The 51,776-nt window shown below is 40.7% G+C and carries 59 protein-coding genes and 1 riboswitch; of the genes, 9 read left to right on the plus strand and 50 right to left on the minus strand.

Annotated elements, in window-relative coordinates; all coding sequences use genetic code 11:
- Positions 1–228: 228 nt before the first annotated feature.
- The 11 genes from J2S07_RS17300 to J2S07_RS17350 form a co-directional block, all read right to left on the minus strand.
- Positions 229–1,218, minus strand: coding sequence for a YpdA family putative bacillithiol disulfide reductase (locus J2S07_RS17300; RefSeq protein ID WP_307151661.1), 990 nt, complete (start codon positions 1,216–1,218; stop codon positions 229–231).
- 72 nt (positions 1,219–1,290) lie between these two features.
- A complete protein-coding gene (locus J2S07_RS17305) occupies positions 1,291–2,568 on the minus strand; it encodes a Glu/Leu/Phe/Val family dehydrogenase (protein ID WP_307151662.1) in 1,278 nt (425 codons plus the stop codon).
- A 294-nt stretch (positions 2,569–2,862) separates the two neighbouring features.
- Entirely contained in the window at positions 2,863–3,435 is a 573-nt protein-coding gene (locus J2S07_RS17310; protein ID WP_307151663.1) for a genetic competence negative regulator, read from the minus strand.
- Between the two features lie 81 nt (positions 3,436–3,516).
- Positions 3,517–4,287: a metallophosphoesterase gene (locus J2S07_RS17315; RefSeq protein WP_307151664.1), complete on the minus strand. Its 771-nt coding sequence runs from the start codon at positions 4,285–4,287 to the stop codon at positions 3,517–3,519.
- Positions 4,288–4,315: 28 nt separating this feature from the next.
- Positions 4,316–4,696, minus strand: a complete 381-nt coding sequence (locus J2S07_RS17320; protein ID WP_307151665.1) for a hypothetical protein — start codon at positions 4,694–4,696, stop codon at positions 4,316–4,318.
- 65 nt (positions 4,697–4,761) lie between these two features.
- On the minus strand, positions 4,762–5,394 hold the full coding sequence (locus J2S07_RS17325; RefSeq protein ID WP_307151718.1) for a CBS domain-containing protein: 633 nt from the start codon (positions 5,392–5,394) through the stop codon (positions 4,762–4,764).
- 118 nt (positions 5,395–5,512) lie between these two features.
- Positions 5,513–5,971: a YpbF family protein gene (locus J2S07_RS17330; RefSeq protein WP_307151666.1), complete on the minus strand. Its 459-nt coding sequence runs from the start codon at positions 5,969–5,971 to the stop codon at positions 5,513–5,515.
- Between the two features lie 108 nt (positions 5,972–6,079).
- Positions 6,080–6,457 (minus strand): hypothetical protein, encoded by a 378-nt coding sequence (locus J2S07_RS17335; RefSeq protein WP_307151667.1) that lies wholly within the window; start codon positions 6,455–6,457, stop codon positions 6,080–6,082.
- Positions 6,450–7,064: a CPBP family intramembrane glutamic endopeptidase gene (locus J2S07_RS17340; protein WP_307151668.1), complete on the minus strand. Its 615-nt coding sequence runs from the start codon at positions 7,062–7,064 to the stop codon at positions 6,450–6,452. The genes J2S07_RS17335 and J2S07_RS17340 overlap by 8 nt, the downstream gene beginning before the upstream one ends.
- A gap of 10 nt (positions 7,065–7,074) precedes the next feature.
- Positions 7,075–8,571, minus strand: a complete 1,497-nt coding sequence (locus J2S07_RS17345; RefSeq protein WP_307151669.1) for a RecQ family ATP-dependent DNA helicase — start codon at positions 8,569–8,571, stop codon at positions 7,075–7,077.
- Entirely contained in the window at positions 8,568–9,623 is a 1,056-nt protein-coding gene (locus J2S07_RS17350; RefSeq protein ID WP_307151670.1) for a YpbB family protein, read from the minus strand. The genes J2S07_RS17345 and J2S07_RS17350 overlap by 4 nt, the downstream gene beginning before the upstream one ends.
- A gap of 278 nt (positions 9,624–9,901) precedes the next feature.
- Between J2S07_RS17350 and J2S07_RS17355 the strand changes: the two genes are divergently transcribed.
- Positions 9,902–10,150 carry a ferredoxin gene (locus tag J2S07_RS17355; protein ID WP_095306582.1) on the plus strand — a complete coding sequence of 83 codons (249 nt, stop codon included), beginning with the start codon at positions 9,902–9,904 and terminating at the stop codon, positions 10,148–10,150.
- Between the two features lie 69 nt (positions 10,151–10,219).
- Here J2S07_RS17355 and J2S07_RS17360 read toward each other — a convergent pair whose 3' ends face one another.
- Positions 10,220–10,801 (minus strand): ECF transporter S component, encoded by a 582-nt coding sequence (locus J2S07_RS17360; RefSeq protein ID WP_307151671.1) that lies wholly within the window; start codon positions 10,799–10,801, stop codon positions 10,220–10,222.
- Between the two features lie 157 nt (positions 10,802–10,958).
- Positions 10,959–11,128: riboswitch (FMN riboswitch) on the minus strand.
- A gap of 143 nt (positions 11,129–11,271) precedes the next feature.
- Here J2S07_RS17360 and J2S07_RS17365 point away from each other — a divergent pair.
- Positions 11,272–12,204, plus strand: a complete 933-nt coding sequence (locus J2S07_RS17365) for a manganese-dependent inorganic pyrophosphatase (protein ID WP_307151672.1) — start codon at positions 11,272–11,274, stop codon at positions 12,202–12,204.
- 163 nt (positions 12,205–12,367) lie between these two features.
- The gene (gene serA, locus J2S07_RS17370; RefSeq protein WP_307151673.1) at positions 12,368–13,942 is read left to right on the plus strand and encodes a phosphoglycerate dehydrogenase; all 1,575 of its coding nucleotides are present in this window, start codon (positions 12,368–12,370) and stop codon (positions 13,940–13,942) included.
- A 37-nt stretch (positions 13,943–13,979) separates the two neighbouring features.
- Here the strand turns inward: serA and J2S07_RS17375 are convergent, their stop codons facing one another.
- From J2S07_RS17375 to J2S07_RS17450, 16 genes are all read right to left on the minus strand, one after another.
- On the minus strand, positions 13,980–14,834 hold the full coding sequence (locus J2S07_RS17375; RefSeq protein WP_307151674.1) for a peptidoglycan DD-metalloendopeptidase family protein: 855 nt from the start codon (positions 14,832–14,834) through the stop codon (positions 13,980–13,982).
- Positions 14,835–15,101: 267 nt separating this feature from the next.
- Complete coding sequence (locus J2S07_RS17380; RefSeq protein WP_307151675.1) at positions 15,102–16,316, minus strand: GerMN domain-containing protein; 1,215 nt, start codon at positions 16,314–16,316, stop codon at positions 15,102–15,104.
- Complete coding sequence (gene sigX, locus J2S07_RS17385) at positions 16,294–16,842, minus strand: RNA polymerase sigma factor SigX (RefSeq protein ID WP_307151676.1); 549 nt, start codon at positions 16,840–16,842, stop codon at positions 16,294–16,296. Before sigX ends, J2S07_RS17380 begins: the two co-directional genes overlap by 23 nt.
- 187 nt (positions 16,843–17,029) lie before the next feature.
- On the minus strand, positions 17,030–18,802 hold the full coding sequence (locus tag J2S07_RS17390; protein WP_307151677.1) for an ATP-binding protein: 1,773 nt from the start codon (positions 18,800–18,802) through the stop codon (positions 17,030–17,032).
- On the minus strand, positions 18,799–19,515 hold the full coding sequence (locus tag J2S07_RS17395; protein WP_307151678.1) for a response regulator transcription factor: 717 nt from the start codon (positions 19,513–19,515) through the stop codon (positions 18,799–18,801). Before J2S07_RS17395 ends, J2S07_RS17390 begins: the two co-directional genes overlap by 4 nt.
- 66 nt (positions 19,516–19,581) lie before the next feature.
- Positions 19,582–20,766, minus strand: coding sequence for a c-type cytochrome biogenesis protein CcsB (gene ccsB / locus J2S07_RS17400; RefSeq protein WP_307151679.1), 1,185 nt, complete (start codon positions 20,764–20,766; stop codon positions 19,582–19,584).
- 77 nt (positions 20,767–20,843) lie between these two features.
- A complete protein-coding gene (gene resB, locus J2S07_RS17405; protein WP_307151680.1) occupies positions 20,844–22,463 on the minus strand; it encodes a cytochrome c biogenesis protein ResB in 1,620 nt (539 codons plus the stop codon).
- Between the two features lie 20 nt (positions 22,464–22,483).
- A complete protein-coding gene (gene resA / locus J2S07_RS17410) occupies positions 22,484–23,011 on the minus strand; it encodes a thiol-disulfide oxidoreductase ResA (RefSeq protein ID WP_307151681.1) in 528 nt (175 codons plus the stop codon).
- Positions 23,012–23,184: 173 nt separating this feature from the next.
- Positions 23,185–23,913: a pseudouridine synthase gene (locus tag J2S07_RS17415; protein WP_307151682.1), complete on the minus strand. Its 729-nt coding sequence runs from the start codon at positions 23,911–23,913 to the stop codon at positions 23,185–23,187.
- 202 nt (positions 23,914–24,115) lie between these two features.
- Entirely contained in the window at positions 24,116–24,649 is a 534-nt protein-coding gene (locus tag J2S07_RS17420; RefSeq protein ID WP_307151683.1) for a spore maturation protein, read from the minus strand.
- Between the two features lie 7 nt (positions 24,650–24,656).
- Positions 24,657–25,244 (minus strand): nucleoside recognition domain-containing protein, encoded by a 588-nt coding sequence (locus J2S07_RS17425; RefSeq protein ID WP_307151684.1) that lies wholly within the window; start codon positions 25,242–25,244, stop codon positions 24,657–24,659.
- On the minus strand, positions 25,237–26,379 hold the full coding sequence (locus J2S07_RS17430; RefSeq protein WP_510182030.1) for a D-alanyl-D-alanine carboxypeptidase family protein: 1,143 nt from the start codon (positions 26,377–26,379) through the stop codon (positions 25,237–25,239). Before J2S07_RS17430 ends, J2S07_RS17425 begins: the two co-directional genes overlap by 8 nt.
- A gap of 227 nt (positions 26,380–26,606) precedes the next feature.
- A complete protein-coding gene (locus tag J2S07_RS17435; RefSeq protein ID WP_307151686.1) occupies positions 26,607–27,503 on the minus strand; it encodes a superoxide dismutase in 897 nt (298 codons plus the stop codon).
- Between the two features lie 118 nt (positions 27,504–27,621).
- A complete protein-coding gene (locus J2S07_RS17440; protein WP_307151687.1) occupies positions 27,622–28,008 on the minus strand; it encodes a hypothetical protein in 387 nt (128 codons plus the stop codon).
- Between the two features lie 94 nt (positions 28,009–28,102).
- The gene (scpB, locus tag J2S07_RS17445; protein WP_307151688.1) at positions 28,103–28,690 is read right to left on the minus strand and encodes an SMC-Scp complex subunit ScpB; all 588 of its coding nucleotides are present in this window, start codon (positions 28,688–28,690) and stop codon (positions 28,103–28,105) included.
- 6 nt (positions 28,691–28,696) lie between these two features.
- Complete coding sequence (locus J2S07_RS17450) at positions 28,697–29,446, minus strand: segregation/condensation protein A (RefSeq protein ID WP_307151689.1); 750 nt, start codon at positions 29,444–29,446, stop codon at positions 28,697–28,699.
- A 233-nt stretch (positions 29,447–29,679) separates the two neighbouring features.
- Here J2S07_RS17450 and J2S07_RS17455 point away from each other — a divergent pair, with 233 nt between their 5' ends.
- Together J2S07_RS17455 and J2S07_RS17460 are read left to right on the plus strand one after the other, a co-directional pair.
- A complete protein-coding gene (locus J2S07_RS17455) occupies positions 29,680–29,775 on the plus strand; it encodes a YjcZ family sporulation protein (protein ID WP_307151690.1) in 96 nt (31 codons plus the stop codon).
- 115 nt (positions 29,776–29,890) lie between these two features.
- Positions 29,891–30,424 carry a DUF309 domain-containing protein gene (locus J2S07_RS17460; protein ID WP_307151691.1) on the plus strand — a complete coding sequence of 178 codons (534 nt, stop codon included), beginning with the start codon at positions 29,891–29,893 and terminating at the stop codon, positions 30,422–30,424.
- Between the two features lie 2 nt (positions 30,425–30,426).
- On the opposite strand, the gene J2S07_RS17465 is transcribed toward J2S07_RS17460, so the two are convergent.
- A complete protein-coding gene (locus J2S07_RS17465; protein ID WP_307151692.1) occupies positions 30,427–30,795 on the minus strand; it encodes a GNAT family N-acetyltransferase in 369 nt (122 codons plus the stop codon).
- A gap of 342 nt (positions 30,796–31,137) precedes the next feature.
- Between J2S07_RS17465 and J2S07_RS17470 the strand changes: the two genes are divergently transcribed.
- A complete protein-coding gene (locus tag J2S07_RS17470) occupies positions 31,138–32,007 on the plus strand; it encodes a DUF1002 domain-containing protein (RefSeq protein WP_307151693.1) in 870 nt (289 codons plus the stop codon).
- Positions 32,008–32,044: 37 nt separating this feature from the next.
- Here the strand turns inward: J2S07_RS17470 and lysA are convergent, their stop codons facing one another.
- The 18 genes from lysA to J2S07_RS17560 all read right to left on the minus strand — a co-directional run bounded on the left by lysA (position 32,045) and on the right by J2S07_RS17560 (position 47,954).
- The gene (lysA, locus tag J2S07_RS17475; RefSeq protein ID WP_307151694.1) at positions 32,045–33,364 is read right to left on the minus strand and encodes a diaminopimelate decarboxylase; all 1,320 of its coding nucleotides are present in this window, start codon (positions 33,362–33,364) and stop codon (positions 32,045–32,047) included.
- Between the two features lie 148 nt (positions 33,365–33,512).
- Positions 33,513–34,997 (minus strand): spore germination protein, encoded by a 1,485-nt coding sequence (locus J2S07_RS17480; protein ID WP_307151695.1) that lies wholly within the window; start codon positions 34,995–34,997, stop codon positions 33,513–33,515.
- The gene (gene spoVAEA / locus J2S07_RS17485) at positions 34,987–35,559 is read right to left on the minus strand and encodes a stage V sporulation protein SpoVABEA (protein ID WP_307151696.1); all 573 of its coding nucleotides are present in this window, start codon (positions 35,557–35,559) and stop codon (positions 34,987–34,989) included. Before spoVAEA ends, J2S07_RS17480 begins: the two co-directional genes overlap by 11 nt.
- Before the next feature lie 33 nt (positions 35,560–35,592).
- Positions 35,593–36,015, minus strand: a complete 423-nt coding sequence (locus J2S07_RS17490; RefSeq protein WP_307151697.1) for a stage V sporulation protein AB — start codon at positions 36,013–36,015, stop codon at positions 35,593–35,595.
- On the minus strand, positions 36,005–36,625 hold the full coding sequence (locus J2S07_RS17495) for a stage V sporulation protein AA (RefSeq protein ID WP_307151698.1): 621 nt from the start codon (positions 36,623–36,625) through the stop codon (positions 36,005–36,007). The genes J2S07_RS17490 and J2S07_RS17495 overlap by 11 nt, the downstream gene beginning before the upstream one ends.
- 197 nt (positions 36,626–36,822) lie before the next feature.
- Entirely contained in the window at positions 36,823–37,581 is a 759-nt protein-coding gene (gene sigF / locus J2S07_RS17500; protein ID WP_307151699.1) for an RNA polymerase sporulation sigma factor SigF, read from the minus strand.
- A gap of 12 nt (positions 37,582–37,593) precedes the next feature.
- Positions 37,594–38,034 carry an anti-sigma F factor gene (spoIIAB, locus tag J2S07_RS17505; RefSeq protein WP_307151700.1) on the minus strand — a complete coding sequence of 147 codons (441 nt, stop codon included), beginning with the start codon at positions 38,032–38,034 and terminating at the stop codon, positions 37,594–37,596.
- Positions 38,035–38,036: 2 nt separating this feature from the next.
- On the minus strand, positions 38,037–38,387 hold the full coding sequence (gene spoIIAA, locus J2S07_RS17510) for an anti-sigma F factor antagonist (RefSeq protein WP_307151701.1): 351 nt from the start codon (positions 38,385–38,387) through the stop codon (positions 38,037–38,039).
- 139 nt (positions 38,388–38,526) lie between these two features.
- The gene (locus J2S07_RS17515) at positions 38,527–39,693 is read right to left on the minus strand and encodes a D-alanyl-D-alanine carboxypeptidase family protein (protein ID WP_307151702.1); all 1,167 of its coding nucleotides are present in this window, start codon (positions 39,691–39,693) and stop codon (positions 38,527–38,529) included.
- Between the two features lie 119 nt (positions 39,694–39,812).
- Positions 39,813–41,117, minus strand: a complete 1,305-nt coding sequence (locus J2S07_RS17520; RefSeq protein ID WP_307151703.1) for a pyrimidine-nucleoside phosphorylase — start codon at positions 41,115–41,117, stop codon at positions 39,813–39,815.
- A gap of 1 nt (position 41,118) precedes the next feature.
- Positions 41,119–41,946, minus strand: coding sequence for a purine-nucleoside phosphorylase (locus J2S07_RS17525; RefSeq protein ID WP_307151704.1), 828 nt, complete (start codon positions 41,944–41,946; stop codon positions 41,119–41,121).
- 128 nt (positions 41,947–42,074) lie between these two features.
- A complete protein-coding gene (deoB, locus tag J2S07_RS17530) occupies positions 42,075–43,253 on the minus strand; it encodes a phosphopentomutase (protein ID WP_307151705.1) in 1,179 nt (392 codons plus the stop codon).
- Between the two features lie 222 nt (positions 43,254–43,475).
- Positions 43,476–44,369: a site-specific tyrosine recombinase XerD gene (gene xerD / locus J2S07_RS17535; RefSeq protein WP_307151706.1), complete on the minus strand. Its 894-nt coding sequence runs from the start codon at positions 44,367–44,369 to the stop codon at positions 43,476–43,478.
- Positions 44,370–44,375: 6 nt separating this feature from the next.
- Positions 44,376–44,603 carry a YqzK family protein gene (locus J2S07_RS17540; RefSeq protein ID WP_307151707.1) on the minus strand — a complete coding sequence of 76 codons (228 nt, stop codon included), beginning with the start codon at positions 44,601–44,603 and terminating at the stop codon, positions 44,376–44,378.
- 101 nt (positions 44,604–44,704) lie between these two features.
- Positions 44,705–45,151 carry a ferric iron uptake transcriptional regulator gene (fur, locus tag J2S07_RS17545; RefSeq protein WP_307151708.1) on the minus strand — a complete coding sequence of 149 codons (447 nt, stop codon included), beginning with the start codon at positions 45,149–45,151 and terminating at the stop codon, positions 44,705–44,707.
- 200 nt (positions 45,152–45,351) lie between these two features.
- Positions 45,352–45,993 carry a stage II sporulation protein M gene (gene spoIIM, locus J2S07_RS17550; protein WP_307151709.1) on the minus strand — a complete coding sequence of 214 codons (642 nt, stop codon included), beginning with the start codon at positions 45,991–45,993 and terminating at the stop codon, positions 45,352–45,354.
- 243 nt (positions 45,994–46,236) lie between these two features.
- Positions 46,237–47,406 carry an endonuclease Q family protein gene (locus tag J2S07_RS17555; RefSeq protein WP_307151710.1) on the minus strand — a complete coding sequence of 390 codons (1,170 nt, stop codon included), beginning with the start codon at positions 47,404–47,406 and terminating at the stop codon, positions 46,237–46,239.
- The gene (locus J2S07_RS17560; RefSeq protein WP_307151711.1) at positions 47,403–47,954 is read right to left on the minus strand and encodes an NUDIX hydrolase; all 552 of its coding nucleotides are present in this window, start codon (positions 47,952–47,954) and stop codon (positions 47,403–47,405) included. The genes J2S07_RS17555 and J2S07_RS17560 overlap by 4 nt, the downstream gene beginning before the upstream one ends.
- Before the next feature lie 72 nt (positions 47,955–48,026).
- Between J2S07_RS17560 and mciZ the strand changes: the two genes are divergently transcribed.
- Positions 48,027–48,167, plus strand: coding sequence for a Z-ring formation inhibitor MciZ (gene mciZ, locus J2S07_RS17565; protein WP_307151712.1), 141 nt, complete (start codon positions 48,027–48,029; stop codon positions 48,165–48,167).
- 50 nt (positions 48,168–48,217) lie between these two features.
- The gene (locus tag J2S07_RS17570; protein WP_307151713.1) at positions 48,218–49,129 is read left to right on the plus strand and encodes an aldo/keto reductase; all 912 of its coding nucleotides are present in this window, start codon (positions 48,218–48,220) and stop codon (positions 49,127–49,129) included.
- A gap of 409 nt (positions 49,130–49,538) precedes the next feature.
- Here the strand turns inward: J2S07_RS17570 and J2S07_RS17575 are convergent, their stop codons facing one another.
- A complete protein-coding gene (locus J2S07_RS17575) occupies positions 49,539–49,778 on the minus strand; it encodes a YqkE family protein (RefSeq protein ID WP_307151714.1) in 240 nt (79 codons plus the stop codon).
- Between the two features lie 41 nt (positions 49,779–49,819).
- Entirely contained in the window at positions 49,820–51,007 is a 1,188-nt protein-coding gene (locus J2S07_RS17580) for an acetyl-CoA C-acetyltransferase (protein WP_307151715.1), read from the minus strand.
- A gap of 141 nt (positions 51,008–51,148) precedes the next feature.
- Here J2S07_RS17580 and J2S07_RS17585 point away from each other — a divergent pair, with 141 nt between their 5' ends.
- Positions 51,149–51,280: a hypothetical protein gene (locus J2S07_RS17585; RefSeq protein WP_307151716.1), complete on the plus strand. Its 132-nt coding sequence runs from the start codon at positions 51,149–51,151 to the stop codon at positions 51,278–51,280.
- A 4-nt stretch (positions 51,281–51,284) separates the two neighbouring features.
- On the opposite strand, the gene J2S07_RS17590 is transcribed toward J2S07_RS17585, so the two are convergent.
- Positions 51,285–51,617, minus strand: coding sequence for a DUF2085 domain-containing protein (locus J2S07_RS17590; RefSeq protein ID WP_307151717.1), 333 nt, complete (start codon positions 51,615–51,617; stop codon positions 51,285–51,287).
- Positions 51,618–51,776 lie beyond the last annotated feature (159 nt).

The following is a 51,776-nucleotide window of genomic DNA, read 5'->3' on the forward strand; positions in this document are numbered from 1 at the left end:
GTTTGAATGTAGGAGCTAATTGTCTTTTAGGAGGAGAAATTTCCTCAACCTCTGGAAGAAGAGCCATTTGAGTGTTATAATTTTCAGTAGTAGTCGCTTGATTACACATAAAAAAATCGTCCTTTCTGTAAATGTTGGTTTGGTTACTTACATTTTACTAAATTGGACGATTTTTTTGTGCACTTTTCTAAAAATAGTAGAAATAAGAAAGGGGCACCAAAAAGTCAGTTACTCTGACTTTTTGGACAGCCCCATTTCCTTTTCCTGGATAGATTTAGCAATGAGACCACCATGGAAGCGGCCATTCTCGATAAAGATTTCATTTGCATTATTACCAGCTGCAATCACACCAGCAATATAAATTCCCTCCACATTGGTTTCCATTGTATCCGGATCAAAGATAGGTCTGCCAGAATCACTATCAATTTTCACACCCATTTCCTTCAAAAACGCATGATCTGGATGATAACCTGTCATTGCGAACACAAAATCATTCTTTAATTCAAACAGCTCTCCTTGCTTCTCATAAACAACCTGATTCTCGGTTATCTCCTTCACATGGGAATCAAACTCCATCTTCACGATTCCGTTTCGAATAAGCGATTCAAATTCCGGAAGGATCCACGGCTTAATGTTAGGAGAAAAGCTAGAGCCGCGATAGATTACCGTTACCCTTGCCCCTGCCTTGACAAGCTCGATCGTTGCATCAACACTTGAGTTCTTTCCACCAACCACGACAACATCTTTATCAAAGAATGGATGGGCCTCTTTAAAATAGTGAAAGACCTTTGGCAGATCTTCTCCCGGTACATTCATATAGTTTGGATTATCATAATAGCCTGTTGCGATCACAACATTTTGACATGTATATTCTGCCTTATCCGACGTAACAACAAAGCTTCCTTCCTTGGTCTTTTCCACTGATACGACCTTTTCAAATGCATTTACTCTTAGTTTTTCCCTTTTTACTACTTCCCGATAATAGACGAGAGCTTGATTTCGTTTCGGTTTGTATTCCTCTGTTACAAAAGGGACATCCCCAATTTCAAGCTTTTCACTCGTGCTAAAAAAGGTTTGATGGGTCGGATAGTTATAGACTGCATTCACAATATTTCCTTTTTCAATCACTAATGGGTTTTTTTCAATTTTTTTCAAAGCAATTGCGGCAGCTAACCCACAGGGACCTCCCCCAATGATAATGACATCTTCCTGCTTCACAACCGTCCACTCCTTTAGAAGTATAAAAACTCGCCCTTAGGACGAGTTTCATAAATATTATAACACTAATTTTTAGATCCAGCCTCTAAATCTTGATGCTTCTGCCATTTTTCTTACTCCAACCATATAAGCAGCGAGACGCATATCCACTCGACGTGTCTGAGCAGTATTATAAATATTTTCGAAGGACTTAACCATGACCGCTTTCAGCTTTTCTTCCACTTCTTCTTCGGACCAGTAATAACCCTGATTATTCTGTACCCATTCAAAATAGGAAACGGTTACCCCACCCGCAGATGCCAATACATCTGGTACAAGCAGGATGCCTCTATCCGTTAGGATTTGAGTAGCCTCTAAAGTCGTTGGTCCATTGGCAGCTTCTACGACTATTTTTGCGCGGATATTATGGGCATTTTCTTCTGTGATTTGATTTTCAATTGCAGCAGGTACTAAAATATCGCAATCAAGCTCTAATAATTCTTTATTCGTTATCGTATTATTAAACAGCTTTGTAACCGTGCCAAAGCTGTCACGGCGATCAAGCAAATAATCTATGTCTAATCCGTCCGGATCATATAATGCACCATATGCGTCAGAGATTCCAATTACCTTCGCTCCCGCATCATGCATGAATTTCGATAGGAAACTACCGGCATTTCCAAACCCTTGTACAACAACACGAGCACCTTTAATATCGATGCCCTTCTTCTTAGCCGCTTCTTCAATACAGATCGTAACCCCTTTAGCGGTTGCAGATTCTCTGCCATGGGAACCACCTAATACGAGCGGTTTACCAGTAATAAAGCCTGGCGAATTAAACTCATCAATGCGGCTGTATTCATCCATCATCCATGCCATAATTTGAGAATTTGTGAAAACATCTGGTGCTGGAATATCCTTTGTTGGGCCAACGATTTGACTAATAGCCCTTACATATCCACGACTTAATCTTTCTAGTTCTCTAAATGACATGTCGCGCGGATCACAAACGATTCCACCTTTTCCACCACCATATGGGAGATCAACAATACCACATTTCAAACTCATCCAAATGGACAGTGCCTTAACCTCTTTTTCCGTTACATTAGGGTGAAAACGAATGCCTCCTTTAGTTGGGCCCACAGCATCATTATGCTGTGCACGGTAGCCAGTAAAGACTTTGACAGATCCATCGTCCATTCTTACTGGGATTTTGACTGTCATTAATCTCATCGGTTCCTTTAACAGTTCGTAGACTTCTTCTGGGTATCCAAGTCTTTCAAGTGCATTATGAATAACCGTTTGAGTTGACTTTAAGACATCTAGCTTGTCTTCCTGATTTATATTTTCAGTACCTTTCTCGGCTACCATTGAAAATTAACCTCCTAGAATCCATTCGATATTGTCATCTTTCAGTCACAAGTATACACGTTTGGATAATTAATGCAAGATAAAAAAGTGTATATTCAGCATATTTACGTAAATAAATGTAAACGTTACCATGGTTATTTTAAAAGGTTTTTAAATTCCAATAATAACAAATCTATCCCCCTTAAGCCATTGGAAAGGGGGCTTGTATACTTGATAAAATACGATCCTTAATATTATATTGATATAACCCATTTCTTAACCAGTGCCTAAAATATACTTCCTTAATTTTTCTTTCTACCCGAAGTAATTCGCAAGCGTTTCAATCGCTTGATCCTTCACTATTTCCTTACCGTATTCTCGCAAATAATGAATACTCACTAATGAGAGATGACCATATTCAGATAAAATGGCCAGAATATCCTTTGAGTGAGCGAGATTCTCTTCTTGAAAATAGAGGTAATACTGATCCTTATGTGCATATAAATCACCGCCAGAATATTCAACTGTCAAAAGCTGCTTCGACAATTGAATGACATGCTCGATATTGTCAAACTCAAATAATACATCCTCAAAATCCTGAGTGGTGACAGCAATATCAAAAAAACCATCGGTTAGGGCGCCTTCATCCTCTCCCATCGTTACAATCATGATCATCCCTTGGGCTTGCATGGAAAAGATCTCAACGGCAACAGATCCTTCAATGCAAACACCATGTTCGGTACTAGCTTCCTCAAGCATATCTGAAAAAAGCTGGTGCCACTTTAATGAATCCTTCCAAATATCTTCTTTCGTTAGCCCTCGTTCTGTTAAATCATCGGACGTAAGAAAAATTTTAATTTTATTATAAGTTAATCGCTCAATGCGCATGATTTTTGCCCCCTGCTGTGACAACTCTTGGTTTAGTCTATGAAAAATTGATTAGATGGTGAGTCGTCTATATGGGGTTTTTCACGATTCCCTTCTTAAGGTAATCAAATGTGCCTCTGGTTTCGCCCCTAGCCTTAAAGGCAATGAAGTGGTTCCATAGCCATTACTCACTAAAAGCATCGTTTGCTCGAGGGTCTTAAGCTCTCCCTTTTCATATGGACCCATCCCAAAAATGCGAATTTGCCCTCCATGGGTATGCCCACTTAAAACGAGGGAGATTTTGTCCTTCTTCTTTATTTTAGCGACAATATTCGGATTATGGCTCACGAGAAGCCTGAAGCCTTCCTCCGCATCCTGCAAAGCCAAATCAAGTCTATCCCTATGTTTTGTAAGATCATCCACTCCTAAAAGGACGAAACGATCTCCTTCTTCCGATTCAAAGGAAACCGCCGTATTGTCTAATATTTTTACCCCATATTTTAAGAGGAGGCCATCTAAGAGACGAGGGTTCATTTCATAATCGTTATTGCCCCAAACAAAGTAGGTAAGAGCGACATCTTTAAGCTTTTTGATATTTTTTTCAACCCGCTCAATTGGCACCCCCTTTTCCAAAAGATCCCCACCAATAATAACTAAATCCACCTTTCCTCTTACGCCCTCTAGTAGAGAATCAGATATCACACGCTTATGTATATCAGAAATAAAAAATATTTTAATTTCCCCGAAAGACTCTGGGAAATTAGGAAAAGGTATTTCATGGTAAACGATATGATCAGAATGAGCGAGCTGATACATATACATGAGTAACCCTGCTCCAAGAGCAAGGATCATAATAAGAAAAATAAATAACATAAATCCTCCCCAACTTTTGTAATACTCATCAGACTATCAGTCGTTTGAAATCTATTGAAATCATACCATAAAGTAGTGAGAAACAGAAAAAAACCATCGTTTGCCAAAATCCAGATATGAATAAAATACAGTAGCCGAGTAACAGGAACAGGAAAATTAATAAATCTTCCATTACGACCTGTTTTCGATAAACAAACATGGTTATCTGCCTTACCCCATTCTCCAAAATAACAGCATTCATGAGAAATCCAGCTATGAAGAAAATGGAGGCAATCAGGAAATCAAAGGGTTGCAGGACAAGGGCAAGGAGAAACTTGGAAAAATCAACCGGAAGTCCAATTGGGAACCATTCAATAAATAACTTGCCACACAAAAATCCAAGTAATAGAAGAACCATTTTTTTTCGCATAAAAAATCCCCCCATATTAATCTATGAGAGGGATTTGATTTCTTGCTTATTCAAATGAATGATATCTAATCCTCATGAATATCGAGAATCCGGAATCCAGAGTCTTCTAATTTCTTCACAAATCTTTCGATATTATCCTTCTTTTCAATTTTCATAACAATTCTTCGAACCAATTTATCGGTTTCATCGAAAGTAACAAGTGAAATAATATGCTCATGGAAATGATGGGCAATTTCCGCAAGGCGAGCAAGCCTTCCCTCCGTCTCGATCGATGTGAATGCAATCCTAACCCCTGGTCGCTGGACGCCAAATGCAGATTGAAATTGCTCCAACACATCAAATCTAGTGACGATTCCCAAGAATTCAAGCTTGTCATTCACGACAGCAAGCAAAGGAAAATGTTTTAGCTCAAGGAGTGTTTTTTCAAAAATCTCCTGGCCCTTCAAGTATTTATCCTGGTGGGTGGCAATGTCTTTGCAAGCTGTATTTTGCAGATATTCTTCTCTAGTTACATTTGATTCAAAAAATTCCTTGTATAGATTATACCGAGTCAGTACTCCAATGTATTTATTTCCATTTAATACAGGCAGGGCATCAATTTTCTGCTGCTCCAACTTCTCCAGTGCAATCCTTAATGGTTCATCATGTTGAACCGTGTGGGTATGATGTTTCGGAATCATAATGTTTTTCACAAACATAGTTATCACCTCAGGGTTAGTATAAGCACACTTACAATAATTCCACAAATCATCATTCAAATCCTTTTTCATTTGTGGCAAAATACGAACAAAGATAAGCTTTTCTTTCAATATCTTCTCATTTGTTTTCATGATATAAGTTAATATCGAAATTTTTTTTCATCATTTCGAAAACAAGATGGCGGTTTTTCCATGCGTCCTCATTCTTCCATAGATCCTTGCTTTTATCGATGATTTCACATCTAAGCGCATGATATTCCTTTTCGGCCTTATCCTTTTTTTCTTTTAAAAGATTCATCAAACCATACAAGCCTCCAATCAAGATCATCGCATAAAGATTGTACGTTTGATTGAAAAAGGCTGAAAACATTGCCGCGAAGGAATAGGAATAAGGTACGGCAATGGTATCATAGAGATAATAGAAATATAAGAAGGCAGAGATAACCGTTGTCCACATTACAAGCAAATGCCTAAAGGTAAAGACATCGAATTTCTTTTTTCTCTCCACTACTTTCTGAAGCATCTGTTTTGTCGCTTGATCCGTCCTGTCATCAAGCAAAATGATCGATGACTCCATAATATGCCCCCCTCTTGCCAGAAATCCTTATAAATTTATATGATCTTGTCCAATTCTTTATGATCGAAAAAGCATCGCTGCGTGTTGCAACGATGCTTTCCTTCCAATTTATTCATTCACATTTTCTTTGTTATCATCAGGGTTTTCTTTTTCATCCTGCTGGTGGTCTTCGTCTCCATTGTCAAAGTTAACCGTTTCATAGTTTTCCTGTTCGGTACTAACTGGCTCTGTCTCGCCTTTTTTATTATTTTCATTAATGGTATAAAGACTAAAGCATACGATTGGCAGAAGGATAAAGAAAAGGGCTAACAGGCGGATAATTGGGTATTTTAATCTCCATCTCGTTCTTTTCTTTTTATGCTGATGAACTCTGCTTCTCGGAGGCAAAGCACCTCCAGCATCGACTTCTGGTAGAGAACTATCTTTCTTTGCGATTCTTTTTCTCAGCCGTTCCGCTTGATCCCGTAGCGGTTCTTCCTTATTCATGGTTCATCCCCTCCTGGATACGAGGACTTTTCTTTTTTGAAAATCGAATCACTAATCCCAATAGGAAATCAATAACAAAATGCATAAATATCGTAACGAGGAGATTACCCGTTACGAGATAGATATAACCAACTAAAAAGCTCAATGCCATGATATTGGCAAATAAAAACAAATTGAATAAATAGCGATAATGGATAACAGCAAAAATCAAGCTTGAGATAATGAGACCAAAATGAGTCTGAATGACTCCACGAAATAAAATTTCTTCACTTATCGCCACCATCGCAGCAATGGCTGCAATTTGCCAAATCGGTTTGCTTTGAAACAGCCTTTCGTTAAGACTTCCATCATCGTAGTAAGACGGTGGAAGCAGCTTCATTAGAACAAGGTCTAGAATCACGACACCTAAGCCTATACAACCGCCCACCTTCCAAATATTCACATCATGCCACCCGAAGATGTGGAGGAAGGCGGAAAGGTCATCAAATAAGAAGAAGCCCAAAATCGTGGATATCACGATCAGAATGAGCTGTGTTAGAAGGAGATGAAACATGATTTCTCGATCCGTTAGTTGATTGATTAAGTCGGTATACTGCTGTTTATTCATATGGATATGCTCACTTTTTTAATAGAATTGCGGATAAATAATGTTTCCAGTTAAATGGTTCATCCTTCTGTTCTAGATTGCCCTTTTTTATTTGGTAATCATAAAGATTTAGACCACAAATGTCACAGCAATTTTCAACCTGAAAATTCTTTTGTTCGTCAAAATATTTTAAGATGAGCTCTCGGCGACATTGGCGGGAATGGATCCATGTTTTCAGCTGAAGCACTTGCCTTCTTTTGTAATCATTCCGGTCCTTTATAAATTGCTTGAAATTTAATAATGCTTCTTCTATTTTAACATTTGCCCGCTCCAAATTCCTCAAAAAATCACTCATGATCCGCCATTGATTCTCACTCAAGCCAGCTAGTGCTACGAGCGATTCTTCTTCCTTCCAGAGGGCAGTATAGGTCTTTTCCTTTAAACATTGTACCATTCTATCGATTTGGAGGTCGCTCGGCAGCTCGCTTTCAATAAGAAAATGGAGCAATGCCTCATCACCAGCTGCATATAACAGGATGGCGACACTTTTTTCTCCATCCCTTCCCGCTCTGCCAATTTCCTGCAGATAGGATTCAAGCTGCAGGGGCATATGATAATGAATGACATAACGAACATTTTCCTTGTTGATCCCCATCCCAAAGGCACTTGTTGCACAAATGATATCGATCTGGCCATGGATGAATTGCTGCTGAATAAGGATCCGATTCTCCTGGTCCATTCCGCCATGATAGGCCATCACTCCCTTGACTCCCTGTGATCTTAAAAGGAGTGCCGATTCCTCAGCCTTTTTTTTGCTGGAAAAATAAATAATCCCAGGCCCCTGTAGAAGCGAAACGAGTTCAACTAGCCGTCTGTCTTTTTCCTCTGAATCTTGGAGTTCTTCAGCCATTAAGGCGATGTTTGGACGATCCACGGAGGAGATATACTCACTCCATTCCTTCAGCTTCAAAGCTTGAGCGATGTCTTCCACGACAGCTCTCGTCGCCGTTGCTGTTAACGCAAGGGTCAAAGGATTTCCAAGCCTCTCCCTAATGATTCCTAGCTTCATATAATCCGGTCGAAAATCATAGCCCCATTGCGATATACAATGAGCCTCGTCAACAACAAATAGAGCGATTTTCATCCGATTTAAGCGCTTTTGGACAGATTCCATCTGTAACATTTCTGGTGAAATAAAGATGAATCGAAAATGGTCAAGCTGATTTAAGATCCTTAATTTTTCATCACGTTCTAGGAAGGAGTTGAGGGCAACCACTCTTTTTTCACCTCTCATCCGAATTTGTTCCACCTGGTCCTGCATAAGAGAAAGGAGCGGGGAAATAATCACAACGGTGCCAGTCATGATATAGGCGGGGAGCTGATAGCAGAGTGATTTGCCTGTGCCGGTCGGAAGAACTGCGACTGTATGCCTGCCATTCAAAACAGATGAAATAACCTCTTCTTGTCCTTCTTTAAAAGAATGAAATTGGAAATGGGTTTGTAAAATTCCCTTCAAGTCTTGCTTCATTTTTCTTCTCCATACCTTGACATAACTAAGCGAATTTCGAAATAGCTTGCTTCAGGAACGATCTCCTTCATATGTCTTAACTGTTTTGAGCCCGTCTTATCCTTCGCCTCGATAATGCGCACGATTTTCTCCTCTTTAACATATGGGGTAATATCAAAATCCGTCAACTGTAAGGCAAGCTCAACAACATGATCTTGAATGGTATTAACCTTTAATTTTCGAATCTTGCCGATCTCTTCAATCGAATACCCCTTGCTTAAAAGCTGATAGGTCTTTTTGGTCGAATCTGTTAACAATGCTTCATTGTGTAAATCCGAGATCATACTATACAAAAGAGGATAGCTACTTTTTCCCTCAAGTAGCCTATTCATCATTTCATGCAGCAAGGCCAAGAACTGATAGTGGTAGAGGGTGGATTCCAGCTTCAAAACAGAAGCAGCCTGCATTTCGGTTAATCCAATTCTCTCATGCCCAGTAAGACGAATCACGAAAATGGCCGGATCCAGGTCTGTCATCCCCTCTAGGCATGTGGACAGTTCTTGATACAGTGAATGGCCTAATTTTTCTCGTTGAAACTGACCTCTTTGAATAAATATCTTGAGCCAGCTTTGCACATGTCGGTTGCTTTGAATTGGAATGAATCTTGATTCGTTTCGGATCAGATGGGATGCAACCTGAACTAAGAGAGAAAGTCTTGCCCAAAATAGTTCAGCTGTTTGAAATCGATACCCATCCAAATACTTTAAGAATGGATGCTTTGCCTTTTCATCCTCAACATAAAAAATTCCGCTTTGCGTGAGCTGATACACATCCTCTTGTTTGTGTTCAATGAGTTCGCTTGCTTTTAATTCCTCAATGATGGTTACAAATTCCTGCCTAGTAATGGCGTTATAAGTATTAAAAAATGGCGCAAGCTGGAAAAGATGGGCATCTTGTATAGTTTGTGAAGATTTTTTCCCACAAAGGAGATGATATATAGAGAATACCGTTCTTTCGCCATTGATTTTATGTAAGCAACGAAGAACGACATCATATACAAAAGGAGTTGACATTCTATCACCCTATTAATTTAACAATGGTAAGCCAGAGTTTATTTGTCTCATCTGCTTACCAATCATTTTAGCATGAAAAAACGATAATAGCTCATGCAGATGTGAAAACAAAATTATTGCATTTCAGCATCTTTGAATAGAGCCTTCTGATAAGCATTCTCATTATTTTTTCTATTGAAATGTTGGTGATTCAGCTTTACAATAAGGAATGAGGGATACGTTTCAAAAATACTGAAATGTATAAATACAAATGAATACTCATTGGGAGGTATTTTTACATGGCAAAATATACGATTGTGGACAAAGAGACATGCATTGCATGTGGGGCTTGTGGAGCAGCTGCACCAGATATTTACGATTACGATGATGAAGGCATCGCATTTGTAACACTAGATGATAACGAGGGAATTGTGGAAATTCCTGATGTATTAATAGATGATATGATGGACGCTTTTGAAGGCTGCCCAACTGATTCTATTAAAGTAGCTGACGAACCATTTGATGGAGACCCATTAAAGTTCGAATAGTTTCTAGATATGAAAAGCCCCTCTCGGATGTCCGAGAGAGGCTTTTTTTTATTTAAGAGCCTTATTTAATCACGCTTGACGGACTGCTCTTTGTTTTCCAATCCAAGTGCCCATACGTGCGAACAAGAGCATAAATACGATCGAAATAATCAAGCCCTTCACCATATTAAATGGGAGAATACCCGCGACCACCATTTGTCTGATTTCTTCCCCTGACATAGCTGGAAATCCCATAAAGAGGATATAGGCTGGTAAAACAACAAAATAATTCAATACACTCATCACGATAGCCATCGTAACGGTTCCCGTTATTAAAGCGACCGTCATCCCTTTTTTTGTCTTCAATTTCTCATAGATAAAATAGGTCGGGATGACAAACATGACCCCCGCCACGAAATTTGATAGGTGGCCGATCGGAATTCCTGTATCACTGCTTGTTAAAATATAGTCCAATAGATTTTTGAGAAACTCCACTAATATAGCTGCTCCTGGACCAAAAATAAGGGCGGCAATCAATGCCGGGATGTCACTAAAATCCACCATTAGAAATTTGGGAAACGGTGGAAGCGGAAAGTTTAACAGCATCAGCACAAACCCAATACTGCTTAACATTCCAATTGATACTAAAGCTCTAACATTTAACTTCTTCATGTTCCTCTCTCCTCTTAGGATCCATCTCTCCTCAAGAAGAAAGGTTCAGCAAACTAAGCCACCATAAAAACAAACTCCCTCAAGAAAACTTGAGGGAGAATTTCTTAGGCATGCTTAATAAACGTTCATCAAATTATTTTTTGAACGTCTGCAGAACCTCCATCTTCTCCCATCCAGACTGTACTGTCGGCTTTGGAATCGCACCAAATCCTGCCTAAGCAAATACCTTATAGATAATAAAGGATTGCTTGTAAGTGGCTCGCGGGCTTAGAGAATGAACTTCTCATCACCGCCGGTCGGGAATTGCACCCTGCCCCGAAGATAGATCAATATTTTATTTTTCAACATTATTATACCGTACAAATTCTTTTTTGTGAAGTCAATGATTTTATGGTAAATTAATATAGTGAAAATTATCATAATTACTTTCCTACAAAGTTATTTGGAAACTGTATTTAAAGGAGAATACCATGGAAAAAGTACTTGTTTTAGGACACAAAAATCCAGATACTGATTCAATTTGTTCCGCAATCGCTTACGCAAATCTAAAAAGAAAGCTTGGCATGGATGCAGAACCAGTTCGATTAGGAAATTTGAATGGTGAAACAGAATTTGCCTTAAAAACCTTCAATGTTGAAATTCCGAGATTAGTTACCTCTGTTGCTGCCGAGACCAATCAGGTGATTCTGGTTGACCATAATGAGCGTCAGCAAAGTGCCGATGACATCGATCAGGTTCGTATTCTCGAGGTCATTGACCATCATCGTATTGCAAACTTTGAAACAGGGGATCCACTTTACTATCGTGCAGAGCCGGTTGGATGTACAGCAACGATTCTAAAAAAATTATATAGAGAAAATAATATAGAAATCGAAAAAGACATTGCTGGACTCATGCTTTCCGCAATCATCTCTGACTCTCTATTATTTAAGTCGCCTACTTGTACATCTGAGGATGTTGCAGCCGCAAAAGAATTAGCAGAGCTTGCCGGAGTTAATTCAGATGAGTACGGCCTAGAGATGCTAAAAGCAGGAGCTGATTTAAGAGATAAATCCGTTGAAGAGCTCCTAACCCTTGATGCCAAGGAATTCGAAATGGCAGGAAAAAAGGTAGAGGTTGCTCAGGTCAACACGGTAGATATCCAGGATGTGTTATCTCGACAGGAAGAATTAGAATCTGCTCTTCAAAGCATCATTGACAAAAAGAATCTAGACTTATTTGTTTTTGTCGTAACAGACATTCTAAATAGCGACTCCACTGCCCTCGTTCTTGGTCGGGAAACGAACGTGGTAGAAGAGGCTTATGGGGTAAAGCTTGAAAACCATACCGCACTATTAAAGGGTGTCGTATCTCGCAAGAAGCAAATCATCCCAATTTTAACCGAGGTATTTAATAAAAGATAAACACCGTTCCTAGCACAGGTCTTTTTGACCTGTGTTTTTTACATTTTCATTACTTTTTTGATTAAAGCGTTTACATATAAAGTCGAACGTTTTTTTGCAATTGACAGAAGAATATTCGTTTTGTACAATTATCAGAAAATTGATATAGGTAGGAGATGTTCTTATGCACCAAATTTTAGTAGCCGATGCGATAAGTGCAGATGGATTACAGCCATTGTTAGAGTACGAAAATGCGATTCTGATTGAAAAAAAGGTAACGGACCCAGGAGTCGATCTAAAAAATATTGAAGCTCTCTTAGTTCGAAGTGCCACAAAGGTGACAGAGGAGCTCCTAGAAGAAATGCCGAATTTGAAAATTATTGCCCGCGCTGGCGTAGGTGTAGATAATATTGATGTCAATGCAGCTACAAGGCGGGGGATCATCGTTGTTAATGCCCCGGATGGAAACACGATATCGACAGCTGAACACACCTTTGCCATGATGGCCTCCCTCATGCGCAAGATTCCACAGGCCCATCAATCTGTAAAGAATCTGGAATGGAAAAGAAATGCATTTGTCGGCCAAGAATTATTCGGAAAGTCTTTAGGAATTGTTGGTTTAGGAAGAATTGGGACAGAGCTAGCGAAACGTGCGAAAGCTTTTGGAATGAATATTTATGTTTATGATCCTTTTTTAACGAAGGAAAGAGCTCAGCAGTTAAAGGTTGAAAGATGTACCCTTGATGAGGTGCTGAGGCAAGCTGATATTATTACAGTCCACACCCCTTTGACACCGGAAACGAGAGGACTTATAGATGCGGAAGCGATAAAGAAAACGAAACAAGGTGTCTTATTCCTGAATTGTGCACGTGGTGGCATCATTGATGAACAAGCCTTAGCAGAATACATTGGCAATGGTCATGTCGGTGGTGCGGCTCTAGATGTTTTTGCGGTGGAGCCTCCCGGCGAGCATCCATTGCTTAAATACGATAATGTGATCGTCACCCCACATCTTGGCGCCTCAACGAAAGAGGCACAGCTAAATGTCGCCACACAGGTTGCGAAGGAAGTTAGAACATACTTTGAAGATAAGCCTGTTTCTAATTCTATTAATTTGCCGGCAATGTCAAAGGATATTTATGAAAAAATCCGTCCATTTCATCATTTATCTAAACAAATAGGCGCTATTTTATCGCAATGTGTTCGTGTAGGGGTCCATGAATTGACCATCACTTATGCAGGCACGGTTACGGAGCTGGAAACCTCCTACTTAACAAAGGCCCTATTAGCTGGCTTTTTCAAGGATCGGATTGATGTCCACGTCAATGAAGTGAATGCATTGCTCGCTGCAAAGGAAAGAGGCATCACTGTCGGTGAAAAAATTGCCGGCGATTCCTTTGGATATGCAAACAGCATCACCGTTGTCACAAAAATGAATGGGCATCAATTTACCATCCGAGGAACATATATTGAGAATTACGGACCTCGAATCGTATGCTTAAATGATTTTAATATTGATTTTCTTCCAGAAGGTAACCTTCTGTATATTCAGCATATGGACCGTCCGGGTGTTATTGGCCGTGTCGGAAAAATATTAGGTGATCATTCTATTAACATAGCGACGATGCAGGTTGGTAGAAAAGAAATCGGCGGCGAAGCAATTATGATTTTGTCATTTGATAAGCCGTTAGAAGATCCTGCACTTGAGCTATTAAAGACGCTTGATGATATCGTTTTTATCACCCGTATCAATCTCTAAGCTATTCTGGAAATCGGGGGAGTCATCCTCCGATTTTCTACTGATATGTTTTTGCTTGATGAAATCCAACCGTTAAATTTTGTTCAGGAAAGATCAGATCGGATTTCAATTGGTTGAGACTCTTGATTTCTTGAACAGTTGTTTTGTATTTCTGTGCAATCGCCCAGAGAGTATCCCCTTTTTTCACACGATAGACAGTTTTCCCTAACTCCATTTTCTCTTCTGTTTGCTCCACACTCGGTTTATTTTCCTCTTCATCTAATTGAGGGGCAATTAATTCGTAGTCACTGTCCAGCAAGTATCTTGATATTTCATTATTTATACTGCTAGCTGTTTCCATTATACCCGCAACTTGTTCGTAGCCTTTGTTTCCTTGCATCGCTTGAACATTTTCACCCACTTCAATATAACCGAGAATTTCGCCAGGGTTAAGGGCATTTTCCTTTGAAACGGTCCATTCCTTTTTATGTACTTCAAAATGAAGATGTACTCCCGAAGATCTACCCGTCGTCCCCATTTCACCAATTATGGAGCCTTGTTCAACAACTTGACCCTCTTTCACCTGTCTTTTGCTTAGATGGGCATAGACGGTCTCGAGGTTATTAGGATGCTTGACAAAAACAACATTCCCATATGAACTGGAAAAATAGGATTTTGTGACAACGCCAGCATCTACTGAATAAACGGGTGTTCCATATCCCCCTGCAATATCAATTCCATAATGTCTCCCATGTCTTGTCCCAAATGTATCGGTAACCACCCCATCTGTAGGCCACATCCAGTGAGCGGTAGTATTCGTTTCAGCTTGCGGATATTTAACCCCTATAAAAAGTAGACTAATGAATATAGCCATTATCCCAACAATCAATAATCGTTTTAAGAAATCCTTCATCATAAGCCTCCTTAATTTGACTTTTCTTTTTACAAGTTATGCTGCTTGTACGATGCTAGAACTTTTTAACACGAACGTAATCTACTTGTAATAAAAAATACTGTCAAAACATATCCCTCACCAACTGGTTTAGAAAAGACACATTTGTTATTATTTGGATCAAATTCGCTTTTTTATACAAAAAAAGTGAAATGGTCGACATAGGGCATTCCTATGTCAATGAGAGAAGGCACAAAAAAAGACCAGCGATCATCACTGGTCTTAGTCTTAATGCAGAAGCTCCACCTTGTTAGCAGCTATTGGGACATCTAATTCTTGGTTGAAAGCAAATTTTCCGATTTTTTCATCCTTACTATATTCAATTTTCACCTTATCAAAATCAAAGTCCTTGGCTGTCAGTAGAATCGCTTCAATCGTTTGAATAATGGAAGGCTGATTGGTGATGCCCGAATTCTCCTTAAGCTGGAGCGTTAACACCTGATCCCCTGAAGAATCAATCTCTTCAAAATTCATATCATTCGGAATGGATGCCATTAATCCATGCGTATCAATATTTTCTTTCATGGCAGATAACGCTGCCTCAATAGTTTCGAAAGCTTTTGAAAAAGGAACTAGGAATGGTTTTTCAGAGTTTCCATTCGGATAATAAAAATAATAGCCATGATTTCCCTCGCCCGTAGTATCCATTTCTTTCATGGTTCCATAATTTCCTAAATCTATTCCTGGTTGGTCATCTGTGTAAAAGGCAATCTTCTTAAGCCCAAGGCTTCTGGCTGCAGCTTTTATTGTAGCTGTAAATGCCGTTTCTGATGCGCTCCCATTACCATAATAATGGCCATTCGGAACATTGACCTTTAAAGAACTTGCTGAGTCATCAACCGAAAGCTGTGCATTTAATGGGTAATATTCACCTAATCCCCATTCCTCTTCCTGCAAGGTTGACATTGTTTCCATCATTTGGTCAAACATCGTTTTTCCATCCTCTTTGGCAACAACGACACTAACCGGGACGATATTTTGAACTTGCGTATCAGGGATATAAAAGGTAAATACGTTTTCTTTGGTGACATCCGTAGAATAAAGAGCTGTATAATATTCCTTCTCCTCAGATTTCGCCATGTACATTTCCTGTTCATTTTCTTTTGCCGAGGACTCCTTCCCCTTGCTGTTATCGGCAATTGAAGTTGCCTTTTCCTCGTTGGCAGAGATATCCATTTGTTCTTCCGTTTTTGGTGATGATTTTTTGTCTGAGGACGAGCCCGCAGTATCGTTAAAGTTGATAAGATTCGGTGTGAGAATGACGCATAGAAGAATGGCCGCTGCCGTCGCTACTGAAGGGATGATCCAGGAGCGTTGTTTCTTCTTTTTTAGCTTTAATGTGATATTTTGATAAATATCACGAGGATCGCGATGATCTTTAATCTTTGGCATATTTTGCAGTAACTCCTCAAGCTGCTTATCACTCCACTCTGATTTTCTCACCGTCGGTCCCCTCCTTTGCCATTCTATCTTCCATTTCCTTCTTTAAAACCTTTAATGCTCGATGCTGGGTAGTCTTAACCTTACTTTCTGTCCAGCCTAATGCTTCAGCTGTTTCGATGATGGATAATTCCTGTATGTACCTCATGATAATAACCATTCTTTGATCCATCGTACATTTATCTAGACACTGATAAATCATGCCCACTTCCTCTTTATGGAGAGCAATCTCTTCAGGTATCGGACTATCATCCTTTACCTGTCCGGTCGACCAATCAAACTTTTCCGCCAGCTTTTGCTTCCATCCCTTTTGTTTGCGAAAATGATCAATCGCTACATTTCTTGCAATCGAAAATAGCCATGTTTTCTCACTACTTTTACCCTCAAAGCGTTCATAGGATTTTAACACTCGTATATATACTTCTTGAACAAGATCCTCTGCTTGCTCGCGATTCTTGACCATATAAAAAATAAATTGAAAAACGTCCTGATGATATTTCGAATAAAGCTCATCAAAAACGGAGTCCATTGGTTTCCCTCCCCGTTCAACAAATTAGTCGATAAAGGTTAAAAAAAGGTTACAAAAAAATAAATATCTACCACTATAAATATAGTATTTCTAAACCAAAAAAGGAAGAAGTTTCTTATAACCCTCTTCCTTTTTATAATTATCGATGTTTCTTGTGAATCAAGATTTATCTTCATGATTCTTGCTGTTATTTCATTTTTCGGGGAATAAAAAAGGAAAATGTCGTTCCGAGTCCCTCTTTGCTATGGACGGAGATATTCCCCTTATGGCCCTCAATAATGTTCTTAGCAATCGCCAAGCCTAGGCCGGTTCCTGATCTTCCTCTTGTCCTAGCTTTGTCTCCCTTATAGAAGCGTTCAAATACAAAGGGCAGATCCTCTTCTGCTATGCCAATCCCTGTATTAAATACCTCCACATGAATCCCTTTATCATCTGAGTATCCTGTGACCTTAATGACGCCATTGTCCTCTGTATGCCTGATCGCATTATCGATTAAATTGGTTAGAACCTGTTCAATTCTGTCGCCATCAAAGCTAAAATGAGACTCTAGCTTCTCAAATTCACTCTGGAGAAGAATCCCTTTTTCCTTGGCCAAACCATGAAATTTCCGTATGATTCTCTCAAAATATGGCTTTACCTCGATCTCACTTATCACTAATTGAATATGACCTGCTTCCATACGAGCAAGATCAAGAAGCTCGTTGACAAGCCGCCCCATTCTCAAGGATTCATCATAAATGACGCGAGACATTTCCATTACTTCTTCCGGAGATGCAGCAATTCCATCGACAATGGCCTCACTATAACCCTGCATCATGGAAATAGGAGTTCTTAATTCATGCGAAACATTAGCAATAAAATCCTGGCGTAGCTTATCAAGCTGTCTTTCTTCTGTCATATCGCGAACGACCGCAACAGCACCACGTATAAATTTATTATTGTAGAGCGGGCTAACAAGAATGACCCAGAATCGTCCTTGCACAGATATTTCACCAATCTGCTCCTTTTCGGTATCGACGGCAAGCTGAAAAAGCTCCATCACCTTCGAGGGCACTTCCTCAGAACCCCTTGATTTTCCATCCTGCTCAAAATACCAATCCTGCAAAAATCTCTCCGCAGGTGGATTCGTAATCAGAATCGTTCCATCACGATTAAAGGTAATGACTCCGTCGACCATGCTGCTTAAAATACTAGCCAACTGTTCCTTTTCCTGACTAAGAGCATTCAAATTAAACTTCAACTGTCTCCCCATTTGATTAAAAGCAGTGGCCAGCTCCCCAATTTCATCATTTGTTAAAATAGGAACCTTCGTGTCAAACTTTCCTCGTGCTATTTCAAATGCGGCTTGCTTCATTTTCCGCAGTGGAGCATTGATTCTCGTTGCTAGAAAGAAGGCAAATATCGTCGTAAGGATAATAGCCACTCCCGCAGCTAGTAAAATAAATTTCTTTGTTGACCTCGTTGTTTCTTCCATAACGGATAGTGACTGCATGATAAAGACTGCCCCGTTGTCTTTGCCAGCTTGATGTATGGGAACACCAATGATCAAGAGCTGTGAATCCTCTTTATTACTAGCCGTAAAAGAAGCCATTTTCTTGACCATTTTATCATTCTTAAAAACCCCATATAATTCAGGATCATCCAAGAAAAATTCCACAGGCAAATCAAGCGTTTCTTTCATGTTTGGGGAAGCATAATATTCATCCTTATTATAGACAATCATTGCCTCGGTCACATCGTCGAGAAGTTCCCATGAAATTTGAAGGCCGATACTCTCTTCCTGATCCTCTAAGAAGTGGGAGATTCGATAAGCTGTTTTTTCCAGTTCATCCTCGGCCTCATCAATATGATAGTTCTCGAAAAACTCAAGCAGCATGACCGTCAAAATAAACAGGACGAATGATACAAGTAAAATAAATGTGAACCATAGCTTACCTACAACACTTCGCCAAAACATCATTCATTGATGACCTCAAACTTATACCCGACGCCCCACACGGTGACAATCATTCGTGCCGCTTCATCAGATACCTTGTTGAGTTTTTCCCTTAAGCGCTTTACATGAGTATCCACCGTTCTCAAGTCTCCGAAAAATTCATAATGCCAAACCTCTTTCAAGAGCTGCTCCCGATCAAATACCTTATCTGGTGACTTTGCTAGAAAATAGAGGAGCTCGTATTCCTTTGGAGTCAAGCTGACTTCCTTCCCATCGGCTAACACTCTGTGAGCATCGTTATCAATCGTCAGATGTGGAAACACAATCACATCTTTCGTTGTCGTTTCTGTTTGCAAATAGGAGGTGCTAGACGATCTTCTAAGAAGTGCCTTTACTCGTAGGACAACCTCCCTCGGGCTGAATGGCTTAACAATATAATCATCCGTACCTACTTCAAAGCCCTGTACGCGATTTACTTCTTCACCTTTTGCGGTTAACATGATGACAGGAGTTGATTTCTTCTCCCGTAACTCACGGCAAACCTCAATCCCATCCTTTCCTGGCATCATCAAATCGAGCAGGATGACATCATAATCATTTGCAAACGCCTTTGCTAATGCTTCGTTTCCATCCTCCGCTTCATCGATTACATAATCTTCTCTTTCTAAATACATTTTTAACAAGCGTCTAATTCTTTCCTCATCATCTACCACTAAAACTCTCACTTCTTTTTCCATTGAACGATCCCCCTTGGACTTGTTTTTCGAAAAATGCCTTCACGATTGTGAAGGCATATAGGATAATTATCCTGCATAGGAATGCAATCCAGCAATAACTAAATTGACTGCGATTAGGTTAAACATAATGATAGCAAAACCGATTACCGCAAGCCATGCTGATTTTTCCCCATGCCAGCCCTTTGCAAGACGTAAATGCAAGAAAGCCGCATAGAACAACCAGGTAATAAGTGCCCACACCTCTTTCGGATCCCAGCCCCAAAAGCGTGTCCATGCTATTTGTGCCCAAATCATCGCAAAGACAAGTCCTCCGAGGGTAAAGACTGGAAAACCGATGAGAACAGAACGGTAGCTTATTTCATCTACTAGATCCAATTTGATATTTTTTGTAAGCGGCTGTAACGCTGCGCCAATTCGCTTGCGTAAAGCAAGGCGGATGACAATGTATAGGCCGAGCCCTACCATTAAGGACCAAACGACAGTATTCAGCTTCTTTGCATTGATGATGGCAGGCATTTCGACAAGCGGTTCGAAGGTTCCTTTGTCAACGACCTCCCACTCATGCGGCCCAATCAATGCAGGCATACGATATTCAACTGTATCTTCCTTATCGCTTTTATTTATATAGTTGTAGGTTGCCTTGTAATCAGTTATCGCAAAGGTTGATGTAACGGCAACAAAGCCCATCACAGAAACGATGGAATACATAATGACCTCTAACCAGAACGTACTTTTACTCCGTTTTGTATGGTCAATAGCCTTCACTAAATAAATCAATGCGGCTCCAAAGCTGATCGCAAGAATCGCTTCACCCAATGCTACTGTTGAAACATGGATCTGCAGCCAGTAACTTTGCAATGCTGGGATTAGAGGTGAAATCTCTCTAGGGAACATGCTTGCATAAGCAATGATAAGTAAGACGATCGGGAGTACAAACAACCCTAGAATAGATGTTCTATAGATGAAATAAATGATAATAAAGGCAAGTACAAAACACATGCCAAAAAAGGTCGTATATTCAAATAGATTACTTAGCGGGGCATGCCCAGCAACGGCCCATCTTGTAATAAAAAATCCAAGCTGGGAAATAAAACCGATGATCGTAATGGTAATCCCTATTTTTGCCCATTTATCATAGGATTTGATTTCTTCGAGGCCCTTTTTTTGTCTAATGGCCCCTCCAAAAAAAGGAATTGCGACTAAATATAAAATAAATGCAACCAATAAAAGGTTTGAACTTAGACTAGCCAACCTATTTCCTCCTTAATCGAGTAAAGTAACCGGCACAAGCTCCCTTAGATCCGTAAAAATCAAACAATTATGATTCTTTACTTTTCTTCCTGTAGTTGATCCTTAGGCTCCCCAATTCCAGATCCTTCTAAAACAAAACTAATTTCTTTTTTCAGACCATACCAGTTTTTGTTCGTATGTGCTGCCACCCATATTTCATTTTCATTTCTTCGAATCCAAATTCTTCGATGATTCCAGTAAGAACCTTGGGCTACACCTACCATAAAGATAAATCCACCCAAAGCAAAGATCCATAGGGTTAAATCCTTACGAACCGTGAGACCTGAAACATCTTTTGTCTCAATTCCGGCAAACTTCATTTGATATTCATTGTCCCCAAAAGGTTCTACCGTTTGTTGAATGGCTACAAAACTAATTTCTCCATCAGGCTTATCTGGAGTGAGCATTTTGAAAATAAATGCAGGATTATTAGGAATTCTTGATTTTGTTGTCGGTTCTCCGTCTTCATTGAACTCAAAATCAGGGAAGTAGCTCATCACTTCAACCGTGTATCCGTTTCCGAGATCGTACGTTGATTCCGGATCATTTAAATCGACGGTAATCGTTCCTAGTTGCTTCTCGGTGCTTTTGTTAACCATAGTAAATGACATCTTCGTCAATTCATCTAGCTTATACTCCATTTGATAAAGCGCAAAGCCCTCAAACTTCAATGGTTCGTTCACTCGGATGTTTTCTTCCTTTACCTTCTCAAGCTTTGCTTCTTCCCCAGGTACTGAGTTGTCGGCCTTCTTATAGAGGACAACATCAGATTGATAGTTTTTTGCAACCATTCCTGCATTATCGAGCGCTTCACTAAACGCTTTATTATCCTTGTCCTTATCATATACCTCTAATGTAAATTCCTTATTTTTGAGGTAATATTCCCCATTTGTTTCTGGGATGACTTTTGTTTCCCCTTCGCGAATCCACAGCATATCGTCAACATACATACCTGGGACAAACCGAAGCATTCCCGCAAATAGAAAAATAATCAAGCCGCAGTGGTTCACATAGGGTCCCCAACGGGAAAAACGGCCTTTTTCAGCAAGGATATTTCCATCCTCTTCACGAATCGTATAATGCTTTGCTTTTAGGCGCTCCTTCACTTTTTCGAAGGATTCATCACTACTTCCTGTATCTGTCTTTCCAAATAACCGTTGACGTTTCAGAAAACTCTCATGTCTTGTGACTCTTTGCTTTTTTAAGGCACGATACAACGGCACTACCCGGTCTATACTACAGATGACAAGGGACACCCCGATGGAGGCCATAAGCAATAAGTACCACCATGAGCTATATAAATCATGGAAACCTAATTGATAATAGAGTTTTCCGAGACTGCCATATTGATCCGCATAATACTCCACAGGTGGAATATTCTGGGGAATATACATTTGCTGAGGAAAAACAGTCCCTAAGGCTGATGCAATGAGGGTGATAACAATGAGCCAAACGCCGACCTTAACCGATGAAAAAAAGTTCCAGATCTTATCGATAAATGTCTTATTATAGGTTTGAGAACGACGAGCACTGCCCTCATATCTCATATCATGAAGCTTTCCTTCAGCCTTTTCTTCAATCAACGTTATCCCACAGGATTCACAAAGAACAGTTCCGTGCGGATTGACATGCCCGCATTCGCATTTTACTTCTTTCATTATGATAACTCCTCATACCCTTATGGTTTTATCTCTTCCATCATCTCAATCACGACATCTTCATTTATAATTTCTCCCTTATGGATCTTCACAATTTTTCCTTCTTTATCAATAAGGAAGGTGATTGGGAGAGGGTCAACTCCATAAGCTGTTAATACTTCCTGTTTCTTATCATTTAATATTGGAAAAGTAAGGCCATGTCGCTTAATAAATTCATTTATGACAACATCTGATTCTCCAATATTGACTGCTAACACTTGAATTCCATTATCTTTATTTTTCTGATATTGACTTTCCATGTAGGGCATTTCTCGCTTACAAGGTTTGCACCAAGTTGCCCAGAAATTTAGGAGAACTCCTTTTCCTTCGTAATCAGAAAGACGATGCTTTTCACCATTCATATCCGTTAGAACAAAATCAGGTGCCTTTTTACCTTCCTCTACTTTCTCCATATCATCCTTCGTGAAATTTGAATATAAGGTGTAAACAACGGCAGCCCCAAGCAGGATCAGGATGACCGTGCGTATGATTAGACGCTGCTTCTTCATATGTATTCTCCCCCTAGATAGAACAAAATTTGCGCAGTCGAAATTATTATATCACTTTTCAACATCCACATATTGTTTTCACTATCGCTATGTGTGACACTTCTATGAATTTTTTATTAAGTGAAAAATTTCACATCTTGCGTATTACCTCATTTTTTAGATACATTGGAAAATCATGATTTAGAGGCGGTTGCTAACGTGCGAAGCTGCTTGACCTCGTGCGGCGTCAATTCTCTCATATCACCTACATTTAAGCCCTGCAAGGATAGAAAACCATATCTTTCTCTTTTTAGCTTCATGACAGGGTGTCCGATCGCCTCGAGCATTCTCCGAACCTGCCTGTTTCTCCCCTCATGAATAGCGATCTCCATAATCGCTGTCTGTTTCCTTTTATCAAAGCTGATCATCTTCACCTTTGCCGGAGCTGTCCTTCCATCCTCTAGTAAAATACCTTTTTCCAGACTTCTAACTTTCTCCTTCGCTGGAATTCCTTTTACCTTTGCGACATAAACTTTTTCAATTTCATTCCTTGGGTGCATAAGCAGATTCGCAAATTCGCCATCATTCGTTAGCAGCAATAATCCCGAAGTGTCATAATCCAGCCGACCCACCGGGTAGACGCGCTGCTTAATCGCCGGAAGAAAATCTGTCACGACCTTCCTTCCTTTCTCATCCTTCACACTCGAAATTACACCACGTGGTTTATAAAATAAAAAGTAAACCGGCTCCTCCCGTTCCACTGGAATTCCGTTCACTTCAACCTTGTCTGTTGAAGATACTTTATAACCAAGTTCCTTAATTATTTTTCCGTTCACAGTCACTTTTCCCTCTACAATGAGCTGTTCCGCTTTTCGTCTTGAAGCAAAGCCTGCGTGGGCAATCACCTTTTGTAATCTATCCATTATGTCACCTCTGACCAGTTCCTAAAAAAATATTTTCGTTCTAGTGAATTATGACATAAGTCTTTCCATTTTCAAAGTCATCAAATTTTGATCTTCCCGAGCAATGCTCCGAACAGGTATAAAAATTGTCTGACGGCACATCTTCTCTTCGTTACCTGATCAAAAAAAAGACGCCTCCCTGAAGCATCTTCCAGAAATTCTATTAGCCTCCAAATACTATCGTCACCACGATAATCGCAGCGGTTATTCCTACTAAATCCGCGAGCAAGCCCACCTTCAATGCGTCACCCATTTTCTTAATGCCGACAGCCCCAAAATAAACGGTCAAAATATAAAAGGTTGTATCCGTACTTCCTTGAATGGTTGCAGCCAAGCGTCCAATGAATGAATCAGGTCCATAGGTCGCCATGAGATCACTGGTCATCCCTAAGGCAGCGGTGCCCGAAATGGGACGTATGATCGCAAGAGGAGCGACCTCTGCCGGAACTCCTATAGCATTTAGCCCTGGGCGAATGAGATCTATAAGGAAATCTAGTGCTCCAGAAGCTCGAAATACCGAGATCGCCACGAGCATTCCAACGAGAAAGGGAATGATCGAAACAGCAATCTTAATCCCTTCCTTGCCACCTTCGACAAAGCTCTCATATGTAGGAACCTGCTTATAGGTCCCATATAAAAGAATTAAAGCAATTAGTACAGGAATAAACCATAAGGAAATAATAGAAACAATACCCATTTATCGATCATCCTTTTCGACTTCTTCGATAGTGGAAATAACGGTCGATGATAATTGCTCCCAATGTTGAGCAGGTGGTCGCAATTAATGTTGTCCCCACAATATCTGTCGGTGTCGCAGAGTTATAATTCATTCGTATCGCAATAACAGTGGTTGGAATGAGTGTTATACTAGACGTATTGATCGCGAGAAAGGTAATCATCGAGCGACTGGCCTCGTTTAGCCCGCCATTCAGCTTTTTCATTTCTTCCATCGCCTTGATACCTAGGGGAGTCGCTGCATTCCCCAAACCAAACAAATTGGCCATCATATTCGAGAGGATGTAGCCCATCGCAGGATGATCATTCGGAACTTCTGGAAAAAGTCGATTAACGATCGGACGAAAGAGCTTTGCTAGTATTTTCAAAAGCCCTGCTTCCTCGGCGATTTTCATCATTCCTAGCCAGAAGACGAGAATACTAATAAGTCCGATACAAAGGGTCACCGCCTCCTTTGCACCAGAAAATACCGCCTCATTCACTTCCCCCATCGTTCCATTAAACATCGCAAAAACAATGCCGATTACCGTCATACAAACCCATATCAAATTAACCATTTGTCCTCACACCAGTCATCGCAGTAAATAGATTTTTTATTCTTTCAAACATCGAAGGCTTTTGTTCTCCTTCTTGTTCAAAATAGATGGGGAGCTCCTTAATGGGCTTATCGGAGAAATAAATGATCGCTTTCCCTACAACAGCTGGGGCCGTTCCGGTTTCTTTCCATTCATCCTTTGGCTTTTCTAGCACTAATTCAATATGAAACTGCTCCTTTTCTCGCTCAGTGACAGGGAAACTATATTCATGCGCGAGGAAGACCCTTTTCTTATAAAATTTGTCCTTAACCTTTGAAAGCATCCCATCATCCACAACCTGGACCATATCATATTTTCTGAATCCCATTTCAAACATATTGATATGGTCGTTCCAGTCATCGGGTGCATTCAATGTGACAGCAATTAAATTCATATCTCCCTTTTGCGCCGTGCTCACCAGCGTTCTTTTCGCTAGTTTTGTATATCCTGTTTTTCCACCTGTACAATAATCATAAAGGTCAGTTAATAGCCTGTTTTTATTCCTCCAAACCCGATCCCATTTTTCGGAGGGGTTCGGTGCTCGATATTCATCTGTCCCAGAGATTTCTCTGAATGTTTCATTCTCCATAGCGTATTTCGTTAGAAGAGCCATATCATAAGCGGTTGAATAATGGTTATCAGAGTCATCCAGCCCATGTGGATTATTGAAATGAGTATTTACCATGCCAATTTCCTCCGCCTTCTGATTCATCAAAAAGACAAATCCCTCTAAGCTCCCCCCTACATGCTCTGCAATTGCCACAGCTGCATCATTACCAGATCTTAGCATCAAGCCATATACTAAATCCTCGAGCTTAATCTTTTCATTTGGCTTTAAATACAGGGATGAACCTTCTGTTACAACCGCCTCATTACTAACCTTCACCATCTCATCTAATCTGCCTGATTCAATAGCTAAGATGGCTGTCATAATCTTAGTTATACTTGCAATTCTTCTTTTTTCATGGGCCGCCTTTTCAAATAGAACCCTCCCCGTTTCCTGTTCCATTAAGATCGCATTGCGAGCGCTAACTGAAACAGAAGCCTCTACCTTCTGTGGAAGATTGGTTAGGAGCAGTGAAGAAATTAGGAAAAAAATCATCAGCTTCCACTTCATATTCATTAAGAAAACCCTTCCTTTTGTAAATTGTTGACCTTTTTTTACAAGGCTGTTATCGCAATATTTGTACAAGTTTATGCTAGACAAGGGGTGTTATGACAAAAAAGTAAGGTCTGTTTCAAACGGCTAAGCTTTTTTTGACCGGGTTCGAAAAGAAGCAAAAATAAAAATGAGCCACTAAAGAGTACCAATCCTCTTTGTTGACTCATTGTTTTGAAGCACTGTTAGAAGGGCTTCCACATTAACTGCCTTGCCTTTAGAAATCTTTGCTCGACATCCTTCCAATTAACGATCTCCCACCATTTTTTCACGTATTCACTGCGATTATTCTTATATTGCAGATAATAGGCATGCTCCCATACATCTAAGACCAATAATGGAATCGTATCCCACTGGGTTAACAGCATATGTCTTTCCGATTGCAGGATTTCCAAATGCCTTGCTCTCGGTGACCAAACAAGGATCGCCCAGCCTACACCTTCGACTGCTTTAGCCGCTTCAGAAAATTGTTGTTTAAAAGCTTCAAAGCTACCAAAATACTGTTCTATGTCCTGCAGAAGCTTGCCTGAGGGAGCACCCCCTCCATTTGGGCTCATATTATTCCAAAAAATCGTATGCAAATAATGACCTGACCCGTGGAAGGCCAGCTCCCTAGACCAATGTTTGATAAGCGAAAAATCCCCTGTTGTCCTCGCCTCTTTTAACTTCATTTCCGCTTTGTTCAACCCATCTACATAGGATTGATGATGCTTCGTATGATGCAGCCTCATTATCTCCTCGGAAATAACCGGCTCAAGAGCATGATATGGATAGGGGAGTGGTGGCAATGAATGCTCTCCCGCTTCGACCATCGGCTCCTTCATGAAAATCGTTCCAATAGGGGTGCGATTAACAAAATACGCCTCCATATGATGATGGAGATCATCTACTTGCGCCTGCAGCTTTAGTAGCTCGTTGTCATTCATTTGATCTGGCTGTTTGATGTTTTCCATGATCTCAGCCAGCCGGTCTAATTCCGACCAAATTTCTTCACTCTTATCAATTTGTTCAGATTGCAAATAGCTTTTCCATCCCTCATTCCATTCTATAAAATCATGAATATACTCTTCAAACTTTCCCATCCTTCACCCTCATTTCCATTCATAACATCCCTCCATTATCGTATGAATGGGCGATGACTATGTGTCAAAAAAAAGCCCTATCCACTTAGGGATAGAGCTCAGACACTGTCTATGCAGATTACAATTCGTAGCCTTTGTTGTTTTCTAGTGATTCAGCAATGCTCTTAAGCTTTTCATAATCAAGATCCTGAAAAATGCTTGCAAATTCCTTTTCAGTACTCACGTAAATTCTTTTTCGATTTCGCAATTCAGGATTCTTAACTAACGCTGCTAGCGCTACGATATCTCTGAAGAACACCTCTTTAGAACCAAACTGAAAAACAGGATCCTCATGAAAAGGAGAAAAGTTTCCCTTTAATTGTTCAAAATAGCGGACGTATAACACGTGTAGAGTCTTCTCAGAACCGCCCTCTGTGAAGGTAACCTCACTCCGATTAAAAAAATCCTCTGACGTATTTGGTAAAGCCTTTTCTAATTCATACCCCTTGCATGCTTTTAAAATCATAAGACCATCCCTTATTTTTGTCATTCTATTAGGTTACTAACCTGAAACTGCTACCATCATTCTAACATAATCCCTTCCAAATGTGTCAGAAATATCAAGTTTCGAGGGTCTCCTGAAATTTTTCAAAAAACAGATCTGCCTCTTCCTGCACATATTCTTCCTCTACCTTCTCTGGTAAAGGCGGGAGCTCTTCTAAATTTCTTAATCCAAAATAATCTAGGAATTCCTTTGTTGTCCCGTAAAGGATGGCTCGCCCCGTCCCTTCAGCTCGTCCAACCTCTTTGATGAGGACCTTTCCGATTAAGGTTTGCAGCGGTCTCTCTGTTTTGACGCCACGAATTTCTTCAATTTCGGCTCTTGTAATTGGTTGCTTATAGGCAATAATTGCCAATGTTTCAAGAGCTGCCTGGGACAATGTTGACGTGGTTGGAGATTCAACTAGTCTCTTTAGATAGATGGAGTGTTCCTTTTTGGTAGCAAGCTGATAGTTTTCTCCAAACTGAACAATGGTAATTCCACGATTTGGATCGCTGTTATAATCCTCCGTAAGTTGAAGAAGAATTTCCTGAGTAAATGCCATATCAATCTCCAAAACCTGCGAGAGTTGTTTGATCGATAATCCTTCATCACCTGCTGCAAAAAGAAGACTCTCTAATATGCCATTCCAATTGATGACTTCCAAGTCCAGTCACTCCTTCCCCATCACAAATATATCTGAAAAATTACTGTCTTGCTCAACAATAATTTCCCTTCGTTTCATCAGCTCCAATATAGCTAAAAAAGTGACGACGAGATATTCCTTCTCATTACTCGGAAACAAGTCAAAAAAGCTTCTTCGCCCCTTATTCACCCTTAAGTCTTGCAGAATTTCATCCATTCTTTGCTCAATGGGAATCTCCTGCCGGGTAATCTTGGTCGATAGCGGTCTTTGGAGCTTTTTCCTTCGTAAAAGCTTCTGAAGAGCACCGAGCATATCGTAGAGCGATACGTCTAAATCGAGCTTGTCTGTCTTAACCTCACTAGAGTAATCAGATAAATCGCTCGGAGGCTTGGTAAACATTAGCCCTCTTTCAAGCTCTAAATTCTTCAAGTCAGAAGCCGCTTCCTTGTACTTCCGATATTCAATAAGCCTTTCGACTAGCTCATCCCTTGGGTCTTCCTCCTCAGCAAACTCCAATTCATCATCCAATGACTCCTCATGCTTTGGGAGAAGCATTTTGCTTTTGATCGCAAGGAGAGTGGCAGCCATTACCAAATATTCACTTGCTAGGTCAAGCTCTAATTCCTTCATCGTATGTATATAAAGAAGATACTGTTCCGTAATTTCCGCAACTGGAATATCGTAAATATCAATTTCGAGACGATTGATCAGGTGCAGAAGCAAATCGAGCGGCCCTTCAAAAGCATCAATCTTCACATTATAGTGTAACTTTTCCACTCATACTTCCCCTAACTCACAGTGTAATCATCCACAAGCATGACGATTACACCATTAAAATCTATTTTAAGTATAGAGGATTCGTTTAGGTTATCCAATAGAAATTTCCTCCTTTCACTTCCCCGAAGGTGAATATTTCCACTTTGAACTTCAGGATATGAGCCCAGACCATTTTTGTCATATGCTCATACGATGTAATTGTATCAAAAAAGCAAAAATAGGAGGTAAAATATATGTCTGCAGGTGGAAGCTATGGATTTGGTGCAGGGTTTGCTTTAATTGTGGTCCTGTTCATCCTGCTAATCATTGTTGGTGCTGCTTGGTTATAAAAAATTTGCATAAATGCCCAGAGCCTGCTCTGGGCATTTTGTTAGTTTTTTAAGCTCAAGGGTCGACCTAAAAATCATTCTAAGGTAAACTTATTCCAAATAGGGATAGGAGGTAGTGCCTTTGTATCCGAAGGAATATATAGAATACTTAGTCCATTTTCACGGGGAGCGGGATTATTTTGAATGTCATGAAATATTAGAGGAATATTGGAAAAAAGTCGATAAAAATAACAAAAAATCAATACTTGTTGGCTTTATTCTTCTTGCGGTATCCAATTACCATCATCGCCTTAGAAATTGGAGCGGGGCCATTCGTACCTTACAGAAATCGATCAATATTTTTCACGAGCAAAAAGAGCAGCTAGAACATTATGGGTTGACTTTGAACGTACTTTCCCCCCTTTTGAAGGAACGTCTTACTTCCATTCAAAATCATCAAGACTACAAAAGTATGAACCTACCTATTCAGGATCCTGAGCTGTTGGAGGTTTGCAAAAAAGCTTGTCTCGAAAAGAATTTCATTTGGGGGCAGGAAAGTGATTTAACAAATGAAGAACTCGTGCAGCGCCATTCAAAAAGAGATCGGAGTGGCGTTATTGAGGAAAGGAATCAAGCACTCCTAGTAAGACAGAGGAAAGGCAAGGAATAGACTTATTCCTTGCCTTGTATACTTTCATCGACATCACATTTTTCAATAAATTCAGCTGTTTCATTGTTTGCCTGAAGCTTCTTGTCAGGCAAAAGCTCTTTCAATGCTTTGACCATCGTTTTTCCAATTCCTTGATGGCGGTGAGACGGATTGACGGATATATGCTGAATTTCAATCAGATCGTCCTCTAAAAAAACTACGCCAATAAGCCCGATAATATCCTCTTCTTTCCATAGAAAGAGCTGATATTGGTCCGACATTTCATATTGCTTCATGGTGCTCTGCAGCTTTTTTAAATCCTTTTCATTTGGCATAAAGGACAATAAACCCATCGCAATTTTTTCAAACGCCTTTTTATAACGAATTAGCATTTCGATCCCTCAATTAATGGAGTAACATATCAATTCTATTTTTTCCATTTTCTTCACTTTTTAAACTAGCTAACAAACCTTACCTCTAAGTAGTATATGTCATCGTTCATTTGTGGTTCTTACAAGAGAAACGCTCTGCGAAAACAGTCAATAAGAAAGACTCCATTGATATTATCATACAAGATTTATAGAATTTCTTCAATTGGTTTTCATCTAATCATGTGTAGTCTATAATATGGATAAGCCATATTCATTGGTGAAACCTTCCACATCAAGAATCCGTCTATCAATAAAAGAAACTCATTTAGAAATGATATTATGTTTTTCCTAGGAGGCACTTACATGAAAAAGATAAAAATCACGCTTTTCTTACTTTGCTTGCTCTTCCTTTTGCCAATCCAAGCATTTGCGGATATGGTCGAAGGGGATATGATTGTAACGCTCGGAGAAAATCTAACCGAAGAGCAGAAAAATATGCTTCTTGCTGAAATGAATGCACCTAAGGATGTAGAAGTCATCACCGTATCAAATAAAGAAGAGCATCAATACTTGGGGAATTATATTTCTAAATCCTTAATTGGTACAAAGGCGATTTCATCCTCTGCGATTACTGTGGCAAAGAAAGGCTCTGGACTTGAAGTCAAAACGAAAAACATCAACTGGGTTACAGATGAAATGTATATCAATGCCCTTATTACTGCTGGGGTAAAGGATGCAAAAATCTATATTACTGCTCCCGTGTCCGTTTCTGGAACAGCCGCACTTACTGGAATCATAAAAGCTTACGAAATTTCTGCGGACACCACCATTCCTGAGGATGTCAAGCAAGCGGCAAACGAAGAGATGGTACAAACTGCACAATTAGGTGAATCGGTTGGGAATGAAAATGCAGCTGCTTTAATTGCGAAAATAAAAGAAGAAATTGCCAAGAATCCACCGAAAACCGATGAAGATCTCCGCGCAATTATTGAAAGAGCAGCAAAAGATCTAGGAATTAGCCTAACAGATCAGCAAATGCAAAGCTTAATTGATTTATTCAATAAAATTAAAGATTTGGATATTGACTGGAACCAGGTGAGCGATCAGCTTAACAAAGCGAAAGACAAAATTTCTAAGTTCCTTGAAAGCGAAGAAGGACAAGGCTTTTTGGAAAAACTGAAGGATTTCTTTGTAAGCCTGATTGACGCCATCAAGAGCTTCTTCTCAAAATAAATAGTCGTAAATAAATAAGCTGCCCATTCCCGGCAGCTTATTTATTTACTTTTTCCAACAAAGGCAAATCGAATTGAACGAGGTCATCGAAGGTTTCCCTTCTGACGACAAGCCTTGCTTGACCATTTTCTACAAAGACTACGGGAGGACGAGGAATACGATTATAGTTATTTGCCATCGAATACCCGTAAGCACCCGTGCAAAATACAGCCAAAATGTCGTCCTGTCCAGCCTTAGGAAGGGGCAAATCCCAAATAAGCATGTCCCCGGATTCACAGCATTTTCCCGCTATCGAAACCGTTTCCTCCACCGGCTCAAGGACTCTATTAGCTAAGACCGCCTCATATTTCGCCTCGTATAAGGCAGGACGAATATTATCACTCATTCCACCATCAACAGCTAAATAGTTTCGAACATTTGGCACTTCTTTTCTAGACCCGGTCTTGTATAGAGTTGTCCCTGCATCTCCCACAAGCGAGCGCCCTGGCTCAATCCAAATTTCAGGTACCTCCATATTGAAATGACGAGCCTGCCTCTTGACCTCCGAAATAATCTCCTCCACATATTTTGCAGCAGGAATCGGCTGATCCTCTTTCGTATAGCGAATGCCAAAACCACCACCCAGATTCAGCACCTTAGCCTCAAATTGAAAAGCCTCTCTCCATTCATGCAGCTTTGAAAAAATCTTTCTCGCTGCCAATAGAAATCCCGTTGTTTCAAAAATTTGAGAACCAATATGACAATGTACACCAAGTAAATGGATATATTCAGATTTTAGGGACTGCTCAAGAGCCATAGTTGCCTGTCCATTCTGTAAATCAAAGCCGAACTTTGAATCTTCCTGACCAGTCAAAATATAATCATGTGTATGGGCTTCAATTCCAGGTGTGACTCTCAGCAGGATATCTGCTTTGATCTTTTTTTCCCGACATAGCTCCTCAAGCATATTCAGTTCATGAAAATTATCGACCACGATACACCCAATCTCATGATTCAATGCCATCAATAATTCGTCGCGGCTTTTATTATTTCCATGAAAGTGAATTCTTTTCACAGGAAACTCTGCAGCTATTGCAGTGTATAATTCACCACCGGAAACGACATCGAGCGACAACCCCTCTTGCTCTGCCAGCTGAACCATGGCAATGGTTGAAAAAGCTTTGCTTGCGTATGCAACCTGTGCTTTCACACCCATTCTCTCAAATGTTTCCTTATAGCCTCTCGCCCGCTCGCGTATGAGGGCTATATCATATACATATACTGGAGTTCCGAATTCCTTAACGATGTCAAGTGTATCAACTCCACCTATTTCCAAATGACCCTTTTCGTTCACCCTGGATGTGCCGTGTAAGAACATAAGATATCCCCTCGTTCCTCGTGTTAATTGCAAATTAATTGAACGACCTCTAGAAAAACCCTTTAATGCGATAAAGAAACTTTATCATAAATGAGGGGAAACTTCAATTCCACAATTTTCACAAAAAATATCCATAATCCTACATGTCTTAAGAATTGGACGCTTGTTTTTGCCTGTTTCTTGGCTGAACAATACTTGGACGTATTTTTGAACCCGGACTTGAATTTCGAATAATAATTTGCAAAAATGCCTTCGGACTAAATGGAATAAGCGGCCACAAATACGGAGTTTTTAGTGAGCGGATGCTCGCCATTAATAGAATAAAAACAGTGGTCCCTATCACTAGACCCGGAACTTTGAAAATGGCCACTGCACTTAATAATAGCAGCTTGACAATATTATTAGCCATGCCTACCTCATAGCTTGGTGTCGCAAAGGTACCCATTGCCGATACAGCAACATAGAGAATCACCTCGGGCACAAATAATCCCACATCAATGGCAATTTGCCCGATTAATACAGCCGCTATTAAGCCCATAGCGGTAGCGAGCGGTGTTGGCGTATGTATCGCCGCCAGCCTTAGAAACATCAAGCCAAGCTCAGAGAAGAAGATTTGCAGGACAATCGGAATATGAGATTTCTCATTCGGTCCGATAAATTCCAGTTTCTTGGGTAAAAGCTCAGGTTCTAGAACGAATAATAGCCATAGGGGTAGCAAAAACAATGAGCCAAAAACGCCTAGAAATCTACACCAACGGATAAAGGTACCAACAGCTGGAGATTGGCGATATTCTTCCGCATGCTGCAAATGATGAAAAAATGTTATCGGCGTAATGATCACACTCGGCGAAGTACTAACATATATTAGGACATGTCCCTCGAGTAAATGGGTGGCAGCTACATCTGCTCTTTCCGTATATCGCACCATCGGATAGGGATTATAGCCTTGCTTAACCAAATATTCCTCAACTGCTTTATCAGCCATCGTTAACCCATCGACCTCTATCGCTTTTAACTCCTTGCGAATGATGTCAATTAAATCAGGATTCGCAACATCCTTCACATAGCCTATCGCAATATCTGTTTTCGACCGTTCCCCGACTCGAAGAATTTCAAATCTTAATCTTTCATCCCTGATTCTCAGTCTTGTTAAGGCTGTATTTAGAACGATATTTTCGACAAATCCATCTCTCGAACCTCTGACAACCTTTTCTGTTACGGGCTCCTCCGGCTGTCTTCCTGGGTAATTTCTTACATCAACGGCGAAGGCTTCTTTTTCACCCTCCATCACAATGACGATTAACCCAGATAGAAGTTGATCGACTAGCTCGTCCAAGCTCTTCATTGGGGTCACAGATTGATGCAATAACCGGTTTTGAATTAAATCGTATAGGTCCTTTAAATATTTTTCATGATCATTAAGCTCCACGAGTTCCTTAATAATTTGAACAATTGGAATCGTGTCGCATAAACCATTAACTGAATAGATGTGAACATCCTTCTTGAGAATTTTTATTTTTCTAATACTCAGATCAAAGCTTTCCCCGAGACCAATACGTTCCTTCATAAAACGTTCCACATCATCAGGGACTGCTGGTATTGGGATTTTTTCTGAAGATGCTTTACTGGTCATAAAATCCGCTCCTTTCTAGGATGACTTCGATCGCTTTTTTCGTAATGGGCGCGCCAACTTCATAGGAGTCCATACCTGCCATTTTCCCTATATCACCAACGCCAATCACAACAGGAGCCTTGAGCCCATCTAGACAATAGACCGTATCACCATACAGTCTTCCTAGTTCAAGCTCTGGTTCGCCATATTTATCTACCCCATAGGGTGTTAGTTCTCCATAACGATCAACACTTATATCTATTTTTGTCCATTCACCTTGGTTCTTTTTTGCTGCCACCGCCAGGACTCCTAATACTTCAATATCTGGGTGATTGGCCACGTATTTAAGCGCCGTCTCCCCATATCCTTCGCCTACAATTCCACTATCATCAAACATGACTAGAATAGGCTCCTGCTTAGCTTTTTTAATTAACTTGACTATTTCTTGACCAGATAATGAAGTAGGATTTCCATGTGACATGGAAATGCAGCGTCCTCCTATCTCTTGAGCAACATGTTCAATTGCTTTTCTGGCATACTCGTCTCCATCTGTAATGATAATGATTCGCCTTCGTTCACCCATAGATCATTTCCTTTCCCGCAGCTGGTGTGCTTTCTATCTTCCAACTAAATAGAGCCATTGATATAAAGAACCAAAGATTTTGCCAAAGACAAAAGCCATCATCAAGACGACAATTTTGTCCTCAATGCCAATTCTCTTCGCTAGTATAGGAAATACATTCAATACTTCTGTAAGTGCAGCAGCCATCGCTCCTACAAAAATTCCTCCTGCAAGTCCGAGTGGAATAAGTGTGAGTGAAGGGAAGAAAATTGCAGGATCCCTCAAGCTTCCCATTCCACCAATTAGTGCACCTGCAACAACAGCCCATTGGTACCAGATAATCATCTTCATTGTCTTTGTCAGCTGAGTAAGCCTAGGAATAATCCCCAAAACGGCTAAAAAAGCAACAAATCCAGATCCAACCGCAATTCCCCCAGCAAGACCAACAAAAATGACAAACAGGATTTTAATGACCATCGATGCGCTTCATGCTTTCTTTGTTTTCCGTTAGACTGACATATCGATCGAGATCCTGCTGGTAATTAAACATTTCTACTTCAAGAGGACTTGGTTCATCATTTAGCCGTTTGCGAAACACATGGTTAAAAAAAAGAATCATTCCTAAACCTAGTCCAATGGAGTATGGAATCTGGAATATCAACGGTCTTGCTTCTACTCTTCCCGTTATAATGGTATAAATTTTTTGCTGGGTAGCCTGCATGCTTACATCCTCGTGAAAATAGATAATGGCGAGGGCTGAACCAAAGAAAAGCAGGAGCCAGGTTAAAACAAAAAACGGGACAGACATCCTTTTCTTTTGATAGATCACTTCAATTATGGATTGTGATGGACCAATGGCTTGTACCTCTACACTATTGAAGGCCCGTGTGATTTTTTCTATTACCTCCATAACATCAATGATAATGATGTTGTTATCCTGTGCTTTGAAGGTATATACCTTAAGGTTTTGCAGGTCTTGATGAATTCTTTCGTGGGCGATAATTTGCGCGATATCCTTTAGAAGAACGGTATCATTCGGACGAATTTGGACACGATGTCTCATCCGGATATAAATGGTTTCTTCCATCACATACACATCCCAAACCTTGATTTCCTTGTACAAATAGTATGAGTAACAGCAATTTCCTTATGAACACCAAAAGTTTCCAGACTGGGAGTAGGGAGTGAACATCTTAGGTATGATACGAGCAGCGATGTGAATCAAGCCTTAGACCGTAAAGGATGCAAATCAAAGGTTAAATGGACACGAAAAGACCGTATGGATTACACATCCATACGGTCTTTCATTTCCTGTAGAATTTTCTTTTCCAGCCTTGAAACCTGGACTTGGGAGATACCAAGCCGTTCGGCCACTTCTGATTGGGTTTGATCCTTATAATAACGTAAATAGACAATGAGTCTCTCCCGTTCATCAAGCTCACGAATCGCTTCCTTCAAAGCGATCTTATCAAACCACTTTCCCTCATTCCCATCATCAATTTGATCAAGTAACGTAATGGGATCTCCATCGTTTTCATAGACGGTTTCATGAATGGAGGAGGGTGTTCTGTTCGCATCTTGAGCAAGAATAATATCCTCAGCGGAAATATCCAAAAACTCAGCTAATTCATTAATCGTTGGGATTCTTCCTAAATTTTTTGAAAGATCATCCTTTGCTTTGCGGATTTTATTGCTTAATTCTTTCAGGGAACGGCTGACCTTTACCGTCCCATCATCGCGAATAAACCGTTGAATTTCTCCAATAATCATCGGTACCGCGTAAGTGGAAAATTTCACATCATAGGATAAATCGAATTTATCGACTGATTTTAATAGCCCGATACAACCAATTTGAAACAGATCATCTGGTTCATATCCTCGATTAAGAAAACGCTGGACCACCGACCAGACAAGACGCATGTTTTTTTGCACAATTAGATCTCTTGCATCTCCGTCACCAGCTTGACTTTTTTTAATGAGCTCCTTAACTTCATGGTCCTTTAAGAAGTTTTCTTTCTTGTCAGTTTTTACCTCCACATCCATCGGCATACTCCCCTAATTGCATAACATTTTGCTTGTAGCCAAATGCTTCCTTAATCGAACTTCAGTTCCTTTTCCAACAGCAGTGTGAATTTCTATTTCATCCATGAAGTTTTCCATAATCGTAAATCCCATACCTGATCTTTCTAACTCGGGCTTCGTAGTAAACAATGGTTGACGGGCCTCTTCAACGTCCGCTATTCCTAAGCCTTCATCTTTAATCGACAAGTCGATAAATCCATCTTCAAGGGCAACGGATATATAGACGATTCCGTCTGGATTGCCCTCATATCCATGGATAATGGCGTTGGTCACAGCCTCTGACACCACTGTTTTGATTTCTGTTAGCTCATCCATCGTCGGATCAAGCTGGGCAATAAAGGCAGCGACAGTGATTCTCGCAAAGGATTCATTTTGACTTAAGGCGCGAAACTGTAGCTTCATCTCATTCTTCATGATTACGCTACCCCCAATCTTTCCAAAGCATATTGCTCTGTTGGCTCTAAGCGAATAATTTTGAACAAGCCAGACATATCAAATAATCTTTGGATGCTTGGAGAAATCGCACAAACGACCATTTCACCGTGCTGTTGCTTAATTTGCTTATATCGACCGAGAATGACACCAAGTCCTGAACTATCCATAAATGTAAGAAACTCTAAATTAAGGACGATGTGACGAATTTGATGTTCCTCTATTGTACTTGTTGCTCTTTCCCGCAATTCATCTGCCGAGTGGTGATCAAGCTCACCGCTAAGACGAATGCATAGTACATCTTGTTTGATTTCCATTTCAATGTCTAGACTCACTATCCATAGCCTCCTTAATCTTTCATAGTGAGTCAATTCGATGTTTCACAGTTTTTTTCCTTCCTGATAACAAAACTAGAAGCATTTCGCTAAAATAAGAAGATTTAAGCTGAATTTCGACAGACGCATTTTGAGCCAATTACTTAGATTTCGTAAACATGCCAAATGAGCGCTTATACAATACCCACCAACTTGCTTCTTTCACATCTGTACTTGCTACGAGTGGGCTCTTCACAATTGTTTTCCCATCTTTGACAAGTCGAAGCTCGCCTACTTTTTCTCCTTTTCTAACAGGTGCTTTAATGTCTTTCTTTAAGACAATCTCCTGTTTTACTGCATCAACGCTTTCACCCTTTTTTGTTAAAAGTGAAATGGGTTCGCTCGTGACCGCATCGATTTTTTTCTTATTCCCTTTGCTTACCTTCACTTTGTCTATGACAACATTACGCTTATACTTCGGGTGTGTTTCATATTGGCTAAATGCAAAATCTAGCATCTTGGTGATTTGTGCATTGCGCGATTTTGATGTTGGTGCACCGAATACGACCGCAATGACACGCATATTATTTTTTTGTGCAGTTGCTGTTAGGCAATACTTGGCCTCACTTGTGAATCCTGTCTTTAAACCGTCTACTCCTGGATAAAAGCGAACGAGACGATTCGTATTAACGAGCCAAAATTTCTTATCTGTATTTTCGCGTAGGTAGGATTCATATGTACCTGTATATTTTGTGATTTGCTCGTATTTCAAAAGCTCCTTGGCGATGATCGCCATATCATGAGCCGTACTATAGTGGTTTTCTGCTGGAAGTCCGGTTGTATTTTGGAATAATGTATTTTTTAGGCCTAAAGCTTTTGCTTTTTTATTCATATGCTCGACAAACGCTTCCTCTGAGCCAGCAATTCTCTCTGCCATAGCCACTGAGGCATCATTTGCTGAACCGATGGCAATCGCACTCAGCATTTCTTCCGTCGTCATTTCTTCGCCGGGCTCAAGAAATATTTGGGACCCGCCCATGGATGCGGCATACTCACTCGTTCTAATCTTTTCATCTATTTTTAATCTGCCGCTATCTATCGCTTCCATAATTAATAGCATCGTCATGATTTTCGTCATGCTCGCAGGAGGCAGCTGCTCATTGCTGTTTTTATCATATAGGACTGTGCCGGTGTCTCGTTCTATTAGAATTGCAGAACTTGCATCTTCTGCTAGATTGACTCCTGCTTTTTCTGCCGCCATAACAGCGGTTGAAATCATTGACATACCCATTATTGATACTAGGAACAAAGCTAGAAATCTTTTCATGACATAAACCCTCCATTCTTTATAAATCCATTTTTCACCAACACGGATAAAAATATACAAACAAACAAAAAAATACCAAGGGGAAAACCCTTGGTATTTTGGAACATATCGTTCGTGTATTATTCTGTTATTTCCTCATGGATTAGAATCGGTGCTTTGGTCTCTACCTTAGAGACTTTAATATTCTGATAAAGACTCTCTTTCACTGCTGAAATGTCCTCTGAATTACTATGAATTGTCAGCAAGGACTCTCCTTTTTTGACCCCGTCTCCGATTTTTTTGTGGAGAACAAAGCCTACGGCTAGATCGATGATCGAATCCTTCGTTGCTCTTCCAGCCCCAAGAAGCATGGCCGCCGTCCCAATCTCATCTGCTACCATTTCTGTGACATAGCCATCCTCTTGTGCTTCTAATTCAAAGGTGAATTTTGCTTGAGGGAGCTTGGCTGGATCATCCACCACCGTCGGATCTCCACCCTGTGCCTGAAGAAAGATCTTAAACGTCTCTAGTGCTTTTCCATTTTTAATCGCTTCCTCAAGCAGCGCTCTTGCTTCCTCAATGTTACTTGCTTTCTTGGCAAGGAGGACCATATGACTTCCCAACGTTAAGCATAGCTCTGTCAAATCTTCCGGACCCTCGCCCTTTAGCGTGTCAATCGCTTCTTTTACTTCCAGAGCATTCCCAATGGCGAAACCTAAGGGCTGGCTCATATCAGAAATGATGGCCATCGTTTTTCTTCCCACATTATTTCCGATTCGCACCATCGCTTTGGCCAGCTCTCTTGCATCCTCCACCGTTTTCATGAAGGCGCCTGCACCTGTTTTAACGTCTAGAACGATACAGTCGGCCCCTGCTGCGATTTTTTTACTCATGATGGAGCTTGCAATTAATGGAACACTGTCAACGGTTGCTGTTACATCACGAAGGGCGTAAAGCTTTTTATCTGCTGGAGTAAGATTCCCTGTTTGCCCAATTACAGCCAGCTTGTTTTGATTGACTAGGGTGATAAATTCTTCCTTTGTAATCTCCACATGAAAGCCTGAAATCGATTCAAGCTTGTCAATTGTTCCTCCCGTATGGCCTAGACCGCGTCCAGACATTTTCGCAACTGGGACACCAACGGATGCCACGAGTGGACCAAGTACGAGGGTTGTCGTATCGCCGACACCACCAGTTGAGTGCTTATCGACCTTCACGCCTTCTATTTTAGAAAGATCAATTTGTTCTCCGGATTCCACCATAGCCATTGTTAAGTCTGCTCTTTCCTTTTCTGTCATCCCTTGAAAATAAATTGCCATCGTCAGTGCACTGACCTGGTAATCGGGGATGTCGCCCTCTGTATAACCTTTAATAATATAGTTTATTTCTTCCGTACTGAGCTCCCTGCCATCCCGTTTTTTTTCAATTAAATCGACCATTCGCATTCTAATCATCAGCTCCTATTTCTTTCACCAATGCTTTCACTAAACGAAGGAAGTTCTCCTTAACCCTTTCGGTTGTTTCAATAACCTCTTCATGGTTTAATGGCTGATCTAAAATTCCTGAAGCCATGTTTGAGATACAGGAAATCCCTAGTACCTCAAGACCGCTATGTCTTGCCACAATTACCTCAGGCACCGTCGACATTCCAACCGCATCTCCACCAAGTGTGCGAATCATTCTTACCTCTGCTGGTGTTTCATATGTAGGACCAGTATTTCCAACGTATACACCTTCTTGAAGATCAATATTTAAGGCTTTGGCTACCGCTTTTGCTCTTTGAATCAAATCCTTTGAGTAGGCCTCAGACATATCTGGGAATCTGACACCTAATCGTGAATCATTGTGGCCAATCAGCGGATTTGAGCCCATATTATTAATATGATCCGTAATTAGCATTAAGTCCCCTGGAGAAAAATCCTTGTTTACGCCACCTGCCGCATTCGTAACGATAAGGGAGCCAACACCAAGCTCCTTCATAACCCGAACTGGAAAGGTAACCTGATCAAAGCTATAGCCTTCATAATAATGAAATCTTCCTTGCATTGCTACAACAGGTACACCGTTCAGCTTACCGAAGACAAGCTGGCCGGCATGGCCTTCTACCGTTGAAACTGGAAAGTCAGGAATTTGCTTGTAAGGCATACGAGCTGCCTCTTCTATTTCGTCAGCCAAGACGCCTAGCCCTGACCCAAGAATAAGCCCTATCATAGGCTGTATCGTCATTTCATTCTTAAGATAATCTGCTGCCTGTTTAATTTTTTCATAATTCATATGTATGCCCTCCTTTGAAACTGAACATTTCTATTTTCAGCACTGTCCGCCTGAGGTGGACAAAAGTGAAGAAATGTCCACCGGCGGTACCCGCTGGTCACTGCCATTGGCAGTGACTGGTACCGATTTTATTTTAAATCTTGCAGGAAGCTCTTTCCGTATTTTGGCATTTGTACCCGGAAGTTTTCTGCAACGGTGGCACCGATGTCTGCAAAGGTTTCCCTCAGTGGTAGCTCCCTGCCGTTGAGATTCTTCGTATAAACGAGGAGGGGCACGTACTCACGAGTGTGATCTGTTCCAGGATGAATAGGGTCGTTGCCATGATCCGCTGTAATGATGAGAAGATCATCATCCTTCATCCTTGCAAACACCTCTGGCAGCCTTGCATCATATTCTTCAAGGGCCTTTCCATATCCAATTGGATCCCTTCTATGTCCATAGAGAGCATCGAAATCCACTAAATTGAGGAAGCTTAGCCCCGTGAAATTCATGTCAAGGGTTTGCACAAGCTTATCCATTCCATCCATATTTGAAACCGTTCTGAGCGATTTTGTAACTCCTTCACCATCAAAGATATCGGAAATTTTCCCAATCGCAATCACATCGAGACCCGCATCCTTCATTTCGTTCATGACAGTGCGGTCAAATGGCTTCAATGCATAATCATGGCGGTTCGAGGTTCTTTGGAAATTTCCAGGTTCACCGATAAATGGTCTAGCAATTACTCTTCCCACCATGTATCTTTCGTCTAAGGTTAGCTCACGGGCAATTTTGCAAATTTCATATTGCTCTTCAATCGGGATAATCTCCTCATGGGCTGCAATTTGAAGCACAGAATCAGCAGAGGTATACACAATGAGCGCCCCTGTTTTCATATGCTCTTCTCCCAATTCAATAATGATTTCCGTCCCACTCGCAGGCTTATTCCCAATGACCTTTCTACCCGTCCTTGATTCCAGCTCAGAGATTAATTCCTCGGGAAATCCATTAGGAAAAACTTGAAAAGGCGTGCTAATATTGAGACCCATGATTTCCCAATGTCCAGTCATTGTGTCCTTTCCACTTGAAGCCTCCTGCATTTTTGTGTAAAACGCTAATGGATGCTCAACCGGCTTGATTCCTTTAATCTCTCTAATATTACTTAAACCAAGCTTCTCCATATTTGGCATATGAAGACCATTCATTCTTTCAGCAATATGTCCGAATGTATCCGCTCCGCTATCACCAAATTTCTCAGCATCTGGTGCTTCACCAATCCCAACGGAATCCATGACAACCAAAAAAATTCGTTTATATTGAAAAGACATTCCTACTCCTCCTATACAATCCAAAGTATCAAGAATCGGATCTTAAATTTAACTTTTTTTCCAACTATCAAATGCTTTCTTACTTTTCCCAGCTTCTTCTCTGAATACAAGTAAAATATAGTTGTCAGAAGTCTGACAACTATATTTTACCAAAATAAATCAGGAATAAACAAGAAAAAGCTACCTCTTACGGGAAGCTTTTTCTACTATTCTATGAACCTTTTAAGCTCGAGGATGAAATTGGGTATACACATCCTTTAGTCGTAGCTTTGTCACATGGGTGTAGATTTGAGTGGTTGATATATCCGCATGCCCAAGCATTTCTTGTACTGCCCTTAAATCTGCGCCATTTTCAAGCAAATGAGTCGCAAAGGAATGGCGCAATGTATGCGGAGTTAAATCCTTCTCAATCCCTGCTTCCTGAGTCAGGCGTTTTAGTATCTTCCAAAAACCCTGTCTTGTTAATCTTCGTCCATGATGGTTCAAAAATAATGCCTCATCTTTGTACTTCTTTGAAACAAATTGAGGACGCCCCTCATCTAAATATTTCTGAATGGCATCAGTTGCCTTTGAGCCTAGTGGGATAATCCGTTCCTTGTTCCCCTTTCCAATACAACGAATGAAACCCATTGATAAATGAGCATCCCCGATATCTAAACCAATCAGCTCGCTCACCCGGATACCAGTCGCATAAAGCAGCTCAAGCATTGCTTTATCCCTTAAGCCATAATGATCGTGCTCCTTTGGAAAATCTAGCAGCCGTTCCACCTCGCCCATGCTCAGCACCTTTGGCAGCGAGCGCTCAAGCCTTGGTGTGTCAATATGGACGGACGGATCCTGATCCGCTACCTTCTCTCTTAACAAAAATTGATGGAAGGCGCGAATCGATGCCACGTGTCGCGCCAGCGTCTTAGCCGATTTCCCTTGCTCCTTCAGGGTTTCTAAGAAACGAACAATCTGAATTCTTTGAACATCCTTTAGGCTCGTTAACCCTTCATTTTTTTGTAAGAATGCGATATAACTTTTAAGGTCCCGCTCATAAGAGACAATTGTATTTTGAGCTAGTCCCTTTTCTACTAATAAAAAATGGGTAAAATCCTTTAGCTGCAGCTCCATTAGTCATTACTCCCCGTTTAAATAAAACAAAATAAGTCGATCAAACCAGCTGGATTCTTCCTCAGCTGGATTTGCCGATACTTTCACAGCCTTGCCACTTGGCTCGTCATAGCGGTGATAATTTTGATATTCTTCATTTACCCACATCATACCATAGTAAAAAAGAATTGTGCATGCCGTGAAAAGCAAAAATACCTTTAGTGTTTTGACAACAATCTTTAGCCACGATTTCATGTCCGTTTCCTCCAAAAAAATCCTTATATTGAAGGGTATGCCAGTTAGGACAAGAAATATACATCAAAAAAGCCCTCTCCGTGTTGGAAAAGGCTTGTTTTTTATTCTTCTTTATCTTGGCAACGGTAGCAAATACCGTGAAAGGTCAAACGATGATCTTTGATTTGAAAGTTCCATCTTTTTTCCACAATTGCTTCTACATCTTCTAGCAAATCTTCCTGGATTTCATCTACGGCTCCACACTCTATACAAACAAGATGATGGTGAAAATGTGCTGCACCTTCCTGTCTTAAATCATAGCGTGAAACACCGTCACCAAAATTAATTTTGTCTACTATTTTCAATTCAGTCAGTAACTCTAGTGTTCTATAAACCGTTGCGAGTCCAATTTCAGGTGATTTTTCTTTCACAAGGAGGTACACATCTTCAGCACTCAAATGATCCTCTTCATGTTCAAGGAGCACCCGCACGGTAGCTTCGCGCTGCGGTGTCAATTTATAGCTGGATGAATGTAGATGTTTTTTGATTCTTTCAATTCTGCTTTCCATAACGATAGTCCTCCCCGCTACTTTCACCCTCTTATTATAACAGAGACTCAAGCAATTTCAAAATGAAAATCATTTTAAAAAAGGAATGATAATGATTCTAATATGATAAAAAATTTAGTGTATTTTGACTCTTCTTCTATTATCTTAAAAACAGTTTACTAGTATTTAGTTGTTTTTTCTACAATTTTAGGATCATTTTTTTACTCAATTATATTCACCACTAGCTTCATCAGCATTGGTGATATATAAGCCTCAATGCTCGCAGCAGCGACAAGAAGGAGGAGGGCGCCTACAAGAGCAAGACCATATCTTCCAAATAACGGGAGGATTGGCTGACTAAGTTTTTTCATAAATTGCCTTCGAATCATCTTTAGTGAAAAGGCTACGGATAAAGTGGCTCCAAAAACAAACACCGGAATGATAATAAGATTTTGCGGAAGGATGGAAACGAAGGAAAGAATAAATCCATCCCAGCTCATTTGATTAACGAGAAAGCCTACCGTAAATCCTACAACAAGCCCTTTAATAAATAAAATGATAAGGATGACGGGCAAACCAATAATAGAAATACCCAAAATCCACATTAAGCCGATAAATTTGCTGTTGTGCATGAAGCTTTGCCAAAGCAAATCATTTGAAGCCGCTACCTTATCATCTGAAACCTGGCCAAAAAACTGAGATAAATAATAGAATAAATCTTCCTTCTGCGAAAAACTCAGACTGTTGACGACAATGGCACCAAATATAACACCCATTAGGAAAAGTACAACGACAAATAAGTAGATGGACGAATGTTCTCGAAAGTGTATGGTGACGATATCCTGGTACATCCTTTTCCTCATGCTTTTTCCTCCTAGAGAATAAATAGACTAATAAAAATGTATGTCTACCACCCTCTCGTTATGCATGAAAATCTAGTAAAATCACTCTACTAGAAAATGTAATTCTTCTACCGCCTTATGCGCATGGGTTCACAACGCCCGCTTATATGGAGAAAACAAGTTCACCTATGAAGCTTTACAAGTGAAATCACAAAAACGACCAGCTCACCGTTTCATGTATGAGCTGGTCTATGAAGAATTCTACTATTCCAAATTGGATACCCTTCCGTACCGGCCTCCGCCACCTGCGTCGAAGGACAATGTTCCCTCTCTCGCACGGACAATAAGGTCGGCTATCTTTGTCGGCACAACCTGTGCTAGCGCCTCAGGCGGCACTTCATGAAGAATCGCCATCTCTGTTCCGAAATGGTTGAGCAGCTTTTCTAGCAGCTTCGGACCGAGCCCTGGAATGAACTGCAAAGGAACCTGATGGATGTAGGGCGGCCTAGTAGTTGGTCCCGTTTCCGCAGTCTTTAATTCCTTGATTCTTTCTGCCACACCCTTTGTGAAATTATGATGGCCACAGTTTGAGCATTCCTCCATATCAAAGCTTGCAGGGGACAAGCATTTTTCACAAACGGTTTGATGGTATTTCCCTAGCAGTGGGTCTAAGCCATAATTGGCCACAATGCGCTGATTATTTTTTCCTTGCAGGGCCTCCTGTAGGTTAGTGAATGTTGGCTCCTTCATTTGAATCGCTTGATATTCACGGGCAATCTTAGCGAGAGAATGAGCATCTGAATTAGATAGATATGGATATCGGTGTATTTCAGCTATTTGATCAGCCATTTCTGTATTCGAGCTTAAGCCGAGCTCGATCCCATCGATCAGATCAGGCTCAAATACCTCGGTTAAGGAGATGTGAACCCCTTTTCCATATAGACTCTTAAAGGGGGTAAACACATGGGCTGGGATGAATAATCCTCCCATTTCCTTCACCTTTGCCTGAAGCTCTCGACCCGTAACGTATACACGCTGTGAGCTCAAATTAATATTTTTCAAATGATGGGAAAGCAAGCCTGAAAAATCCTTCATGATTGCAAGTGAAGGAAAATAACAAAGGACGTGAATCGGTCCATTCGTACCCTCATCATAGATTTCAAGCTCGGACCCTGGAATTATTGTCATCCCGCCGTAAAAAAGTCCGCCCTTCTCATGCTGAATCAGCTCTCCTGCCTCAAGCAGCCCTTCCATTTCAATAATGACCTCTGGGGAGTGACAATCGATGATCCCGATCATATTTAGCCCCTTCAAATCACGGGCATGCTCAATAATATTAGAGAATGTCAAACTCTTCGCACCTGTAATTTTGACGGCCTTTCCTGACTGAGTCCTACCGATATGAATATGTAGGTCCACATAATAAGGCTTCATTTTTTCATCGCCTCTTGTAATTGTAAGTAAGTAACAGCATAGACTGTCTTTGCATCATAGATTTTTTGCTCCTTTATGAGCTGAATCGCCTCATCTAAAGATATCTCTAACAGATTGACGAATTCGTCCTCATCCAGTGTTGCCGCATCCTTCTTCTTTTTAAGACCTTTCGCTATATATAAATGGACGATTTCATCGGCAAAGCCTGGTGAAGTATAAAAAGAAATGAGCCATTCAAGCGAATCACACTCGTAGCCAGTTTCTTCTTCCAATTCTCTAATGGCTGTTTCTCGCGGTTCCTCCCCTTTTTCAAGCTTGCCAGCAGGGATTTCCACGATGGTTCGTTCTAGCGGCTTTCGGAACTGCTCCACCATGACGATGTTATTATCATTTGTTAACGGCAGGATCGCCACAGCGCCAGGATGCTTGACGATTTCTCTCTTCGAGGTTCGGCCATTGGGCAGCTCTACTTCATCGACCTGGAGAGTAATGATTTTTCCAGAAAAAATGGGCTCCGATGAGATTGTTTTTTCCTCAAGGCGACTCATATATGTCACTCCTGTTCTATTCCTAATTGTTCACAACATATAGTGTAGCATACTTAGGTGGGAGGCAGAGAGATGAAGCTGTATGTTCACAAGAAAGGGATCATCCTTGTCGGAAAAGCTTGGGAAATACGGGAAAAGCTAAAAGAATATCAACAACATTATGATGGGCTTCAAGACTGGATTCAATCCATACATAAGGAAAAGAGCTCCTAATTTGTTTTCTCTTATCCGCTACCGTTACAATGGCCTTAGAGGTGAAACAAATGAAGAAAAATCAATTAGGCACATCCGATTTAATGGTGAGCGAAATCGGACTTGGCTGCATGTCACTTGGAACAGATGCAACTCACGCTGAAAAAATCATCGACGCTGCTTTGGAAGCGGGGATTAACTACTTTGATACAGCAGATTTGTATGATTTTGGTGTCAATGAGGAAATCGTCGGAAAGGCACTGAAAAAGGTAAGGGATCAGGTACTGTTAGCAACGAAGGTGGGGAACCGCTGGACCGAACAGAAAGATAGCTGGAGCTGGGATCCCTCCAAAGGCTATATTAAGGAAGCGGTTAAACAGAGCTTAAAAAAGCTCAGCACCGATTACATCGATTTGTATCAGCTACACGGGGGAACGCTGGACGACCCGATTGATGAAACAATTGAGGCATTTGAAGAATTACGTGAAGAAGGATTCATTCGTTATTATGGGATCTCTTCCATTCGTCCGAATGTTATTCGGGAATATGTGAATCGAGCAAATATCGTCTCCAACATGATGCAATACAGCATTCTTGACCGCAGACCAGAGGAAGAGGCATTGCCGCTTCTTCATAAGAATAAGATTAGTGTCGTCACACGCGGATCTCTTGCCAAAGGCTTGTTGACGGAAAAAGCATTGGCGAAATTATCGGGAAGCGGTTATTTAGATTATACTGCAGAGGAACTGAAGGAGCTTATTGTTGCCTTGAAGGACAAAGTAGCGAAAGGCCGCCCATTAACCGAAATCGCCCTTCGCTACAATCTCGCCCATCCTGCCGTTGCTTCTGTTATTGTGGGTGCAAGTTCAGTTGAGCAATTAAAAGCGAATGTAAAGGCGGTCAACTCGAAGCCGTTGACGGAGGAAGAAGTGAGTCTGATTCAATCACTGTCAAAGGCGAATACATATAAGGAGCATCGATAATTGGTAGAAAGCCTACTAATATGTGAATATCGGGACTCGGTTACTTCTTTTAGACCTGAATGAGTCCCGATTATGTGCGAATCGAGACTCAGATGACGCTTTTCGACCGGAGTGAGTCCCGATTATGTGCGAATCGAGACTCAGATACCTCTTTTCGACCGAAGAGAGTCCCGATTAAGTGGGAATCGGGACTCAGATACCTCTTTTCGACCAGAGAGGGTCCCGATTATGTGCGAATCGAGACTCAGATGACGCTTTTCGACCGGAGTAAGTCCTAATAAAACGCAAATCGAGACTCAGATACCTCTTTTCGACCGAAGTAAGTCCCGATTAAACGCGAATCGGGACTCTCTACCTCTTATCATGAGAGGGAAAGTCCCGATTGAAAACGATTCGCTATATTTTCGTTTTATTTAAAATTCTTCCAATTCATCGAGCTTTCATTGAGAAGTTCTTCAAAGGATTTGTTCTTTTCCCGTTGGCGACGTTCTTCCTTTTTTCGTTCTTCTTCCTCAATCTGTTTCTTTTCTTCAGCTGCTTTTAACTGCTGCTTTTGCTCCTTTAATTGCTTGAGCAAATCTTCATTTAGCATATCCCCAAGGGTAACAGGCTTATCTTCATTTCGTTTAGGTGTTTGTTTCTTTTTCATGTCTATCCCTCACTACAATGTTGGTGAGAATATTATAGCATTTATGCTAATTCAACGACAGTGGCAACTCCTTGACCCCCACCAATACAAAGGGTTGCAAGACCTTTCCTTGCCTCTCTCCGCTTCATTTCATGAATAAGTGTGACAAGAATTCGTGCTCCACTTGCGCCGATTGGATGACCAAGAGCGATGGCCCCACCATTAACATTGAGAATGTCCTTATTGAAGTGTAGCTCTCTATCAACAGCTAAGCTCTGCGCCGCAAAGGCTTCATTCGCTTCGATTAACTCGATCTCATCAAGAGAGGTTGCCCCCTTTTCAAGTGCTTTTTTCACCGCATTCACTGGTCCAATTCCCATAATACTTGGATCTACCCCAGCACTTGCATTGCCCTTAATCGTCACAAGTGGCTTGACCCCAAGCTCTTCTGCTTTGGCCTTACTCATCACGACTAGAACGGCTGCACCATCATTGATCCCTGACGCATTACCAGCTGTCACACTACCATCCTTTTTAAAAGCAGGGCGTAAGCTCGCAAGCTTTTCAGCAGTCGTACCTTTTTTCGGATATTCATCCGTGTCAAAAACAATCGGGTCGCCTTTTCGCTGTGGAATGACGACAGGAATGATCTCGTCCTGAAACCTTCCTTCTTCAATTGCTTTCGCTGCCTTCTCCTGACTCCAGGCCGAAAACTCATCCTGTTCTTCCCTACTAATCTCGTATTTATCACAAAGATTTTCAGCAGTAATGCCCATATGATAGTCGTTAAAAGCACACCATAAGCCATCTGTTATCATACTATCTATTAATTTTTGATCGCCCATTCTAAAACCATCTCGGGCATTTTTCAAAAGAAATGGTGCTTGACTCATATTTTCCATTCCACCAGCAACGACCACCTCAGCATCACCTGCAACGATCGCTTGAGTGGCTAAATGAACGGCTTTTAAACCTGATCCACACACCTTATTAATTGTCATCGCAGAGACTGATTCAGGTAGACCCGCCTTCAATGCCGCCTGTCTCGCTGGGTTTTGCCCAAGACCTGCTTGAAGGACATTTCCAAGGATTACCTCATCGACTTGTTCTGCTTTTACTCCCGCTTTCTCGAGCGCTCCCTTAATCGCGATGGCACCGAGCTCTGGTGCTGAAACATCCTTCAAGCTTCCATTAAAGCTCCCTATCGCCGTCCGAACCGCACTCACAATTACGACCTCTGTTGTTGTCATTCTCTTCATCCCCTTTTTCAACTTACGACTCTATATTTCGATAAAGGATACGAAAACCCTTTCATTTTGTCAAAAAAACTCGGTTCGATGGAATAGCCTTTTCATTTCTTACCCATGTTATATGAGAAAGGAGTGACGCATATGAGTCAAAAACGTGAAAAAGGCAATAGCCAAAAGGGGCAGCCAAATGCAGAAACAGTCAAGCAGAGAATTGCTAGAGAAGAGCTAGAACAAGCCATCCATCCGACAAATAAGCAAAGTCAAAGTCAATAATGTTCTAGCTTACAACCCAACTAGCAATACTCCATACAACAGTAGAGATAAAAATTGCTTGGCCAATGCCGAATAATAGTCCCGTAAAAAAACGTAGCGTATTGGTGCTAGTTCTCCATTTCCATCTTTGTGTGAAGCCGTCCATAAGGAGAGGAACTGCCATTAGAAAGGGAAGCCATAGTGGAACAACGAGTGGGACAAGCACCGCAACGGGTACAAACATATAGCCAAGCAAAATCGCAAAGCATCTTGTGCAAAGCGGCATTGGCTTCCCCTTAATATGTAAACAGCGTTCAGGAATGCGATGACATGGAATAAACATCATAAGCTCTTTCAATTTTTTCAACATCCTTAATTTGAGCAGTCTGGAGAACAATCACAATCAAATTTATCTCCACAATCTGTTAAGAGTCATATTTAATGGCGTTCTATTCGGAAACGAAAGTGACGGTGATGAAGTAAGTTCGCAACCGTCACTTTCGTTTCCTTTTTATTT

Origin of the sequence: Anoxybacillus andreesenii (assembly GCF_030813005.1) — a bacterium.
Taxonomy (GTDB): Bacteria; Bacillota; Bacilli; order Bacillales; family Cytobacillaceae; genus Robertmurraya; species Robertmurraya andreesenii.

Bases quoted from the DNA above. Each gene is read 5' to 3' on its own strand.
- J2S07_RS17305 (WP_307151662.1), bottom strand. From the start codon at position 2,568: ATGGTAGCCGAGAAAGGTACTGAAAATATAAATCAGGAAGACAAGCTA.
- J2S07_RS17310 (WP_307151663.1), bottom strand. From the start codon at position 3,435: ATGCGCATTGAGCGATTAACTTATAATAAAATTAAAATTTTTCTTACG.
- J2S07_RS17315 (WP_307151664.1), bottom strand. From the start codon at position 4,287: ATGTTATTTATTTTTCTTATTATGATCCTTGCTCTTGGAGCAGGGTTA.
- J2S07_RS17320 (WP_307151665.1), bottom strand. From the start codon at position 4,696: ATGCGAAAAAAAATGGTTCTTCTATTACTTGGATTTTTGTGTGGCAAG.
- J2S07_RS17325 (WP_307151718.1), bottom strand. From the start codon at position 5,394: ATGTTTGTGAAAAACATTATGATTCCGAAACATCATACCCACACGGTT.
- J2S07_RS17330 (WP_307151666.1), bottom strand. From the start codon at position 5,971: ATGGAGTCATCGATCATTTTGCTTGATGACAGGACGGATCAAGCGACA.
- J2S07_RS17335 (WP_307151667.1), bottom strand. From the start codon at position 6,457: ATGAATAAGGAAGAACCGCTACGGGATCAAGCGGAACGGCTGAGAAAA.
- J2S07_RS17340 (WP_307151668.1), bottom strand. From the start codon at position 7,064: ATGAATAAACAGCAGTATACCGACTTAATCAATCAACTAACGGATCGA.
- J2S07_RS17345 (WP_307151669.1), bottom strand. From the start codon at position 8,571: ATGAAGCAAGACTTGAAGGGAATTTTACAAACCCATTTCCAATTTCAT.
- J2S07_RS17350 (WP_307151670.1), bottom strand. From the start codon at position 9,623: ATGTCAACTCCTTTTGTATATGATGTCGTTCTTCGTTGCTTACATAAA.
- J2S07_RS17355 (WP_095306582.1), top strand. From the start codon at position 9,902: ATGGCAAAATATACGATTGTGGACAAAGAGACATGCATTGCATGTGGG.
- J2S07_RS17360 (WP_307151671.1), bottom strand. From the start codon at position 10,801: ATGAAGAAGTTAAATGTTAGAGCTTTAGTATCAATTGGAATGTTAAGC.
- J2S07_RS17365 (WP_307151672.1), top strand. From the start codon at position 11,272: ATGGAAAAAGTACTTGTTTTAGGACACAAAAATCCAGATACTGATTCA.
- serA (WP_307151673.1), top strand. From the start codon at position 12,368: ATGCACCAAATTTTAGTAGCCGATGCGATAAGTGCAGATGGATTACAG.
- J2S07_RS17375 (WP_307151674.1), bottom strand. From the start codon at position 14,834: ATGAAGGATTTCTTAAAACGATTATTGATTGTTGGGATAATGGCTATA.
- sigX (WP_307151676.1), bottom strand. From the start codon at position 16,842: ATGGACTCCGTTTTTGATGAGCTTTATTCGAAATATCATCAGGACGTT.
- J2S07_RS17390 (WP_307151677.1), bottom strand. From the start codon at position 18,802: ATGATGTTTTGGCGAAGTGTTGTAGGTAAGCTATGGTTCACATTTATT.
- J2S07_RS17395 (WP_307151678.1), bottom strand. From the start codon at position 19,515: ATGGAAAAAGAAGTGAGAGTTTTAGTGGTAGATGATGAGGAAAGAATT.
- resB (WP_307151680.1), bottom strand. From the start codon at position 22,463: ATGAAAGAAGTAAAATGCGAATGCGGGCATGTCAATCCGCACGGAACT.
- resA (WP_307151681.1), bottom strand. From the start codon at position 23,011: ATGAAGAAGCAGCGTCTAATCATACGCACGGTCATCCTGATCCTGCTT.
- J2S07_RS17415 (WP_307151682.1), bottom strand. From the start codon at position 23,913: ATGGATAGATTACAAAAGGTGATTGCCCACGCAGGCTTTGCTTCAAGA.
- J2S07_RS17420 (WP_307151683.1), bottom strand. From the start codon at position 24,649: ATGGGTATTGTTTCTATTATTTCCTTATGGTTTATTCCTGTACTAATT.
- J2S07_RS17425 (WP_307151684.1), bottom strand. From the start codon at position 25,244: ATGGTTAATTTGATATGGGTTTGTATGACGGTAATCGGCATTGTTTTT.
- J2S07_RS17430 (WP_510182030.1), bottom strand. From the start codon at position 26,379: ATGAAGTGGAAGCTGATGATTTTTTTCCTAATTTCTTCACTGCTCCTA.
- J2S07_RS17435 (WP_307151686.1), bottom strand. From the start codon at position 27,503: ATGGGAAAGTTTGAAGAGTATATTCATGATTTTATAGAATGGAATGAG.
- J2S07_RS17440 (WP_307151687.1), bottom strand. From the start codon at position 28,008: ATGATTTTAAAAGCATGCAAGGGGTATGAATTAGAAAAGGCTTTACCA.
- J2S07_RS17455 (WP_307151690.1), top strand. From the start codon at position 29,680: ATGTCTGCAGGTGGAAGCTATGGATTTGGTGCAGGGTTTGCTTTAATT.
- J2S07_RS17465 (WP_307151692.1), bottom strand. From the start codon at position 30,795: ATGCTAATTCGTTATAAAAAGGCGTTTGAAAAAATTGCGATGGGTTTA.
- J2S07_RS17470 (WP_307151693.1), top strand. From the start codon at position 31,138: ATGAAAAAGATAAAAATCACGCTTTTCTTACTTTGCTTGCTCTTCCTT.
- lysA (WP_307151694.1), bottom strand. From the start codon at position 33,364: ATGTTCTTACACGGCACATCCAGGGTGAACGAAAAGGGTCATTTGGAA.
- J2S07_RS17480 (WP_307151695.1), bottom strand. From the start codon at position 34,997: ATGACCAGTAAAGCATCTTCAGAAAAAATCCCAATACCAGCAGTCCCT.
- spoVAEA (WP_307151696.1), bottom strand. From the start codon at position 35,559: ATGGGTGAACGAAGGCGAATCATTATCATTACAGATGGAGACGAGTAT.
- J2S07_RS17490 (WP_307151697.1), bottom strand. From the start codon at position 36,015: ATGGTCATTAAAATCCTGTTTGTCATTTTTGTTGGTCTTGCTGGGGGA.
- J2S07_RS17495 (WP_307151698.1), bottom strand. From the start codon at position 36,625: ATGGAAGAAACCATTTATATCCGGATGAGACATCGTGTCCAAATTCGT.
- sigF (WP_307151699.1), bottom strand. From the start codon at position 37,581: ATGGATGTGGAGGTAAAAACTGACAAGAAAGAAAACTTCTTAAAGGAC.
- spoIIAB (WP_307151700.1), bottom strand. From the start codon at position 38,034: ATGAAGAATGAGATGAAGCTACAGTTTCGCGCCTTAAGTCAAAATGAA.
- J2S07_RS17515 (WP_307151702.1), bottom strand. From the start codon at position 39,693: ATGAAAAGATTTCTAGCTTTGTTCCTAGTATCAATAATGGGTATGTCA.
- J2S07_RS17520 (WP_307151703.1), bottom strand. From the start codon at position 41,117: ATGCGAATGGTCGATTTAATTGAAAAAAAACGGGATGGCAGGGAGCTC.
- J2S07_RS17525 (WP_307151704.1), bottom strand. From the start codon at position 41,946: ATGAATTATGAAAAAATTAAACAGGCAGCAGATTATCTTAAGAATGAA.
- deoB (WP_307151705.1), bottom strand. From the start codon at position 43,253: ATGTCTTTTCAATATAAACGAATTTTTTTGGTTGTCATGGATTCCGTT.
- xerD (WP_307151706.1), bottom strand. From the start codon at position 44,369: ATGGAGCTGCAGCTAAAGGATTTTACCCATTTTTTATTAGTAGAAAAG.
- J2S07_RS17540 (WP_307151707.1), bottom strand. From the start codon at position 44,603: ATGAAATCGTGGCTAAAGATTGTTGTCAAAACACTAAAGGTATTTTTG.
- fur (WP_307151708.1), bottom strand. From the start codon at position 45,151: ATGGAAAGCAGAATTGAAAGAATCAAAAAACATCTACATTCATCCAGC.
- spoIIM (WP_307151709.1), bottom strand. From the start codon at position 45,993: ATGAGGAAAAGGATGTACCAGGATATCGTCACCATACACTTTCGAGAA.
- J2S07_RS17555 (WP_307151710.1), bottom strand. From the start codon at position 47,406: ATGAAGCCTTATTATGTGGACCTACATATTCATATCGGTAGGACTCAG.
- J2S07_RS17560 (WP_307151711.1), bottom strand. From the start codon at position 47,954: ATGAGTCGCCTTGAGGAAAAAACAATCTCATCGGAGCCCATTTTTTCT.
- mciZ (WP_307151712.1), top strand. From the start codon at position 48,027: ATGAAGCTGTATGTTCACAAGAAAGGGATCATCCTTGTCGGAAAAGCT.
- J2S07_RS17570 (WP_307151713.1), top strand. From the start codon at position 48,218: ATGAAGAAAAATCAATTAGGCACATCCGATTTAATGGTGAGCGAAATC.
- J2S07_RS17575 (WP_307151714.1), bottom strand. From the start codon at position 49,778: ATGAAAAAGAAACAAACACCTAAACGAAATGAAGATAAGCCTGTTACC.
- J2S07_RS17580 (WP_307151715.1), bottom strand. From the start codon at position 51,007: ATGACAACAACAGAGGTCGTAATTGTGAGTGCGGTTCGGACGGCGATA.
- J2S07_RS17585 (WP_307151716.1), top strand. From the start codon at position 51,149: ATGAGTCAAAAACGTGAAAAAGGCAATAGCCAAAAGGGGCAGCCAAAT.